Source organism: Micromonospora humida, from assembly GCF_016901255.1.
GTDB lineage: Bacteria > Actinomycetota > Actinomycetes > Mycobacteriales > Micromonosporaceae > Micromonospora > Micromonospora wenchangensis.
The window spans coordinates 1-57,671 of record NZ_JAFEUC010000019.1; the positions used below are offsets into that span (position 1 = coordinate 1).

Consider the following 57,671-nt stretch of genomic DNA (forward strand, 5'->3'; position numbering starts at 1 on the left):
ATTCGGCAACGTCGAAATATCATTACCCAACTGCGCCGTCTCCGAGGTGAACCTGTCCCCCGTCAACTGCATCCCGTCACCCGAGTCACCAGCAAACCGGATCACCACCCGGTCCAACTGACGCACCTCGGTCCTGCCGGGCGTCCCGCCGTCCGCCGCCGGCGCATCGTCGTACCGGGTGGTGGAGGTCATGGGCGATCACGTCCCTCTCTGCTGCGCGACCCGCACCACGACGGTGCGTTGCCGGCGAACGGCGGGCCGACACCCGGCCCCGGCGGTACCAGCGCAGCCATCGGCCGGCGCGGTACGGCGGCGCAGGTCCGTACCGCCGGGGTCGGCGACCCCGGCGTCAACCTGCGGGGTCGCCGACCGCATCAAGCGCCGGCGAGCGCGTGCGACCACACGCTAGGTTCCGGCCCCGGCCGTGCCAACCCTTAGCGATCCCCTACCCCCACCCGGCTGTGAGCGGCCCGGTGACGGGCTCTGCGGGGCGTCCACGGGGGACGGCGCAGGGGGCGCGTGCCTCGACCCGACATGGGACACTTGTCTACATGGGCGAGCTGACCAGCGGCGCAGTGGCCGAGCCGGGGTCACCGCTGCGGCCGGGCGATCCGGAGCACGTCGGGCCCTACCGGCTGCGTCGCCTGCTCGGCTCGGGCGGCATGGGGGTGGTCTTCCTGGCCGAGGCCCCGGGCGGGGGCCGGGTGGCGGTCAAGGTCGTCCACGACGAGCTGCGCTCCCGGCCGGAGTTCCGGCGACGGTTCGCCCGCGAGGTCGCCGCCGCCGGCCGGGTGGCCGACTTCTGCACCGCCCGGGTGCTCGACGCCGACCCGCAGGGGCCGGTCCCCTACCTCGTCACCGAGTACGTGACCGGCTCGTCCCTGCACGAGCACGTGACCCGGCACGGCTCGCTCTCCGGCCCGCAGGCCGAGGCGCTCGCCGTCGGCGTCGCCGCCGGGCTCACCGCGATCCACGCCGCCGGGCTGGCCCACGGCGACCTGACCCCCCGCAACGTCCTGCTGTCCCCGTTCGGCCCGAAGGTCATCGACTTCGGGTTGGCGAGCCTGATCGAGGCGCTCGACCCGACCACCGGCCCCTCGTACGGCACCCCGGGCTGGTTGGCCCCGGAACGTCTCGCCGGTTTCCCGCCGGCCCAGCCCGCCGACGTCTACGCCTGGGGCATCCTCGTCGGCTGGGCCGCCACCGGCCGCCTGCCGGTGGACCCCCGGGTGCACCCGGCCGGCCCGCCCGACCTGAGCGGGCTGCCCGCCGGCCTGGCGGCGGTGGTCGCGCGGGCGCTGCGCACCGAGCCCGGCCAGCGCCCCACCGCGCGGGAGGCGATGCTGATCCTGGTCGGCAGCGCCGACACGGCCAGCATCCGCTCGGCGGTGGAACCGGTGGCGGCCACCACCGAACAGCTCGACGGCACCCGGTGGTACCCGGCGGCCGGCCAGCCGGCCACCCTGGTCGCCCCGACACCACCGCCGCGTCGCCCGCCGCCGTCCTGGCCGGCGGTGCTGACCGGGGTGGTGGCGGTGGTGGCCCTCGTCGTGCTGGGCGTGGTCGCGCTGCGGCAGGCCGACCAGCGGGGCGCGCCGTCGGGCGGGGCGGGCCCGTCCGCGCCGCCCGGCGTCGTCACCCCGAGCCCCACCCCGAGCCCGTCACCCACCCCGAGCCCCACCCCCGCCACCGCGACCGGGCAGGACGGGTCGTTGGAGTTCACCGTGACGGGGGTGCACTGCGGGTCGCGCGAGATCGGGTTCTGGCCGTTGACCCAGAAGGCGGACGGCGTGTTCTGCATGGTCGACGTCGACGTGGTCAACAAGGGGTCCAAGGGCACCATCGTCTGGCCGCTGAGCCAACGGCTGGTCGACGCCGACGGGCGCGGGTACACCCCCGACACCCGTTCCCTGCTCTACTATCCGGACACGCAACGGTTGACGAAGAAGATCGAGCCCGGCGCGGCGGTCAGCGGATCACTGGTCTACGACACGCCGGTCGGCACCGAGCTGCGCCAACTGGTCGTCCACGACACGCCACTGAGTGCGGGCACCACCATCGATCTGCCGTGACCGGGGAGCCGGAGGACATGGACGTCGCCAACGCCGCGGAACTAACCGGGCGGGCCCTGTCGCGGGCGCTGTACGCCACCGGGCGCGGTGTGCTGCTCATCGCCAGCGCCGCCCTCAGCCTGGCCCTGCTCGTCGCCACCGTGCTCGCCACGGCGTTCATCTCGCTCGGCGTCGGGGTGCTGCTGCTGCCCCTGGTCACCCCACTGGTCCGCCGGGTCACCGGGCTGTGCCGGGACCTCGCCGGCCGCGCCGGCGTGCCGATCGCCACGCCCTACCTCCCGGCGCCGCCCACCGAGCGGGGCGTGGTCGGCTGGGTGCAACGCTGCCGGTCCATCCTCACCGACCCGGCGACCTGGCGGGACCTGCTGTTCCTCCTGCTCAACGTGCTGGTCGGCTTCGTGCTCGGCCTGCTGCCGGTCACCCTGCTGGTCTACTCGGTGGAGGGGCTGGTGCTCTCCGCCGGGTTCTGGATGCTGATGCGGGAGTCCGGGGTGGACTTCTGGTACGGCTTCACCCCGATGGACACCTGGCCGCACGCGGTGCTCGGCGCACTGGTCAGCCTGGTGGTGTTCGCGATCTGGGTGGCCGCCGCCCCCGGGCTGGTGGCCGGGCACGCCTACTTCGCCCGGACGCTGCTGGGCCCGAGCGAACGGGCGGAGATCGCCTCCCGGATGCGGCACCTCTCCGAGACCCGCTCGGACGTGATCAACATCCAGGCCACCGAGCTGCGCCGGATCGAACGGGACCTGCACGACGGCGCGCAGGCCCGGCTCGTCGCGATCGGCATGAAGCTCGGCGCGGCCACCCGCCAGCTACGCACCAATCCGGACGTCGCGGAGACCCTGCTGGTCGACGCCCGCAACGCGACCGCCAGCGCGCTGGAGGAGCTGCGCTGCCTGATCCGGGGCATCCATCCGCCGGTGCTGGCCGAGCGGGGGCTGGAGGACGCCATCCGGGCGATCGCGTTGGAGAGCCCGATCGAGGTCGACGTCACCGCCGACGTCCCCGGCCGGCTGGCCGCCCCGGCGGAGTCCGCCGTCTACTTCGCCCTGTCCGAACTGTTGAACAACGTGGTCAAGCACTCCAACGCCGACCGGGCCAGCATCGACCTGCGGCACGAGGACGGTTCACTGCGGGCCGTCGTGATCGACAACGGTCAGGGCGGGGCCGACGCCAGCCTCGGCACCGGACTCCGGGGCATCGAGCGGCGCTGTGCTACGTTCGACGGGACGCTCGACCTCAGCAGTCCCGAAGGTGGGCCGACCGTCGCGATCCTGGAGCTGCCGTGCGCGTTGTACTCGCCGAGGACCTCTTCCTTCTGAGGCAGGGAATGGTCCAGCTCCTCGAGTCCTACGACTTCGAGATCGTCGCGGCGGTCGACAACGGACCGGCTCTGCTCGACGCCCTGGTGACCCTCCGCCCGGAGGTCGCGGTGGTCGACGTGCGACTGCCGCCCACGTTCACCGACGAGGGCCTGCAGGCTGCCCTGGAGGCGCGTCGCCGCTGCCCCGGCCTGCCGATCCTGGTGCTCTCCCAGCACGTCGAGCAGCTGTACGCCAAGGAACTGCTCGCCGACGCCAGCGGGGGGATCGGCTACCTGTTGAAGGACCGGGTGCTCAACAGCGACCAGTTCGTCGACGCGATCCGCCGGGTCGCCGACGGGGGCACCGCGATGGACCCGCAGGTGATCTCCCAACTGCTGGCCGGCAGGTCCCGTCGGGAGCCGCTGTCGACCCTCACCCCCCGCGAGCGGGAGGTGCTGAAGCTGATGGCCGAGGGATGTTCAAATACGGCCATCGCCCAGCGCCTCATCGTCAGCCAGGGTGCCGTCGCCAAGTACACCACCAGCATCTTCACCAAGCTCGACCTCACCCCGGCGGACGACAGCAACCGGCGGGTGCTGGCCGTGCTGGCGTACCTCAACGGCACCCGGGCCGACGTCGGCTGACCCGGACGCCACACACGACGGTGCCCCCGGTCGGTCGACCGGGGGCACCGTCGTGTGTGCGGGTTGCCGTCACTCGACGGCGACGGCGGCCTCCGCCGGCCGGGAGAGCATCACCCGGCGGCCCGGCAGCACGGTGGCGGCGAAGGCGAGCACGGTCGCGCCCGCCACCACGGCCAGGTAGATCCAGATCGGTCCGGAGGGCACCGGTCGGCCCAGCACCACGATGCTGAACGGCATCAGCGTGGCGATGGAGGCGATGGTGCCGAGCACCACCCCGATGACCGCGACCATGCCCGCCTCCACGCTGAGCATCTGGAGGGCCTGCTTGCGGGTGGCGCCGATGAGCCGCTGCATGCCCAACTCCCGGCGTCGGCCGGCGGTCGCCACGATCAGGGTGTTCGCCACCGAGATCATCGTGTAGCCGGCGACCAGGGCGACGAGCAGGTAGTTGACCCAGGCCTGCGTCTTGGTCCGTTCGGCGAACGTGGTGATCGCGTCCCGTCCCTCGATCATGGTGCCCGGCTGGTTGGCGACCTTCTCCCGCAGGCTGGCCGTCAGCGCGTCCCGGCTGGTGCCGGGCTCGGCGGTGACCAGGATCTGCCGGGACAGGCCGGTCGTGCTGTGCGCGGCGAGCAGGTCGGCGGGGAGCAGGATCGTCTCGAACCCCTTCTTCGCCGGGTAGAGCGCCACCACCCGCAGGTCCACCGCCGAGCGGTCACCGAGCCGCAGGGTGATCTGGTCACCGACGCCGACGTTGAGGTTCTTGCCGGCCACCTCGGGCAGCGCCACCGTGTCGCCCCGCAGGTCCCCCAGGTTGCCGTCGCTGGTGCGCACCCCGGTGATGCCGGCGGCGCTGGCCCCGCTGACCCCCTGCAACGGCCAGGGCGACTCGACGTGCGACCCGTCGTACGGCTTGTTGATCCAGCCGGCGCTGGTCACGTACGCCGACGCCTCCTCGACGCCCGGCGCGGACCGGATCGCCTCCACCGTGTCGGCGGGGAAGCCGCCGGTGGTGGAGCTGAGCACCAGGTCGGCCCGGAGGTTGTCCGAGTAGTAGCGTTCGGCGGCCTCGTTCTGGGTGGTCTGGAGGTAGAAGTTGGCCACCGCCAGCGCCACGGCCAGCATGATCGGGGTGACCGCGGAGGCCACCCGGACGGCGCGGGTGCGGACGTTGACCGTGCCGAGGTAGCCGGCGAGGCCGAAGAACGCCCGCACCGGCAGGCTGAGCACACCGGCCAGCAGCCGGGTCAACCCCGGGCTGATCAACGCGATCGAGATCGCCCAGCACATCACCGCCGGCCCGGCGGTCGCGGACGCCACCGCACCCTGCATCACGATCGCCGTCACCAGGATCAGCGCGAACCCGGCGGCGAAGAACAGGATGGAGAACACCACCCGGGGCCAGCTCACCCACTTGCGCTGCAGAGCGGCCTCGGCGATGCCGGCGGTGGGCTTGGTCTTGGAGGGGCGACGACCGGCGACGTAGGCGGCCACCATGGCGGCGAAGATGCCGATCGCGGGCGCGGCCAGGTAGGGGATGAAACCCTGGTGGAACTGCACCACCGGCGAGATGACCCCGGCGTCGGAGACGATGTCGTAGAGCAGCGGCCCGAGGAACACCCCGGGCGCGCAGCCGAGGATCGCCGCACCGACCGCGACGACGAGCGCCTCACGGCGCACCATCGCACGGATCTGCCGGGGCGTCGCGCCGATCGAGCGCAGCAGCGCGATCTCCTTCTGCCGCTGCTGCACCGACAGGCCCAGCGTGCTGGCGACCACGAAGATCGCCACGAAGACCGTCATGCCGGCGAACACCCCGGAGAGCGGGATGAGCTGCGCCTGGCCGCCGACCGCCTCGGGGAACTCCGCCGCGCCCCGGTCGTCGCCGGTGAGCACGACGAGCTTGCGGTCGGCGAGGGTCCGCTCGATCCGGTCGCGCAGCGCGTCCAGATCGGTGCCGGGCTTGGCCAGCACACCGATCGCGTCCGCGGTGCCGGTGTGCGGGTTGAGCCGCCGCTCGTCGTCGTCGGAGAAGAACAGCGCCGACTGGCTCAGCTCACCGGGCGGCGCGGCGATGCCGGTCACCTGGAAGGACGACTGGACCCCGCTGACCACGACGTCGACCCGGTCGCCGACCTTGATCCGGGCCAGCTTGGCCACCGTCCGGTCCAGCACCACCTGGCCGGCCTGGGCCGGCGGCTGCCCGTCGAGCCGGTACGGCCCGAGCTGCGCCGACTCCCAGCGGTGGCCCAGCGACTGCGTCCCGACGATCACGGGTGCGCCGTTGCGGACGACGGTGGCGGCGAACGACGCCTCGGCGACCGCCCGTTCGACCCCGGGCACGCCCTGGATCTTGCCGACCAGCCCCGGGTCGATCCAGTACCGCTCGGCCAGCGGCACCGACTTGATGTTCTTGGTGTCCTGCGGGTCCTTCTTGGGCACACCGTAGGTCTGCTTGCCGCTCACCACCACGTCGGCCGCCGCCAGCCGCTGCGGCGGGACGGCCATCCGGATGCCGGTCTCCATCAGCCCGCCACAGGCGACGATCAGCGCCACGCCGAAGAAGACCGCGATGAACGTCGCGATGAAGGCGAGCTTGCGGTAGCGCAGGGTGCGCCACGCGAGGTACGTCATCAGAAGCCACCCCTGCCGGTGGCCTGCGGCGCGCGGTTCTGCTGCCATGCGGTCAGGTGGGTCATCCGCTCGGCCACCACGTCGGCGGTCGGCGCCTCCAGCTCACCGATGAACTGCCCGTCGGCGAGGAACAGCACCCGGTGCGCGGCGGCGGCGGCGACCGGGTCGTGGGTCACCATGATGATGGTCTGGCCACCGCTGGAGACCGTCTCGCGGAGCAGTTGCAGCACCTCGATGGTGGTCTGGGTGTCCAGCGCGCCGGTCGGCTCGTCGGCGAAGATGACCGCCGGTCGCATGATCAGCGCCCGCGCGATCGCGACCCGCTGCTGCTGACCGCCGGACAGCTCGCTCGGCAGGTGCTTGCGCCGCTCGGCCAGGCCCACCCGGCCCAGCACCTCCACCACGGAGTGCCGGTCGGGCCGGCGGCCGGACAGCCGGAACGGCAGGCCCACGTTCTGCTCGACGTTGAGCGCCGGCATCAGGTTGAACGCCTGGAAGATGAAGCCGACCCGCTCCCGGCGCAACCGGGTCAGCTGGTTCTCGTTCATGCCGCTGAGTTCCTTGCCGTCCAGCACCACCGAGCCGGACGAGGGCACGTCGAGCCCCGCCGCGCAGTGCAGGAAGGTGCTCTTGCCGGAGCCGGACGGCCCCATCACGGCAGTGAAGCTGCCCCGGGGGAAGCTCATTGTGACGCCCCGTAGCGCGTCGACGCGGTTGTCGCCGCGTCCGTACGTCTTGCGCACGTCGTCGAGCCGCACCGCGTCGGCGCCACTGGCCGGCGTCCGCCGGTCCTTGTTTCTGTCCACCTCAAGCTCCCCGCAAAAGAACGTCGCCGAACGGCGGTGGGTACATGTTTCACGGTATGGATCGGGCCGTTTGCGCTCAATGGAGCTAATGACCCGAAGGGGTGGGCCTAGGCCCACCCCGGAATCGCCACCTCTGACGAGCTCAGCTCGCCTGGACCGCCGACTCCCACTGCGGCCAGGAGCGCTCGGCGCCGCCCGGCGCCACGGCGAGCAGCCCGGCCCCGGCGGCGTCCATCGGCAGGCCCAGCGACAGCTCGGTACGCCGCCGGACGTTCAGTTTCCGGTAGACCCGGGTCAGGTGCTGCTCGACCGTGCTCACCGTGATGTAGAGCTTCTTGCCGATCTCCCGGTTGGTGTGGCCGAGCGCGGCGAGCGTCGCCACCCGCTGCTCGGCGTCACTGAGCCGGGACATCTCCTCGTGCTCCGGCGGGGTGTCCGGGTCGTCGGCACCGGCCGCGTCGCCCCCGGGCAGCAGCCGGCGGCACAGCGCCTGCGCCTGGATGTCCTTGGCGAGCTGCATCGCGCTGCGGGCCACCACCCGCGAGGTGTTGAACTCGCCCCGCCCGTAGTGCGCGCTGCTGAGCGCGGCCAGGGCCAGGAAGAGCTGGTAGCGGTCGCCGGACTCCTGGAGCAGGTTGGCCGCCTGCCGCAGGGTGTTGACCCGCTGCTTCACGTCCAGCGCGGAACCGAGCAGCCGCAGCGAGATGCCCCGGGTACGGGCGTTGTCGGCACCGGGCCGCGAGAGCTGCTCGGTCACCATGCCCCGGGCCCGGTCGGGCCGGCCGGAACGCAGGTAGACCTGGGCCAGGTCGCCGCGCCAGGGCAGCAGGGTCGGCAGGTCCATGCCCCACTGGGTGGCCAACTGCCCGCAGGTCTCGAAGTCGGCCAGTGCCGCGTGCACCCGCCCGCCGGCCAGGTGCAGGTGACCCCGGGCCCGCAGGTACATCGGCCAGAACCAGGTGTCGCGCATCGCGTCCGGGATGACGTGCTTGAGCTGCGCCTCGGCCTCGTCGAGCTTGTCCATGCCGATCTTGGCGAGCAGCATGTTGGACAGCGGTGAGCCGATCGCCACGCCCCAGTTGTGCGGGGACATCGCGTCCAGCGCCTCCCGGGCGAACCGCTCGCTGAGCGGCAGGTCGCCCTGGCGCAGCGCGATGTGCGAACGGACGTCGGACAGGATGGCGTGCCAGGTGGTGGCGCCCCGGGCGCCGGCCTCGGTGCCGAGCACGTCGCACCAGTGCACGGCGCGGTCCATCCGGTCGGCGTAGACCAGCGTCTGGAGGGCGCACAGCGCCGACTCCAGCCCGACGTCGACCAGCAGGTGGCTGCCGAGCACCTGCTCGGCGCGGGCGATCACCTCGTCGGTCACCCCGTCGGTGAGCACGGCGGTCAGCGACGGGGTGGCCGAGCCGAGGGAGCCGTCGGAGCGGACCGGGGCGCCGGCCGGCGCGGCCGTCGGGCCGACGTCGGTGCTGGCGTCCAGCTCGGCGAAGGCGACCGGGAAGTGCAGCCGTAGCCACTCCGCGCACCCCTCCAGCTCGGCGGCGGTGGTGGCGTCGAGCTGCTGCCGGGTGTCGCGCAGGTGCCGCAGGGTCTCCTGGGCGTCCGCCCGGTGGCCGTGCCAGAGTTGGTAGCGCAGCAGGGCGGCGGCGTGCCGTTCGGAGAGGTGACCGGCCCGCAGCGCCTCGCGCTGCGACTGGAGGTGCTGGCTCACCGCCGCCGGGTTGACCCGCCACTGGCAGGCGGCCAGCATCGCGGTCAGCGCCGCCCGGCGCGGCTCGTCGTCGCACATCTCGTGCGCCAGTTTGAGCGACTCCACCGCGTCGTCGACGCGGTCCTCGGCCAGCGCGTGGGTGGCCGAGTCCTGGAGCACCGTGATCGCCCACGGTTCGGCCAGGCCACCCGCGGCGAGCAGGTGCCCACCGATCGCCGGCGCCGGGGCGCCCTCGGCGTGCAGCAGTTCCGCCGCCCGGGCGTGCATGTCGGACAGCGCGTCCGGGGCCAGGTCGTGCAGGACGGCCGCCCGCGCCGCCGGGTGCCGGAACCGGCCGCCGTGCAGCAGACCGGACATGGTCAGCGCGTTGAGCACCCACTGGACCCGGGCCGGCTTGGTGTCCAGCAGCCGCGCCAGCAACGCCGGGGTGGCGAAGTCACCGAGCAGGGCCAACCCGTGGGCGGTCTCCAGGATGGTCGGGTCCCAGCGGCGCAGGCAGGACAGGACGGCCTGGCGGAACTGGTCGCCGACGGCCACCCCGGTGGGCTCCGTCGACCCGGCGACCCGCCGGTCCTGGCCGAGCGCGTGCAGCAGCAACGGGTTGCCGCCGCTGACCTCGTGGTACGCCGGAGCGAGCGCCGTGGCCGTCTCGTCGTCGGTCCAGCCGCGCAGCAGATCGGCGACCCCCGCCTCGGACAGCGGTGACAGCTGGATGTTGCAGAAGCTCGCCTGCCGGCTGATCTCGGCCCGGAACTCCGGGTGGAACGGCTGCGGTTGCGGCGACTCGGTGAGCACCACCAGGATCTGCGCGGCGGTGAGCCGGCGCTGGAGGTAGAGCAGGGTGTGCAGGGTCTGCTCGTCGGCGAACTCGACGTCGTCGACGAGCAGCACGAGCGGCCGGTTGCGGGCGATGTCGAGCAGTTCGACACACATCGCGTGCACGGCCCTGATGTCGGCGTCGCCCTCCGTGGCGACGCCCTCGATGTCGACGAACGCGCCGATGCGCCGCATCACCTCGGCCGGCAGCGTCACACTGTGGAACAGCTGCCCCATCACGGCCGCGGGCAGCAGGCGTTCGGCCCGGGAGCAGGCGGCGCGCAGCACCAGCCCGCCCGCCGCGCCGACGTGGTCGGCGAAGGCCCGCAACAGCTCGGTCTTGCCCGTGGCACCGGGGCCGCTGATCAGTGCGACCCGCCCCCTGCCCGTGGCACTGTCGGAGTAAAGGCCCCGCAAGATGTCAAGCTCGCGGCTTCTCTCCACAAAATCCACCCGTCTCCCCCCAGGTCAGCGATGAGGCATCGAACGGGCGCTGCCGACTCCGGGCCAGGCCCCCCGACGAAACCGTTCGGCTCGATGCCACGCGGCCACCGGGACCCACCCGGTCACCGGCCACGTCGGCCGGCAAACCGGGCCTTGCAATGATGACTGCCAATTGATTGATGACTTTCACCGCGTCCCGACGGCGAGCACAGCATACATAGACACCCGTACAAGAGGGTAGTGGGGTGGTGATACTTCGTCACCGATATTACGAGCAGGGATGGCGTTTTGTCGGTTTGTTGTCCCTGGTCGAGAAATTACCACTCGGTAGCAATTACATGATCGAAGAGTCATCGCGACCCCTCCCACCTGCAGGGATGGCCGCAGATTCACCCCTCGGCACAGGGCCCTGACCTGGGAAATGACTCCGACAGAGGTCTCCTACCGGAATTTTTCGGGCCAACTCCCCCGGCCCGCACGGTTACCCCCGACGTCGGCACACCACCACCCACCGGACGAGAGGCAGCGAATCGGGCAATCTACTCTTGAGCAAAAATTGAGTTTCGGGGAGAAGACGACCCTATTACAGAAGCAATTCATAAGCCACGGTCAATGCTGTCACCCATGCGACAAGCCGAGGGCCGCACAAATGCGACTCACCGGGCCACAAAGTAACCGCAGGTTGGCCGGCCGTTGAAATCCGGTCGCCGGCCGGGAGTTAGGGGTCGCTTCCGGGTATGCGCCGGCCGGCGCTGCCGCCACGCTGGAGGCATCCGAGGGCAGTGACGCGAAACACGGTTTCCCAGCGTCGCCGCCCCCAGCCGAGGAGGAAAGCGTGGACGATCTCACACGGGTGAGCAGCGCGCGGCGGTTCAGCGGCGTTCGCGGCGACGACCACTTCGACGTCGTGCTCGAGGGTGGCCCGGTCGGGCTGACCGCCATCGAGCGGGCCCACAGCGCGCCGGCCGGCACCGGCCGGATCAAGGTGCCCTACCTGGGCGGCTACGAGCACTTCGAGCGTTCCAGCGACCACGACGGCCTCAACGACGACGCCTCGCGGGTGGTGGTCTTCCACTGGACCATGCGGACGAAGATCGCCGAATGACGGATACGACGGGCGGGGCGCCGGTGATCGGCGCCCCGCCCGTCGTGGTGTCCGTACCCGGTACGACCGGCGACCCGCCCGACGCCTGCGGCGGCGTCGGACGGCTACCCACCGGTCCCCGTCAGAGGAGTGCCCCGTCCCGGGAGGGCCGACATCCCGGCCGGGGCACGGATCCGGTCAGGCCGCCGGGTCGCCGGGGACCGCGCGGCGCAGCTCCGCCCCGATCAGCTTGATCACGTCGGCGGCGTGGTCGTTGAGGTAGAAGTGTCCGCCCGGGTAGACCCGGACGTCACACTCCGCGGTGGTGTGCCGGGCCCAGTCGTGCGCCTCGTCCACCGTGGTCATCGGGTCCGCGTCCCCGGTCAGCACGGTGATCGGGGCGTCCAGACGCTGGTCCGGGTCGGTCCGGTAGGTCTCCACCGCCTTGTAGTCGCCGCGCACCGCGGGCAGGATCATCGGCAGCAGCTCCGGGTCACCCAGCACCCTCGGGTCCGAGCCGCTGAGCCGGGCCAACTCCCGCAGCACCCCGGCGTCGTCGCGGGTGTGCACGTAACGCTCGTCGCGGACCCTCGACGGCGCCCGGCGACCGGAGGCGAACAGGCGCACCGGCGGCTGACCCGTCCGCGTCTGCAACCGCAGCCCCACCTCGTAGGCGAGCACGGCACCCATGCTGTGCCCGAAGAGCGCCACCGGCCGGTCCAGCCACGGCCGCAGCGCCTCGAACACCCCGTCGGCCAGGTCGGCGACGGAATCCAACACCGGCTCGTGCCGGCGGTCCTGCCGACCCGGGTACTGGATCGCCAGCACCTCCACGGTGGGCGAGAGGGCCCGGGAGACCGGGAACAGGTAGCTGGCCGAGCCGCCGGCGTGTGGCAGCGCCACCAGCCGGATCACGCTGGTCGGCGACGGATGGAACCGCCGTACCCAGAGGTCGTTCTCGAGCGTTGCCGTCATCACTGGTCCCCTACCGGATCGGCGCTGCGGGTGCGCCCCACAGCAGGACGTTCTCCAGCGGGCCACCCCCGTGCCGACGCCCCGGTCGGCCCGCCGGATGCGGTGTCGCGCCGGTGCCCTCGGGTGGCTCCGGTGCCCGCAGTCGATGCGAGCGTAGGAACGCTCGAAACGCCGGAACAACCCCTAAGCAGCGCTCGTCCCCCCTAGGCCCGGCACCGCCACGGACGACGGTGGCGTCCCCGCCCACCGCGGGAACGCCACCGTCAGGACCGTACGGTCAGGCCACCGGATGTGCCGGCCTGGCCGGCGGGGTGGTCGACTCCGGCCCGATCCGGACCACCGGCGAACCGGTGTCGAGGTGTCCGCCCGACGCGGCCTGTGCCGCGTGGGTCGCCGGGTCGCCGCCCGTGCCCGCCCCGTCCGGGGCGGCGGCGTCCGGGTCGACCGGCGGGGTGTCGTCGGCACCGGCGGGGCCACCTGACGGATCCTGGCCGGGCACCGAGGCCCCGACGTTACGCAGCAGCACGGCGGCCAGGACCGCCGTCACCACCAGGATGCCGGCCGCGGCGAGCGCGGCGACCCGCAGCTCGTCGGCGAAGGCGGCCCGGGCCAGCGTGACCAGCGTGTCCGCTGCGGTGGCGGAGAGCGTACGGCTCTCCTCGACCGCGCCACCCAGGGTCTCCCGGGCGGTCGCCCACGAGTCGGCCGGGACGCCCTCGGGGGCCCCACCGGAGAGCTGCTGCCGGTAGACGTACGTGCCGATGCTGCCGAGGATCGCCACACCGAGCGCCGCGCCGAACTGACTGCCGGTCTCGGAGAGCCCGGCCGCCGCGCCGGCCCGCTCCGGCGGCGCGGTGGAGACGATCAGCTCGGCGCTGAGCGTCAGCACCATCGCGATGCCGCCCGTCATCAGCGCCTGGCCCACCACCACCATGGCCAGCCCCGAGTCGTCGCCGACCTGGGCGAGCACCAGGCAGCCGGCGGCACCCACCAGCAGGCCCCCGGCGGCGACGTAGGCCCGCCGGAAGCGCTGCGCCAGCATCGGCGCGAGCACCGCCGCGCCGATGCCCGCCGCGCCGGCGGCCGGCAGCGACCACAGGCCGGCGGTGAACGGCCGCAGCCCGAGCACCAACTGGAGGTACTGGCTGATGAAGAACATGAACCCGACCAGCGCGAAGTTGGCGAGCACGTTCATCACCACGGCCGCGCTGAACGCGGGGGCGCGGAACAGCCGGACGTCGATCACCGGATCGGCGAGCCGGCGCTGACGCAGGACGAACACGGTCAGGAAGAGCAACCCGGCGAGCACACCGGCCACCGGCGGCCAGGTCATGCCGTCCTCGGCGAACTGCTTGATGCCCCAGATCATCGGTAGCACGGCGACGAACGCCAGCACCGTGCTGAGCAGGTCGAGCCGGCCGGCGGCGGGGTTGCGGAACTCGGGCAGCAGCAACGGGGCCAGGATCAGCAGGAGCAGCATGATCGGCACGTTGATCTCGAAGACGGTGCCCCAGGAGAAGTACTGCAACAGCGCCCCGCCGGCCACCAGGCCGATGACGCCACCGGCGGAGAAGCCGGCCGCCCACATGCCGATCGCGGCCCGGCGTTCGTTCTCATCGTGGAACATGTTGCGGATCAACGACATGGTCGACGGCATGAGCGTCGCACCGGCGGCACCCATCACCGCCCGGGTCCCGATCAGCATGCCGGGACTGGTGGAGAGGGCCGTGGCCACGGATGCGGCACCGAACACCGCCGCGCCGATCATCAGCAGCCGGCGGCGCCCGATCCGGTCCCCCAGGGTCCCCATCGGAATCAGCAGGCCGGCCAGCACGAAGGCGTAGACGTCCGTGATCCAGAGGAGCTGACTGCTGGTCGGCTCAAGGTCCGCCGTGATGAACGGCAGAGCGTACGACAGCACGGTCATGTCCATGCTGATGATCAGTGTCACCATGACGAGTACCGCGAGGCCGATCCACTCGCGACGGCCGGCCTTTGCCTGCGCTGTAGCCATGGCCGAAAGCTACCACCGGATTTATACGCTCGTATACATCCGGTGGATGAATTAGGGGGTGGTTCCGAGTAGGGTGACGCCGTGGGTCATCGGGAACGCCTGCTGGCAGGGGCCAGGGTCTGCCTCTACGAGCGCGGCTACACACGCACCACCGCCCGTGACATCGTCGCCGCGTCGGACACGAATCTGGCGTCGATCGGGTACCACTTCGGCTCCAAGGAGGCGCTGCTGACCGCCGCCCTGGTGCAGGCGTTCGAGGAGTGGGGTGTCGAGATCGACCGGGTGCTGCGCGACGGCACCCAACCCGACCTGATGGACCGGCTGGAGACCATGTGGACCGGCCTGGTGGAGTCGTTCGGCACGCACCGGCCGCTCTGGGTCGCCGGGATCGAGGCGTTCGCGCTGGCCGAGCACCTGCCGGTGCTGCGGGAGCAGCTCGCCGAGACGTACACCCGGGCCCGCCCGGCGCTGGCCACCTTCGTGATCCGCAACGGTGGTGAGCACGTCCCCGAGGAGACCCGCAAGGCCGTCGGCTCGTTCCTGCTGGCGCTGATGACCGGCCTGACGGTGCAGCGGCTGCTCGACCCCGAGGCCGCCCCCTCCGGCAGGGACCTCGCCGAGGCGCTGCGGGTGATCGTCGGCGCGGTAAACGAATCCGGTGACCCCGGACGCCCGTCCACCGACGCCTGACCGCCGCCCGCCGGGCCGCGTCCCGGCCGACCCGACAGGGGTACGACCCGACGCGGCCCGCGTACAGGGGGTCGGGATAGGGGTCGGGGCGACACCGCCGCCGGCCGGACCCACCGGGCCGGTCACTCCACCCGGACCAGACCGGCACGGAGCATGTCCTCCAGCCAGACGTCGAAGTCGCGCCGGGTGACCGCCGGATCGGCCGACCACTGCCGGGCCAGCACACCGGCCGCCCGCTCCAACGAGCCGCCCTGCTGCTGCAACGCGATCCACATCGCGGCGGCGGTCGCCCCGAACCGGTATCGCAGCCCGCTCCGTTCGGAGATCAGCTCAAGCTGCCCGTTCCGGGTGACCTTGGCGACGATGCCCTGTTCGAGTCGCACCCGCATCCTCCCTGCCTCTCCCCGTGTCCACCCTGGTGGCACCCTGCGGCGAACCGTGACGTCCACCAGGCCCGGTCACTACCGTATGAGGTCGGACGGTGACACGGTACGGCCATGGACCCACGTCGAAGGTGGACAAAAGCCCACCCGTACGCGGGAGGAAGCCCGAGGTCCGCCGGTCACCCGTGAGGGTCGACGGACCTCGGGCCTCCTCGGAAGAGGGTCAGTCCGACGCCTCCAACTCGTCGTCGAGGATGTCGAACAACTCGTCCGCGGTGACCGACGTCAGGTCCCGGGCGTCGGACGTCACCTCGGCCGCCCCGTACGCCGCGTTCCACCGGGACATCAGCGCCTGGAGCCGGACGGTGATCCGACCCCGCTCCGCCTCGTCCGGCACGGTGCCGTCCAGCAGCGTCTCCCACCGGGCCAGCTCCGCCTCCAGCGACGGTGCGCCCGGCAGGTCACCGGCCAGCTCGGACCGGACGAACCGGGCCACCGCCGCCGGGCTGGGGTGGTCGTAGATGAGCGTCGCCGGCAACCGCAGCCCGGTCGCCGCACCGAGGCTGTTGCGGAACTCCACGGCCGCGAGGGAGTCGAAGCCCAACTCCAGGAAGCCCTTGTCCACGTCCAGCAGGTGCGGGCGGTCGTGCCCCAGCACCTCGGCCGCGCGGGCCCGGACCAGCTCGGTCACCGTCCGGTCGGCGTCGTCCGGCGACAGCCCCGCCAGCCGGTCGGCCAGCGGCTTCTCCCCCGCCACCGGGCCGGCTGCCCCGGCCGCCGCCCGCCGGGCCGGCGCCCGGACCAGGCCGCGCCACAGCGGCGGCACCCCGTCGGCCCGGGACCGGATCGCGGCCAGGTCCAGCCGGACCGGCAGGGCCACCGCCGGCACCGGCCCGAGGGTCGCGTCGAACAGCGCCAACGCGTCAGGCGTGGACAGCGCGCCCACCCCGGAACGGGCCATCCGGCGCAGGTCCGCCGCACCGAGGTGACCGGTCATCCCGCTGCCCGTCTCGGCCCACAGGCCCCACGCCAGCGCGGTGCCGGCGAGACCGTGCGCCCGCCGGTGCTGGGCGAGGGCGTCCAGGTAGGCGTTCGCCGCGGTGTAGCTGGCCTGGCCGGCACCACCCAGGGTGGCCGCCGCCGAGGAGAACAGCACGAACCAGCGCAGTGGCCGGTGCAGGGTGAGTTCGTGCAGGTGACGGGCGGCCTCCGCCTTGGGGCCGAGCACCGCCGCCGCCCGCTGCGAGGTCAACGTCGGCAGCAACCCGTCGTCGACCACCCCGGCCGCGTGGACCACCCCGGTCAGCGGGTGCTCGGCGGGCACCCCGTCGAGCAGGGCCGCCACCGCCGCCCGGTCGGCCAGGTCGCAGGAGGCCACCGTCACCTCCGCGCCGGCCGCCGTCAGGCGGGCGGTCAGCTCGTCCACCCCCGGGGCCGCCGGGCCGCGCCGGCTGGCCAGCAGCAGCCGCCGCACGCCGTGCCGGGTCACCAGGTGTTCGGCGAGCAGCCGGCCCAGGCCGCCGGTGCCGCCGGTGACCAGTACCGTGCCCGTCGGGTCGATGCCGGCGGGCAGCTCACCGTCGGGCACCGGCAGTGCCGCCAGCCGGGGCGCGAGCAGGCCACCGCGACGGACCGCCAGTTGCGGTTCGCCGTCGACGGCCAGCGCCGCCCGCACCCCCGCCGGGTCCGGCCCGTCGACGTCGATCAGGACCAGCCGGCCCGGGTTCTCCTCCTGCGCGGCCCGGACCAGCCCCCAGACGGTGGCGTCCACCGGCCGGGGCACGTCCTCGCCGTCGGCGGTGGCGACCGCCCGGGTCGTCACCAGCGCCAGCCGGGCACCGGCGAACCGGTCGTCGGCGAGCCACTCCTGCACCAGGGACAGCGCCCCGGTGGCCACCGCCGAGGGTGAATCCGACGGGGAACGCCAGGCCACCACGACGGTGTCCGGCGTGCCGTCCCGCGCCGCGAGCGCGGCCAGGCCGGCGTGCCGGGGCACCCCGAGGCCGAGGTCGTCGTCGCCGAGGACCACGGTCGTGCCGTCGCCGGTGCCCTGCGGCGTCTCCACCGTGGTCCAGGTGACCTGGTACAGCGACGAGCGGTGCCCGGCCCGCGCCCCGCCCAGCTGGTCGGCGGCGAGCGGTCGGACCACCAGCGAGGCCACCGAGGCGACCGGTGCGCCGGTGGTGTCGGCCAGGTCGAACGCCACCTCCTGCGGGCCGGTCGGGCGCAGCCGCACCCGCAGCGCCGTCGCGCCGGTGGCGTGCAGGGTGACCCCACGCCAGGCGAACGGCAGCCGGAGCTGGTCGTCGTCCGGCTCGTCCCCGGTCAGGTCGAGGGTGTGCAGCACCGCGTCGAACAGCGCCGGGTGCAGGCCGAACCGGCCGGCCGTGGACGTCGCCTCGTCGGGGAGCGCCACCTCGGCGTACACCTCGTCGCCGTTGCGCCAGGCGGCCCGCAGGCCCTGGAACAGCGGGCCGTAGTGGTAGCCGGCGTCGGCCAGCCGGTCGTAGCGGCCGGCCAGGTCGACCGGGGTGGACCCGGCGGGCGGCCAGGCGTCGCCGGCCGGACCGGCCGGCGCGGCCGACGCCGCCGGGGCCAGCACGCCGGTGGCGTGCCGGGTCCATCCGTCGACGCCGTCCTCCGGCCGGGAGTGCACGGTGACCGGGCAGCGTCCCGTCCCGTCGGACGCCCCCACCACCACCTGCAGGTCGACGCCGCCCCGGGGCGGGACGACCAGCGGGGCCTCCAGCGTCAACTCCTCCACCTGGGCGCAGCCGACCTGGTCACCGGCGCGGAAGGCCAGCTCGACGAAGGCCGTCCCGGGCAGCAGCACCGTGCCGGCGAGGTCGTGTTCGGCCAGCCACGGGTGGGTCCGCAGCGACAACCGGCCGGTCAGCACGGTGCCGTCGGCACCGGCCAGCCCGACGACCGCGCCGAGCAGCGGGTGGGCGGCCGGACGCTGACCCAGACCCGGCACGTCACCGCTGCCCGCCGGGGCGTCCAGCCAGAGCCGACGCCGCTGGAACGGGTACGTCGGCAGGTCGGTGACCCGGGCGCCGGTGGGCGCGAACCAGGCCCGCCAGTCGACCGGGACACCCCGGGTGTGCAGGGTGGCGAGGGCGGTCAGCAGGGTCGCCGCCTCGTCCCGGCCGCCGCGCAGCACCGGCACCAGGGTGACGCCCCCGGTGTCGGTGACGCACTCCCGGCCCATCGCGGTGAGCACCGCGTCCGGGCCGACCTCCAGGAACGTGGTGACGCCGGCCGCCTCCAGGGTGGCGATCCCGTCGTGGAACCGGACCGCCTCCCGGACGTGCCGCACCCAGTAGCCGGGGGTGGTGATCTCGTCGGGGTCGGCGAGTCGACCGGTCAGGTTGGACACCACCGGCACCCGTGGCGGCGCGAAGGTCAACCCGGCGGCGACCTGGTGGAACTCGGCCAGCATCGGCTCCATGTGCGGGGAGTGGAACGCGTGGCTGACCCGCAGCCGCTTGATCCGGCGTCCCCGGGCCCGCCAGTCGTCGGCGAGCGCGCCGACGGCGTCGTGGTCACCGGAGATCACCACCGCGCGCGGCCCGTTGACCGCCGCGATGCCCAGCTCGGTTTCCCGGCCGGCCAGTTCCCGGCGTACCTCCTCCTCGGACGCCTCGACGGCGACCATCGCGCCGTCCTCCCGCATCGCCTGCATCAGCCGGCCACGCGCGGTGACCAGGGTCGCGGCGTCGGGCAGCGACAGCACCCCGGCGACGTGCGCGGCGCTGATCTCGCCGATGGAGTGCCCGGCGACCAGGTCGGGCCGGACGCCCCACGATTCGAGCAGCCGGTACAGCGCCACCTCGATGGCGAACAGCGCGCTCTGGCTGTAGACCGTCTGGTCGAGCAGCGCGGCGTCGGCGACGTCGGGTTCGGTGTAGAGCACCTCCCGCAGCGGCCGGTCGAGCTGCGCGTCCAGGTGGGCGCACACCTCGGCGAACGCCGCCGCGAAGGCCGGGTACGCCGCGGCCAGCTCACGGCCCATGCCGAGGCGTTGCGCGCCCTGGCCGGTGAAGAGCATGGCGAGCTTGCCGGCCGACGGCGTCCCCTGCACCCACTCGGCGGGGTCGGTGCCCCCGGCGGCGGCGCGCAGGGCGCGGACCGCGTCGTCCCCGGCCGGGGCGACCACCACGGCCCGACGTTCCAGCACCGCCCGGGTGGTGGCCAGCGAGTACGCCACGTCCAGGGTGGCCCCGGTGTCGGCGACCAGCCCGGCCTGGGCGCGCAGCGCCTCCGCCGAGCGGGCGGAGAGCAGCCAGGGCAGCACCGGCGGGGTGGCCGGGGCGTCCCCGTCGGCCGGCGTCGCCTCGACCGCCGGCGCCTGCTCGATGATGACGTGCGCGTTGGTGCCGCTGATGCCGAACGAGGAGACACCGGCGCGGCGGGGCCGCTCCAGTGCCGGCCACTGCTGCGCCTCGGTGAGCAGCCGGACCGCCCCGGCCGACCAGTCCACCTGCGGCGACGGCTGGTCGGCGTGCAGGGTGCGGGGCAGCAGACCGTTGCGCATCGCCAGCACCATCTTGATCACGCCCGCGACGCCGGCCGCGCCCTGGGTGTGGCCGATGTTCGACTTGATCGAGCCGAGCCACAGCGGCCGGTCCTGCGGACGGTCCTGACCGTAGGTGGCGAGGACCGCCTGCGCCTCGATCGGGTCGCCGAGGGTGGTGCCGGTGCCGTGCGCCTCGACCAGGTCGACCTCGTCGGGGCGGACGTCGGCGGCGGCCAGCGCCTGCCGGATGACCCGCTGCTGAGCGGGGCCGTTGGGGGCGGTCAGGCCGTTGGAAGCGCCGTCCTGGTTGATCGCCGAACCGCGCACCACCGCCAGGACGTGGTGGCCGTGGCGCTCGGCGTCGGAGAGCCGCTCCAGCAGCAGCATGCCGGCGCCCTCGGACATGCCGGTGCCGTCGGCGTCGGCGGAGAAGGACTTGCACCGGCCGTCGGAGGCCAGCCCCCGCTGGAGGCTGAAGTCCAGGAAGGTGTCCGGCTTGGACATCACCGTGACCCCGCCGGCCAGCGCGAGGGAGCATTCGCCGGAGCGCAGCGCCTGCACGGCCAGGTGGATCGCCACCAGCGACGACGAGCACGCGGTGTCGATCGACACCGCCGGCCCCTCCAGGCCCAGGGTGTACGAGATCCGCCCGGACGCGACGCTCGCCATGCTGCCGTTGCCCAGGTAGCCCGCCAACTCCTCGGGCACCTCGGACAGCCGGCTGCCGTAGTCGTGGTACATCACGCCGGTGAACACCCCGGTCGGGCTGCCCTTGAGCGAGGTCGGGTCGATCCCGGCCCGCTCCAGCACCTCCCACGACGTCTCCAGCAGCAACCGCTGCTGCGGGTCCATCGCGACCGCCTCACGCGGGCCGATGCCGAAGAAGTCGGGGTCGAAGTCGGCCGCGTCGTAGAGGAAGCCACCCTCCAGCGAGGACGTCTTGCCGGGCTTGCCGGGCTCCGGGTCGTAGAGGTGGTCGAGGTCCCAGCCCCGGTCGGTGGGGAACGACGAGATGGCGTCCGCGCCGTCGACCAGGAGTTGCCACAGCTCCTCGGGGGTGCGGACCCCGCCGGGGAAGCGGCAGCTCATCGCCACGATGGCGACGGGTTCGTCGACCACCGGCCGGACCACCGTGGTCGGCTGCGCCGACGCCGGTCCGCCGAGGATCGTGCCGTGCAGGTACCCGGCCAGCGCGGTCGGGTTCGGGTAGTCGAAGACCAGGGTCGCCGGCAGCCGCAGCCCGGTGGCGGTGTTGAGCCGGTTGCGCAGCTCGACGGCGGCCAGCGAGTCGAAACCGAGTTCCTTGAACGCCCGGGACGGCTCGACGGCGGTGCCGCTGTCGTGGCCGAGGACGGCCGCGACGTTGGCCCGGACCAGGTCGAGCAGCACCCGGTGCTGCTCGTCCGTGTCGAGGGTGACGAGCTGCCGGTGCAGGCCGGAGCCGGTGACCGGGGTGGCCGGACCACCCGCCGCCCGCCGGGCCGGGAGCCGGACCAGGCCCCGGAACAGGGCCGGGAGCTGCTGGCCCTGCGCGCGCAGCGCGGCGGTGTCCAAGCGGACCGGCACCAGCAACGCCTCGTCGCCGGCGACCGCCGCGTCCAGCAGGGCCAGACCCCGCTCGGAGTCCAGCGGCAGGACGCCGGAGCGGGCCATCCGGGCCACGTCGGCCTCACCGAGGTGCGCGGTCATCCCGCTGCGCTGCTCCCAGAAACCCCAGGCCAGCGACGTCGCCGGCAGGCCGAGCGCCCGCCGGTGCGCGGCCAGGGCGTCGACGAAGACGTTCGCGGCGGCGTAGTTGGCCTGCCCCGCCCCGTCGAGGACCCCGGCGGCGGAGGAGAACAGCACAAACGCCGACAGGTCACGGTCGCGGGTCAGCTCGTGCAGGTGCCAGGCCGGGTCGGCCTTGGCCCGCCACACGGTGTCGAGCTGTTCCCGGGTCAGGGCGGTCAGCAGGCCGTCGTCGAGGACCCCGGTGGTGTGCACGACGGCGGTCAACGCCGGGATGCCGTCGAGCACCCCCGCGACGGAGTCCCGGTCGGCCAGGTCGGCCGCCACCACCTCGACGGTGGCCCCGAGGCCGGTCAGTTCGTCGCGCAGCTCCGCCGCGCCCGGCGCGGTCAGCCCGCGCCGCGAGGTCAGGACCAGGTCCCGCACCCCGTGCACCGTCACCAGGTGCCGGGCGACGAGCGCGCCCAGCACACCGGTGCCGCCGGTGACCAGGACGGTGCCGTCGGCCCGCCACGCTGCACCGGTGGTGGTCGCGCGGGCCAGGCGCGGCACCCGCACCTGACCGTCGCGCACCGACAACTCCGGCTCACCGGTGCCCACCGCCGCCAGGATCTCCTCCACCGGAGTCTCCGGATCGGCATCCACCAGCACGAACTGGCCGGGGTTCTCCGCCTGCGCGGCCCGGACCAGGCCCCAGATCGGGGCGTGGGCCAGGTCGGTGCCGCCGTCGACGGCACCGTTGGTGATCACGACCAGCCGGGCGGCGGCCTGGGTCGGGTCGGCCAGCCATGACTGGAGCAGGGCGAGGGTCTCCCTCACCGCCGTCCGGGCGGCGGTGGCCGGGGCGAGGTCGGCGGCGGGCGGGGTGAGCGGGGCGAGCACGACGTCGGGTACACCGAGGCCGAGACCCTCCAGGTAGCCCCACGACTCGGCCGCGGTGCCGGTGGGCACGGTCACCCAGTCGACGCGGTAGAGGTCCCCGTCGGTCGGGGCGGCGGCGGTGAGCTGGACCGGGCGGGACACCAGCGCGCCGACCACGGCGACCGGTTCGCCGTCCGGGTCGGCCAGGTGCAGGGTGGCGGACTCCGGCCCGCTGGCGGTGACCTTCACCCGCAGGGCGGTCGCGCCCGTCGCGTGCAGGGTCACATCCGTCCAGGCGAACGGCAGATACGGCGGACGACCCACCGGCACCGCCTCACCGATCCCCACCACCTGCAACGCCGCATCCAACAACGCCGGATGCACCCCGAACCGCGACGCCTCCCCATGCGCCTCCTCCGGAAGCGCAACCTCAGCAAACACCACCTCACCAACCCGCCAGGCAGCCTGCACCCCCTGGAACACCGGACCATACTCGTACCCCTGCACCACCAACTCGTCATACAACCCCGCCGTCGGCACCGGCACCGCACCCGACGGCGGCCAGACCCGCAGGTCGAAGCCGGGGTCGGTGACGTCGGCGGAGAGCACGCCGGTGGCGTGCCGGACCCAACTGCCGGTGTGTTCCGGCCGGGAGTGCACGGTGACCGTCCGGCGGCCGGTGTCGTCGGCGGCGGCGAGCAGCAACTGCACCTGTACGGCACCCTGCTCGGGCAGGATCAGCGGGGCGTGCAGGGTCAGCTCGTCGAGGTGACCGAGGCCGACGTCGTCCCCGGCGTGCAGGACGAGTTCGACGAAACCGGTGCCGGGCAGCAGGACGGTGCCGTTGACGGCGTGGTCGGCCAGCCACGGGTGGGTGTCCAGCGAGATCCGGCCGGTGAACAGCACCTCACCGGATTCGGCCATGGTGACGGCGGCCCCCCACAGCGGGTGCCCGGCGGAGCCGAGACCGGCGGAGGTGAGGTCGGCGCTGCCACCGGTGGCGTTCAGCCAGTAGCGGCGGCGCTGGAACGGGTACGTCGGCAGCGGCACCTCGCCCCGGGGCCGGGCCGGCAGCACCGGCGACCAGTCGACGGTGACGCCCCGGGCGAACGCCTCACCGAGCGAGGTGAGCCAACGACGCAGCCCGCCCTCGCCCCGGCGCAGCGACCCGACGGCGGCCACCTCGACCCCCGCGTCGGCGGCGGTCTCCTCGACACCCATGGTCAGCACCGGGTGCGCGCTGCACTCCAGGAACACCCGCATCCCGGCGTCGAGCAGGGCGCGGGTGGTCTCCTCGAAGCGGACGGTCTGCCGCAGGTTGGTGTACCAGTAGCCGGCGTCCAGGCCGGTGGTGTCGAGCACCCGGCCGGTGACGGTCGAGTAGAACGGGACGGTGGAGGCGCGCGGGCTGACCTCGGCGAGGTCGGCCCGCAGCCGCTGCTCGATCAGCTCCACCTGGGCCGAGTGCGACGCGTAGTCCACGTTCACCCGCTTGGCCCGCAGCCCCTCGGCGGTCAGCGTCGCGACCAGGTCGTCGACGGCGTCCGGGTCACCGGAGACGACGACGGAGGAGGTGCCGTTGACGGTGGCGATCGAGATGCGGTCGGCGTAGCCGGTCAGCCGTTCGGCCGCCGCCCGCTCGGGCAGGCCGATGGAGGCCATCGCGCCCCGACCCGCCAACACCTCCGCAATCGCCAAACTCCGCAACGCCACCACCAACGCCCCATCCCGCAACGACAAACCACCCGCCACCACCGCCGCCGCAATCTCACCCTGCGAATGCCCAATCACCGCATCCGGCACCACCCCGAACGACCGCCACAACCCCGCCAACGACACCATCACCGCCCACAACACCGGCTGCACCACATCAACCCGCTCCAACGACGGAGCACCCTCCACACCCCGCAAAACCTCAACCAACCGCCAATCCACAAACTCCGACAACGCCACGCCACACTCACCGACCCGCTCCGCAAACACCGGAGACGAATCCAACAACTCCACCGCCATCCCCACCCACTGCGAACCCTGCCCCGGGAACACGAAGACCGTGCCGCCCTGGAGCACACCGGGGGCGGTGCCGTTCCCGGCGAACGCCCGCGCCCCGGCGACGAAGTCGCTCCGGTCGCCGACGATCACCGTGCGCCGGTCGAGCAGCGCCCGACCGGTCGCCAGGGCGTACGCGAGGTCACCGGCCCTGACGGACCCGTCGCCCGCGACGTCGGCCACCCGGGCGGCCTGCTCCCGCAGGGCCTGGTCGGTGCGGGCCGACAGCACCCAGGGCAGCAGCTCCGGCTCGGGGACGTCGACCGGCGGTTCCTCGGCCGGGGGCGCCTGTTCGAGGATGACGTGCGCGTTGGTGCCGCTGATGCCGAACGAGGAGACACCGGCGCGGCGGGGCCGTTCCAGTGCCGGCCACGGCTGCGTCTCGGTGAGCAGCCGCACCGCCCCGGCCGACCAGTCCACCTGCGGGGTGGGTTCGTCCACGTGCAGGGTGCGGGGCAGCACCCCGTTGCGCATCGCCAGCACCATCTTGATCACACCCGCGACACCGGCCGCACCCTGGGTGTGCCCGATGTTCGACTTGATCGAGCCGAGCCAGAGCGGCCGGTCCCCGGGCCGTTCCTGCCCGTAGGTGGCCAGCAGTGCCTGCGCCTCGATCGGGTCGCCGAGGGTGGTGCCGGTGCCGTGCGCCTCGACGGCGTCCACCTCGGTGGCCGGGATGCCACCGGCCGCTGCCAGGGCCTGCCGGATCACCCGCTGCTGCGAGGGACCGTTCGGGGCGGTCAACCCGTTGGACGCGCCGTCCTGGTTGATCGCCGAACCCCGTACCACCGCCAGGACGTGGTGGCCGTGGCGTTCGGCGTCGGAGAGCCGCTCCAGCAGCAGCATGCCGACGCCCTCGGACATCGCCGTGCCGTCCGCGCCGGCCGCGAAGGACTTGCACCGGTGGTCGGCGGCCAGGCCCCGCTGGAGGCTGAACTCGATGAACGTGTCCGGGGTGGACATCACGGTGACGCCACCGGCCAGGGCGAGCGAGCACTCGCCGGAGCGCAGCGCCTGCACGGCCAGGTGGATCGCGACCAGCGACGACGAGCAGGCGGTGTCGATCGACACGGCCGGCCCCTCCAGGCCGAGGGTGTAGGCGATCCGCCCGGACGCGACGCTGGCCATGCTGCCGTTGCCCAGATAGCCCGCCAACTCCTCGGGCACCTCGGGCAGCCGGCTGGCGTAGTCGTGGTACATGACCCCGGCGAAGACACCGGTGAGGCTGCCGCGCAGCGAGTTCGGGTCGATGCCGGCCCGCTCCAGGGCCTCCCACGAGGTTTCCAGCAGCAGCCGCTGCTGCGGGTCCATCGCGACCGCCTCACGCGGGCTGATCCCGAAGAAGTCGGGGTCGAAGTCGGCCGCGTCGTAGAGGAAACCACCCTCCATGGCGTACGTCTTGCCGGTCCGGCCGGGCTCCGGGTCGTACATGCCGGCGAGGTCCCAGCCCCGGTCGGTGGGGAACGGGGTGATCGCGTCGGTGCCGTCGGCGAGCAGTCGCCACAGGTCCTCGGGGGTGCGGACCCCGCCGGGGAAGCGGCAGCTCATCGCTACGATGGCGACGGGTTCGTCGTCGGCGACGGGGGTGGCCACGGTCGGGGCCTGCGGGGCGGCCGCACCGAGGATCCTGGTGTGCAGGTAGTCGGCGAGCGCGGTCGGGTTGGGGTAGTCGAAGACCAGGGTCGCCGGCAGCCGCAGCCCGGTGGCGGTGTTGAGCTTGTTGCGCAGCTCGACGGCGGCCAGCGAGTCGAAGCCGAGTTCCCGGAACGCCCGGGACGGCTCGACGGTGGCCGGGCTCTCGTGGCCGAGCACCCCGGCGACGTTGCCCCGGACCAGGTCGAGCAGCAGTCGCCGCTGGTCGGCGTCGGCGAGGCCGAGCAGTTGCCGGTGCAGTGCCGACCCGCCGACCGGGGTCGCGGTCGCACCGGCGGCCCGCCGGGCCGGGAGCCGGACCAGGCCCCGGAACAGGGCCGGGAGTTGCTGGCCCTGGGCGCGCAGCGCGGCGGTGTCCAGCCGGACCGGGACCAGCAGCGGCTCGTCGGTGGCCACGGCCGCGTCGAGCAGGGCGAGGCCCTGGTCGGTCCCGATACCGAGCACGCCGGAGCGGGCCATCCGGGCCACGTCGGCCTCGCCGAGGTGCGCGGTCATCCCACTGCGCTGCTCCCAGAAACCCCACGCCAGCGACGTGGCCGGCAGGCCCAGGGCCCGCCGGTGCGCGGCCAGGGCGTCGACGAAGACGTTCGCGGCGGCGTAGTTGCCCTGCCCGGAGCCGTCGACCACGCCGGCGGCCGAGGAGAACAGCACGAACGCGGACAGCTCACGGTCGCGGGTGAGGTCGTGCAGGTGCCAGGCCGGGGTGGCCTTGGCCCGCCACACGGTGTCGAGCTGCGCGTCGGTGAACGCGGCGACGGTGCCGTCATCCAACGCGCCGGTGGTGTGCACGACGGCGGTCAACGCCGGGATGCCGTCGAGCACCCCGGCGACCGCGTCCCGGTCGGCCAGGTCGGCCGCCACCACCTCCACGGAGGCACCCAACGCCGTCAACTCGTCCCGCAACTCCACCGCACCCGGCGCAGTCAACCCGCGCCGCGAGGTCAGGACCAGATCCCGCACCCCGTGCACCTCCACCAGGTGCCGGGCCACCAACCCGCCCAGCACACCGGTGCCGCCGGTCACCAGCACCGCACCGTCGGCCCGCCACACCGGCTCCCCGGCGGCGGCGCGGGCCAGACGCGGCACCCGCACCTGACCGTCGCGCACCGACAACTCCGGCTCACCGGTGCCCACCGCCGCCAGGATCTCCTCCACCGGAGTCTCCGGATCGGCATCCACCAGCACGAACTGACCCGGGTTCTCGACCTGGGCGGCCCGGACCAGGCCCCACACCGGGGCGTGCACCAGGTCGGTCACCTGGTCGGCCGCGCCGCTGGTGAGCACCACCAGCCGGGACTCGGCCAACCGGGGGTCGGCCAGCCAGCGCTGGAGCAGCGCGAGCGCCGCACCCACCGCGGCCCGCGCGGCCACCTCGACGTCGGCGACCGGTTCGTCGCCCGTGAGACGGGCGAGGACCAGCTCCGGCACGTCGTCGGCGAGATCCGCCAGGTGGGCCCAGGAGGGCGTCGTCGGGGTGGCGGGCACCGCGACGGTGGTCCAGTCGACCCGGTAGAGGTTGCCCTCGGTGGTGGCGGTGGCGAGCTGCACCGGCCGGGACACCAGGGAACCGATCTCGGCGACCGGCGCACCGGTCGGGTCGGCCAGGTGCAGGGTGACAGCCTCCGGGCCGGTCGGGGTGACCTTCACCCGCAGGGCGGTCGCGCCCGTCGCGTGCAGGGTCACATCCGTCCACGCGAACGGCAGATACGGCGGACGACCCACCGGCACCGCCTCACCGATCCCCACCACCTGCAACGCCGCATCCAACAACGCCGGATGCACCCCGAACCGCGACGCCTCCCCATGCGCCTCCTCCGGAAGCGCAACCTCAGCAAACACCACCTCACCAACCCGCCAGGCAGCCTGCACCCCCTGGAACACCGGACCATACTCGTACCCCTGCACCACCAGGTCGTCATACAACCCCGCCGTCGCCACCGGCACCGCACCCGACGGCGGCCATGCCGACAGGTCGAAGCCGGCGGCGGCCGGGGTGTCGGTGAGCACGGCGGTGGCGTGCCGGGTCCACGGCTGTTCCGCCTCGGCGTGCTCGGCCCGGGAGTGGACGCTGACGGTCCGCCGGGTCGACTCGTCGGCGGCGGTCATCAGCAGCTGCACCTGCACGGCCGCGCGCTCGGCGAGCAGCAGCGGGGCGTGCAGGGTCAGCTCCTCCAGGTGGCCGAGGCCGACATGGTCACCGGCGTGCAGGACCATCTCGACGAAGGCCGCACCGGGCAGCAGGACGGTGCCGTTGACGGCGTGGTCGGCCAGCCACGGGTGGGTGTCCAGCGAGATCCGGGCGGTGAACAGCACCTCGCCCGACTCGGCCATCGCCACCGACGCCCCCCACAGTGGGTGGCCGGCCGCGCCGAGGCCCACCGACGCCACGTCGGTCGTGCCGCTGGTCGCGTCGATCCAGTAGCGGCGGCGCTGGAACGGGTACGTCGGCAGCGGCACCTCCCCGCGCGGACGCGCCGGCAACGCCGACGACCAGTCCACCGGCACCCCACGGACGAACGCCTCACCGAGCGAGGTGAGCCAACGACGCAGCCCGCCCTCGCCCCGGCGCAGCGACCCGACGGCGGCCACCTCGACGCCCGCGTCGGCGGCGGTCTCCTCGACACCCATGGTCAGCACCGGGTGCGCGCTGCACTCCAGGAACACCCGCATCCCCGCCCGGAGCAGCACCCGGGTGGTCTCCTCGAACCGGACGGTCTGCCGCAGGTTGGTGTACCAGTAGCCGGCGTCCAGGCCGGTGGTGTCCAGCACCCCGGCGGTCACCGTGGAGTAGAACGGCACGGTCGACGACCGGGGCGACACCTCGGCGAGGTCGTCGCGCAGCCGCTGCTCGATCAGTTCCACCTGGGCCGAGTGCGACGCGTAGTCCACGTTCACCCGCTTGGCCCGCACCTCCTCGGCGCTGAGGGCGGCGACGAGGTCGTCGACGGCGTCCGGGTCACCGGAGACCACCACCGACGACACCCCGTTGACCGTGGCGATGGACACCCGGCCGTCGTAGGCGTCGAGGCGCTCGCGGACCCGCTCGGCGGGCAGGCCGATGGAGGCCATCGCGCCCCGACCCGCCAACACCTCCGCAATCGCCAAACTCCGCAACGCCACCACCAACGCCCCATCCCGCAACGACAAACCACCCGCCACCACCGCCGCCGCAATCTCACCCTGCGAATGCCCAATCACCGCATCCGGCACCACCCCGAACGACCGCCACAACCCCGCCAACGACACCATCACCGCCCACAACACCGGCTGCACCACATCAACCCGCTCCAACGACGGAGCACCCTCCACACCCCGCAAAACCTCAACCAACCGCCAATCCACAAACTCCGACAACGCCACGCCACACTCACCGACCCGCTCCGCAAACACCGGAGACGAATCCAACAACTCCACCGCCATCCCCACCCACTGCGAACCCTGCCCCGGGAACACGAACACCACCCCGGAGCCGCCCTGCAACGGCGTCGGCACCGCGGCCCCGGCGACCAGGGCGTCCGCGCCGGTCAGGAAGTCGCTGACGTCGCCGACGACGACGGCCCGCCGGTCCAGCGCCGCCCGCCCCTTGGCCAGCGCGTACGCGAGGTCACCCGGGTCGGTGGTGGCGGCGGCGACGGCGGCCCGCAGCTGGGCGGCCTGGGCGCGCAGCGCCTCCTCGGTCTTGGCCGACAGCACCCACGGCAGCACGGCCGGCGGCGGGACGATCTCGCCCTCCAGCTCGACCGGCGGGGCCTCCTCGACGATGACGTGGGCGTTGGTGCCGCTGATGCCGAACGACGACACGCCCGCCCGGCGCGGCCGGTCCAGCGCCGGCCACGGCTGCGCCTCGGTGAGCAGCCGCACCTCGCCGGCCGACCAGTCGATCTGCGGGGACGGCTCGTCGGCGTGCAGGGTGCGGGGCAGCAGCCCGTTGCGCATCGCCAGCACCATCTTGATCACGCCCGCGACACCTGCCGCACCCTGGGTGTGCCCGATGTTCGACTTGATCGAGCCGAGCCACAGCGGACGCTCACCCGGCCGGCCCTGCCCGTACGTGGCCAGCAGCGCCTGCGCCTCGATCGGGTCGCCGAGGGCGGTGCCGGTGCCGTGCGCCTCCACCGCGTCCACCTCGGTCGCCGGGATGCCACCGGCCGAGGCCAGCGCCTGCCGGATCACCCGCTGCTGCGACGGGCCGTTCGGCGCGGTCAGGCCGTTGGACGCGCCATCCTGGTTGGTGGCCGAGCCCCGGATCACCGCGAGCACCTGGTGGCCGTTGGCCCGCGCGTCGGAGAGCCGCTCCAGCAGCAGCATGCCGGCGCCCTCACCCCAGCCGGTGCCGTCGGCCCCGGCGGCGAACGACTTGGACCGGCCGTCCTTGGCCAGGCCCCGCTGGCGGCTGAAGTCGATGAACGTGTCCGGGGTGGACATCACGGTGACACCACCGGCCAACGCGAGCGAGCACTCCCCGGCCCGCAGCGCCTGCACGGCCAGGTGGATCGCCACCAGCGACGACGAGCACGCGGTGTCGATCGACACGGCCGGCCCCTCCAGGCCGAGGGTGTAGGCGACCCGGCCGGAGACGATGCTGGCCAGGCTGCCGTTGCCCAGGTAGCCGGCCAGCTCGTCGGGCACCTGGTGCAGGCGCAGCGCGTAGTCGTGGTACATGACGCCGGCGAAGACACCGGTCGGGCTGCCCTTGAGCGAGGTCGGGTCGATCCCGGCCCGCTCCAGCACCTCCCACGACGTCTCCAGCAGCAACCGCTGCTGCGGGTCCATCGCGACCGCCTCACGCGGGCTGATCCCGAAGAAGTCCGCGTCGAAGTCGGCCGCGTCGTAGAGGAAACCACCCTCCATCGAGTACGTCTTGCCGGGCTTGCCGGGCTCCGGGTCGTACATGCCGACCAGGTCCCAGCCCCGGTCGGTGGGGAACGGGGAGACCGCGTCGACGCCACCCTCCAGCAGCTCCCACAGCTGCTCCGGGGTGGCCACCCCGCCGGGGAAGCGGCAGCTCATCGACACGATCGCGATCGGCTCCTGGGTGAACGAGGCCGGTGCCAGCTCCGGCACCACCGGGTCCACGTCGGTGCCGAGCACGGTGGAGACCACGAACTCGGCGAGCGCCACCGGCGTCGGGTAGTCGAAGACCAGGGTCGCCGGCAGCCGCAGCCCGGTGGCGGCGTTGAGCCGGTTACGCAGCTCCACTGCGGCCAGCGAGTCGAAACCCAGCTCGTTGAAGGCGCGGCGGGGCTCGATCGCCTCCGCGCCGTCGTGGCCGAGCACGGCGGCGACGTGCGCGCGGACCAGGTCGAGGGTGACCCGGTCCCGTTCGGCCGGGGTGAGGCCGGCGAACTGCCGGGCCAGCCCCTGCGCGGCGTCCGCCGGGCCGGCGGCCTGCGCGGCCCGCCGGGCCGGCAGCGGCACCAGGCCGCGCAGCAGCGCCGGCACCCCGTCGGGCCGGTTGCGCAGCGCGGTCAAGTCGACCCGGATCGGGGCGAGCACCGGCTCGTCGACGCCGAGCGCCGCGTCGAGCAGGGCCAGGTTCTCGGCCGGGCTGAGGCCGGGCATGCCGGAACGCTCGATGCGCTGCAACGCGGCGGCGTCCAACTGGCCGCCCATGCCACTGTCACCGGTCCACAGACCCCAGGTGAGGGCGACGGCGGGCCGGCCCTGCGCCCGGCGGGTGGTGGCCAGCGCGTTCAGGGTGGCGTTCGCGGCGGCGTAGTTGCCCTGCCCGGCGCAGTCGAGCAGGCTCGCCAGAGAGGAGAAGAGCACGAACGCGGTGAGGTCGGCGTCGCGGGTCAGCCGGTCGAGGTTGACCGCGCCGTCCAGCTTGGCCTGCAGCACCGTGTCGAGCCGCTGCGGGGTGAGCGAGCCGATCGTGCCGTCGTCGACGATGCCGGCGGCGTGCACCACCGCCCGCAACGGCCGGTCGGCCGGGACGGCGGCGAGCAGCGCGGCCAGGGCGTCGGCGTCGGCCGCGTCGCAGGCGGCCACCTCGACGCTCGCGCCCGCCGCTTCCAGTTCCGCGCGCAGTTCCGCCACACCGGCCGCCGCCGGGCCACGACGACTGGTCAACAGCAGGTGGCGTACGCCGTGCCGGCCGGCCAGGTGCCGGGCGACGTGCGCGCCGAGCCCACCGGTGCCGCCGGTGACCAGCACCGTGCCGTCGGTCGGCCAACCGGCGTCGGCGCTGCCGTCGGGGGTGGTGGCGACCCGGGCCAGCCGGGGCACACTGATCTCCCCGTCACGTACCCGCAGCTCCGGTTCGCCGGTGGCCAGGGCGGCGGCCAGCAGCGACGTGGGGGCGTCGGCGAGCCGGACGGTGACGAACCGGTCCGGGTTCTCCGTCTGCGCGGCGCGCAGCAGACCCCAGACCGCCTCGGTGGCGAGGTCGTCGACCCGGCTGACGAAGACCAGCCGGGTGCCGGCCAGCCGCGCGTCGACCAGCCACTGCTGCAGCAGCGTCAACGCGTCGGCGGTGGCGGCCCGGACGTCACCGGCGCCGACGCCGACGAACGCGAACTCGGGGGCGGTCGCGCCGGCGTCGATCGCGGCGCCCAGTGCGGCCGGGTCGGCGTGCCGGGTGGCGGTGCCGATCCGCTCGTCGCCGAGCACCACCCAGCGGGGGGTGCCCGCCGGGGCGGGCCGGTGGCCCAGCTTCGTCCACTCCAGCCGGAACAGCCGCTCGTGGTAGCCGCCCCGGGCGGCGGTGAGCTGGGCGGTGGACACCGGCCGGGAGACGAACGAGCGCACCGACGCCACCGGTGCGCCGGTGGCGTCGGCGAGGGTCACCGACACGCTGTCCCCGGCGGCCGGGGCGATCCGCACCCGCACCTCGGCCGCACCGGCGGCGTGCAGGGTGACGTCGTTCCAGGCGAACGGGATGCGCACCGCGTCGTCGGTGGGCTCGCCCCGGCGGGCCGCGTCGATGGCGTGCAGCGCGGCGTCCAGCACCGCCGGGTGCAGGCCGAAGCGGGCCGCCTCGGCCCGGCTGTCGGCGGGGAGCGCGACCTCGGCGTACACCTCCTGGCCGCGTCGCCAGACGGCCTTGAGGCCCTGGAAGACCGGGCCGTAGCCGTAGCCCTGGTCGGCCAGCTCGGCGTAGATGCCGGCCAGGTCGACCGGCCGGGCGTCGCGCGGCGGCCACTGGGTGAGCGGCTGACCGGCGTCGGCGGCCTCCGGGGTGAGGAAGCCGCTGACGTGCCGGGTCCAGAGCTGGTCGTCCGGGTCGGACCCGTCGGGCCGCGAGTAGACGGCCACCGGGCAGCGGCCGGCCGGGTCGGCGGCGCCGACGACCACCTGGAGGGCGACGCCGCGCTCGTCGAGCGCCAGCGGGGCCTCCAGCGTCAGCTCCTCGACGGTGGGGCAGCCGACCTGGTCGCCGGCCCGCACGGCCAGCTCGACGAAGGCGGTGCCGGGCAGCAGCGCCACCCCGGAGATGGTGTGGTCGGCCAGCCACGGGTGGCTGCGCAGCGACACCCGACCGGTGAGCACCACGCCATCGCCGCCGGCCAGGCCGACGACCGCACCGACCAGCGGGTGCCCGGCGGCGAGCTGGCCGAAGCCGGTCGCGTCGGCGCTGCCGCCGCCGGATTCCATCCAGAACCGGCGACGCTGGAACGGGTACGTGGGCAGCGCGATCCGGCGGGCCCCACGGGCGGCGAAGAACGCCGTCCAGTCCACCGGCACCCCCCGCACGTGGGCGCGGGCGACGGCGGCGACGACGTCGGACTCCTCGTCGTGGTCGGCGCGCAGCAGCGGGGCGAAGACCGCTTCGGCGTCGTCGTCGAGGCAGGCCGGACCCATCGCGGAGAGCACACCGGCCGGACCGAGTTCGAGGAAGGTGGTGACCCCCTCGTCGGCCATGGCCCGGACGGCGTCGGCGAACCGGACGCTGTCGCGCACGTGCCGCACCCAGTATTCGGGGTCGCACAGTTCACCGGAGAGCACCGGCCGGCCGGTGACCGTGGAGACGACCGGGATGGTCGGCGGGCGGTAGGTGAGCACGTGCGCCAGCCGGCCGAACTCGGCGAGCATCGGCGTCATCAGCGGCGAGTGGAAGGCGTGGCTGACCTTCAGCCGCTTCGTCTTGTGCCCGGCGGCGGCGAGGGCGGCGACCACCTCCAGCACGGCGTCCTCGTCGCCGGAGACCACCACCGAGGCGGGGCCGTTCACCGCGGCCAGGCCCACCTGCGCCTCGCGGCCGGCCAGCAGCGGACGGACCTGCTCCTCGGTGGCCTGCACCGAGATCATCGCGCCCTCGGCGGGAAGCTGCTGCATGAGCCGGCCCCGGGCGGCGACCAGCAGGGCGGCGTCCTCCAGGGAGAGCACCCCGGCGACGTGGGCGGCGGCCAGCTCACCGATCGAGTGCCCGGCGAGCAGGTCCGGCCGGATCCCCCACGACTCCAGCAGCCGGAACTGGGCGACCTCCACCGCGAACAGCGCGCACTGGGTGTAGGCGGTCTGGTCGAGCAGGGCCGCCTCGGCGGTGCCGGGCCCGGCGAACAGCACGTCGGCCAGCGGCACGTCCAGTTGCAGGTCGAGCCAGCCGCAGGCGTCGTCGAACGCGGCGGCGTAGACCGGGTAGCTGCGGTGCAGCTGCCGGCCGGCGTCCAGCCGTTGGCTGCCCTGCCCGGTGAACAGGAAACCGAGCCCACCACCGGTGGCCTGGCCCAGGTGCACGCCGGGCACGTCCCCACCGGCGGCGAGGGCGGCCAGGTCCTGGACCGTCGCGGCCCGGTCCCGGGCCACCAGCACCGCCCGGTGCTCCAGCGCGGTCCGGGTGGTGGCCAGCGAGTACGCGACGTCGAGCAGTTCCGGGGCGTCCCCGTCGGTGTCCACGACGGCGAGCAACGCGGCGGCCTGGTCGCGCAGCGCCGCCTCGCTACGGGCGGAGAGCACCACCGGCAGCACCTCGCTGGGCAGCTGCGGCACGGCGGGCACGGCCTCGTCGTCGACGGCCGGCGGCTCCTCGACGATGACGTGCGCGTTGGTGCCGCTGACCCCGAACGAGGAGACCCCGGCCCGGCGCGGCCGGCCCTCAGCGTCCCACTCGCGGGCCTCGGTGAGCAGCGCGACGGTGCCGGCGGACCAGTCCACGTTGGGGGTGGGCGCGTCGACGTGCAGGGTCTGCGGCAGCACCCGGTGCCGCATCGCCATCAACACCTTGATCACACCGGCGACGCCGGCGGCGGCCTGCGAGTGACCGATGTTGGACTTGAGCGAACCGAGCCACAACGGCCGGTCGGCGGGGCGTTCCCGGCCGTAGGTGGCGATGATCGCCTGCGCCTCGATGGGGTCGCCGAGGCGGGTGCCGGTGCCGTGCGCCTCGACCAGGTCGACGTCGGCGGGGGCCAGGCCGGCCGAGGCCAGCGCGGACATGATCACCCGCTGCTGGGACGGCCCGTTCGGGGCGGTCAACCCGTTGGACGCGCCGTCCTGGTTGATCGCCGAGCCCCGGATCACCCCGAGCACCCGGTGGCCGTTGCGGCGGGCGTCGGAGAGCCGCTCCAGCACCAGGATGCCGACCCCCTCGGCCCAGCCGGTGCCGTCGGCCGCCGCCGCGAACGGCTTGCACAGCCCGTCCGGGGCGAGGCCGCGCTGCCGGCTGAACGCGGTGAACGCGCCCGGGTGCACCATCACCGCGACGCCACCGGCCAACGCGGTGGTGCACTCGCCACGCTGCACCGCCTGGCAGGCCAGGTGCAGGGCGACCAGCGAACCCGAGCAGGCGGTGTCCACGGTCAGCGTCGGGCCCTCGAAGCCGAAGGTGTAGGCGAGCCGGCCGGACACCACGCTCGGCGCGTTGCCGGTGAGCAGGTAGCCGTCCAGGCCCTCCGGGGCCTCGTGCAGGCGGGGGCCGTACTCCTGCGGTTCGGCGCCGATGAAGACACCGGTCTGGCTGCCGCGCAGCGACGCCGAGTCGATGCCGGCGTCCTCCAGCGCCTCCCAGGCGGTCTCCAGCACCAGCCGCTGCTGCGGGTCCATCGTCATCGCCTCGCGCGGGCTGATGCCGAAGAAGTCCGCGTCGAACTCGGCCGCGCCCTCCAGGAAACCGCCCTGGCGCACGTAGGTCTTGCCCGGCTTGCCCGGGTCGGGGTCGTAGAGCCCGTCGGTGTCCCAGCCCCGGTCGGTCGGGAAGTCGCTGATCACGTGCCGGCCCTCGAAGACCAGCCGCCACAGGTCGTCGGCGGAGGTGCTGTGCCCCGGGTAGCGGCAGCCGATGCCGACCACGGCGATCGGCTCGTCGTCGGCGGCGGGCCGGCGCAGCGGCGCGGCGACCGGCGCGGGTGCGGCGTCCCCACCGAGCAGGGTCCGCAGCAGCCGCCCGACCGCCTGCGGCGTCGGGTGGTCGAAGACCAGGGTGACCGGCAGGTCCAGGCCGGTCACGGCGGTGAGCCGGCGGTGCAGCTCGACCGCGGCGAGCGAGTCGAAGCCCAGGTCGCGGAAGGGCCGGCCGGGCTCGACGGCGTCCGGGCCGTCCGGCAGTACGGTCCGCAGCACGTCGCGGGCCTGCTCCCGGACCAGCGCGGTGAGCGCCCGGTCCTGCTCGTCGGCCGTGCGGCCCTCCAGCCGCCGCCGCAGTGCCGACAGGGCGTCGGGCTCGGCACCGGTGGGGTTCACGGACTCGCTCATGGCACGCTCCACTAGGTCTCCGGGTTCGACGCCCGGCTCGGTGTGTCGGCTTTCGGCGCCCGATCACGGCAAGGCCGCCGCGACCGGTAGGGGGGACCGGTCGCGGCGGCCTCGCGGCGACCGGTGGGTTCACCGGTCGGGGCGGTGTTACTCCTCGGGCGCGAGCAGCGCGCCGGAGGCGGCGTCGCGGACCGTGATCGCGGACATCGGGCACATGTCGGCGGCGTCGATGACCGCCTCGTCGGGTGCGGTCTCCGGGGCCAGGGCGGACGCCTTGCCGGCCCGGATCTCGATCTGGCGGGGGGCTGCGCCGGCACAGACCCCGGTACCGATGCAGGCGTCCCGGTCGACGGTGACCGTCCACCGGGTGTCCACAGCGGTCACCAGGCCACCAGCAGCTTGTTCGGGCCCCGGACCAGCAGGCCGGACTTCCACGACACGCCCGCGTCGCCGTCGGCCAGGCTCAGCTCGGGGAACCGGTCCAGGATGGTGTGCAGGGCCACCTGCAACTCCATCCGGGCGAGCTGCGCGCCGAGGCAGTGGTGCGGGCCGTGGCCGAACGCGACGTGCGGGTTCTGCTCGCGGGTGAAGTCGAAGGTCTCCGGGTTGTCGAAGATCTCCGGGTCCCGGTTGGCCCCGGGCAGCGAGACCAGCACCGGCTCGCCGGCGCGCACGGTGATGCCGCTCAGCTCCACGTCCTCCACCGCGTACCGGGGGAACATGGCGGCCGGGTTCAGCGGGATCATCCGCAGCAGTTCCTCCACGGCCGCCGGCACCAGGCTCCGGTCGGCGCGCAGCTGCGCCATCAGCTCCGGGTGGGTGAGCAGCGCGTAGACGAAGTTGGGGATGTGCGTGGAGACCGTCTCGACGCCGGTGAGCAGCAGCCCGACCCCGGCGATGGAGAGCAGCTCCTGCTCGGTCAGCCGGTCGCCCTCGTCGCGGGCCTTGACCAGCGCGCCGAGCAGGTCGTCGGTGGGCTGCTCGCGGCGCTGGGCGACCAGCTTGCCCATGTAGCCGAAGAGCTGCTCGGCGTAGACCATCAGCTGCTCGCTGGTGCTGGTCAGCCCCTCGGTCCAGATCCGGAACTGGGCCCGGTCCTCGAACGGCACCCCGAGCAGCTCGCAGATGACGGTGATCGGGTACGGCAGGGCGAACAGCTCGACCAGGTCACCCGGGGAGCCCTTGGCGATCATCTCGTCGACGTACTCGTTGGCGATGCGCTGGGCGCCCTCGCGCATCTCGTTGACCCGGCGGGCGGTCAGCGCCTTGCCGGCGAGCTTGCGCAGCCGGGTGTGGTCCGGCGGGTCGAGGCCGATGATGCCCTCGTAGGTCATCTCCTCGCGGGTGCGGGGCTGGTCCTTGCCCTGCGCCGCGGCCCGGCTGAACCGCGGGTCGGTCAGCACGGTCTTGACGTCCTCGTACCGGGTGGCGAGCCAGGACACCTCGCCGTACGGCAGTTGCACCCGGGCCAGCGGCTCGGTGCTGCGCAGCAGCCCGTAGACGGGGTCGATGTCGATCCCGGGCGCCTCGCTGAACGGATATTTACGGATCTCCTGATCGATCGTCACGGAGCACTCCCTCGGGTCGCACCGGGCGCACGTGATCCGGCGCTGGCATCGGTGTCTGCACGGCCGCTCGGTGCGGTACGGCGTATCCGGGCGACACGCCGGGCGCCGGCCGGACCAGGCGAGGGATACGTAATCAGGAAAGGAAATCCACCTACACCCCCGCGACGCCCCTAGCCTCCCCCTACCGGCTGCGCTAAGGGGCGGCTCTGGGGTTCCGCTAGGGGTCCGGGCGGACGGGCCGCCACTAGCGTGTGGGCGAGGCAACGCGCTGTTGACCGTCGAGCGATTCTCGCGGGCGCGCACCGGTGATTGAGTCACGCCACGTCGGTGGGCGCAACCCCCCATGGAGGATGGTTGATGTCCCTGCTCGTTTCCACGACCGCCGATCCGGGGCGGTTCCACTCCTTCGGGCCGCACCACATCGAAGAGCTGGGCGGCCGGTACGGATTGTCGGCCGACAATCTGCACGCGATCCGCACCATTTCCCAGGTGCTGCCCTTCCGGGTCAACGAGTACGTCCTGTCGCACCTGATCGACTGGGACCGCATCCCGGACGACCCGATCTTCCGGCTGGTGTTCCCGCAGCGCGGCATGCTCGCCGCCGACGACGAGCGGATCGTCGGCGACCTGCTGCGCGCCGGTGACCGTAAGGGGCTGCGCGGGGAGGTGGCCCGGATCAGGGCGGGGCTCAACCCGCACCCGTCCGGGCAGCAGCAGCACAACGTGCCCAGCCTGGACGGTCAGGAACTGCCGGGGATGCAGCACAAGTACCGGGAGACGGTGCTGTACTTCCCGCAGCAGGGGCAGACCTGCCACGCGTACTGCACCTACTGCTTCCGGTGGGCACAGTTCGTCGGGGACGCCGACCTGCGGTTCGCCGCGCCCGGCCCGGAGCAGTTGGTGAACTACCTGCACCGGCACCCGGCGGTGACCGACGTGCTGGTCACCGGCGGCGACCCGATGATCATGTCGACGGAGCGGCTGCGCAGCCACGTGGAGCCGCTGCTGACGGTGGACACGGTGCGCACCATCCGGTTCGGCACCAAGGCGGTCGCCTACTGGCCGTACCGGTTCGTCTCCGACAGCGACGCCGACGACCTGCTGCGGCTGTTCGAGCAGGTGGTCGCGTCGGGGCGCAGTGTCGCGGTGATGGCGCACTTCAGCCACCCCCGGGAGCTGGCCACCGAGGTCGCCACCCGGGCCATCGCCCGGATCAGGTCGACCGGGGCGGTGGTCTACTGCCAGGCCCCGCTGATCCGCTACGTCAACGACGACGCCCGCGCCTGGAGCGAGATGTGGCGGGCGGAGCTGGCCGTCGGCGCGGTGCCCTACTACATGTTCGTCGAGCGGGACACCGGTCCCCGGGACTACTTCCAGGTGCCGCTGACCCGGGCCGCCGACATCTTCCGTACCGCGTACCAGGATCTGCCCGGGCTGGCCCGGACGGTGCGCGGACCGGTCATGTCGGCCACCCCCGGCAAGGTCCTCGTCGACGGCGTCGAGCGGACCCCGGACGGCGACTTCTTCCAGCTCCGGCTGATCCAGGCCCGCGACCGGCGGCTGGTCGGCCGGCCGTTCCGGGCCCGCTGGTCGGCCGACGCGGCCTGGCTGAGCGACCTGGAACTGGACCCGACGGCCCCGGCGGACATCCTCGCCGCGGTCAGCCCCAGCGCGGCCCGCCCCGGCGCGGCCGTCACCGCCTGAACCACCCACCGACCCGAAGGGAGCTGGCGATGGCCGGCCGGAAGATTTCGCCCAACCTCGCGCTCGACCAGCTGGTCGCGCAGCGCATCGCCGCGGGCGAGTCCATCGTGCACCTGGGCTTCGGCGAGTCCCGCCTGCCGGTGTTCCCGCCGCTGCTGCGGGCGCTGACCGAGGGCGGCGACCGTAACGCCTACGGGCCGGTGGTCGGCGACCCCGCCACCCTGGACTCGGTGGCCGGGTACTTCTCCCGTCGCCGGCTGCCCACCGAGGCCGACCAGGTGATCGTCGCGCCGGGCAGCAAGCCGCTGCTGATGGCCCTGCAACTGGTCGTCGGCGGGGACACCCTGCTCGCCGCGCCGAGCTGGGTCACCTACGCCCCGCAGGCCCGGCTCGCCGGCCGGACGGCGCTGGGCGTGCCGGTCCCTGAGTCGTGCGGCGGGGTGCCCGACCCGGCGGCGCTGCGGGAGACGGTCCGCGCCGCCCGGGTGCTCGGTCACGACCCGCGCATCCTGGTGCTCACCTCGCCGGACAACCCGACCGGCACGCACGCCCCGGACGACCTGGTCCGTGAGCTGTGCGCGATCGCCGAGGAGGAGGACCTGCTGATCGTCTCGGACGAGATCTACCGGGACATCCTGCACACCCCGGGCACGGACCTGCTGTCCCCCGCCGAGGTCGCACCCCGGCGGACCGTGGTGCTCACCGGGCTCAGCAAGAACCTGGCGCTCGGCGGCTGGCGGATCGGCGCGGCCCGGTTCCCGGCCGGCGGGTGGGGCGAGCGCCTCCGCGCCGACGTCGCATCGGTGGCCAGCGAGATCTGGTCCACCCTGGCCGGGCCGATGCAGTCGGTCGCCCGGTACGCCTTCGCGGAGCCGCCGGAGATCCGTGAGCGGCTCACCGAGGACGCCGCGCTGCACGGCGCGGTGGCCGGCGCGGTGCACCGGATCATGGTGGAGGCGGGTGCCACCTGCCGGCCGCCGACCGGCGCGTTCTACGTCTACCCGGACTTCGCGCCGCTGCGCGAGCCGCTGGCCGAGCAGGGCATCACCGACGGGGCCACCCTGCAGCACTACCTGCTGGAGGAGCTGGGCGTGGCGGTGCTGTCCGGCCACCACTTCGGCGACCGGCCGGAGGCGCTGCGGTTCCGGGCCGCCACCAGCATGCTCTACGGCGACACCCCGGAGCAGCAGCGGCAGACCCAGACCGCCGCCGACCCGCTGACGGTGCCGCACGTCGCCGACGCGTTGGTCCGCATCGAGCAGGCCCTGGCCAAGCTCCCCCGGTGACCCGCCCCGACTCCCCCGCCGACCGCGCCGGTGCCGGTCTGCCCCGACGACAAGGACGCCCCAGATGACCAGCGCGATCGTCTTTCCCGGGATGGGTCCGTGCGACTTCGCCGACGTCGCGAAGTTCATGCTCATCGACCGGGACGCCCGCGAGCTGCTCGCCACCGCCAGCGAGGCCCTCGACTACGACCTGTTCGCCCGCTACCGCGACAGCGACAGCGACTATTCCGAGTACGCCCAGGTGGCCTTCCTGGTCAACTGCGTGGCGTTGGCCCGGTGGGCGGAACGGACCATGGACCTGCGGCCGGACCTGATCGCCGGACCCAGCTTCGGTGGCAAGGCCGCCGCCGTGTTCAGCGGTGCGCTGGACTTCGCCGAGGCGGTCCGGATGACGGCGCGGCTGTCCCGGATCGAGACGGAGTACTTCACCGCCGAGCAGCGGGGCGTGGTGACGATGTCGTTCGTCCGGACCCCGGCCGAGCGGCTGCGGGAGATCCTGGCCGAGCTGGACGAGGCAGGCGAGTGGTACGAGATCTCCTGCTACGTGGACACCGACTTCTGGATGGTGACCCTGCACGAGGGGCGCACCGACTGGTTGGCGCAGCGGCTGCGGGCCGGCGGCGGGCTGCCGCTGTACGTGATGGATCCGCCGCTGCACGCCGCCGCGTTCGGGCCGCTGCGCGACCGGGTGGAGGCGGAGCTGTTCGGGTCGCTGCGCTTCACCGATCCGCAGATCCCGGTCGTCGCCGACCAGGACGGCACGGTACGCACCACCGCCGACGGTGTCCGGACGATGCTGCTCGACGGGATCGTCACCCCGGTGCGCTGGCCGGAGGTGGTCGCCACGTTCCAGCGGTCCGGGGTGCAGACGGTGCACGTCTGCGGGCCGGACCGGTTGTGGGGCCGGGTCGGCGCCACCGTCCGCAACTTCCGGACCACCATCGTGGACCCGCGACGGGCGATGCGGCCGATCCGTCGCGCCGTGGCCGCCTGAGCGCCGGTAGAGCACGGAGGACGAGATGACCCAGCACACCGACTACGCCCTGCACGGCCGGTTCCTCCAGGGGCTGGCCGCGGCACCCCGGGCCACCGCCCTGCACCTGCCGTCCGGGCCGGTCAGCTACGAGGAGCTGCACGCCACCGCGCTGCGCTGGGCGGGGGCGCTGGCCGCCGGGCCGGACGGTCCGCCCCGGGTGGTCGGCATCCTTGCCGGCAAGACCCTGGAGTCGTACGCGGGGCTGCTGGCCACCCTGTACGTCGGCGCGACCGCCGTACCGCTGCACCCGGAGTTCCCGGCTACCCGGACGGCGGGGATGCTCACCGCGTGCGGGGTCTCCACCCTGCTGCTCGACGAGGCCGGGTTGGCGGTCCGGGCGGAGATGGGCGACGCGGTCGCCGGGGTGCCGGTGTTCGCGCCGGTGGTGGACCCGCGCGGCAGCGGCACCGGCCCACGGCTGCCGGTGGTCGGGGCGACGCCGCTGGCCGCACCCCGCCCCGCCGGCCCGGACGACGTGGCCTACGTGTTGTTCACCTCCGGGTCGACGGGGCGGCCCAAGGGGGTGCCGATCACCCACGGGAACCTGCGGCACTACTTCTCGGTGCTGGACGACCGGTACGACTTCGGCCCGGACGACCGGTTCTCCCAGTCGTTCGACCTGAACTTCGACTGCGCGATGTTCGACCTGTTCTGCGCCTGGGGTGCCGGGGCGAGCGTGCACCCGGTGCCGCCGGCGGCGTACCGGGACGTGCCGGCGTTCGTGGCCGAGCGGGGCCTGACCGTGTGGTTCTCCACCCCGAGCGCGATCACCCTGGTCCGGCGGACCGGCCGGCTGGCTGCGGCGGCGATGCCGTCGCTGCGGTGGAGCTTCTTCGCCGGGGAGGCGCTGCACGCGGCCGACGCGGTGGACTGGCAGGCTTCGGCCCCCGCATCGACGCTGGAGAACATCTACGGCCCGACCGAGCTGACCGTGACCATCACCGGGCACCGCTGGTCGCCGCAGACCTCGCCGGGGTTGTGCGTCAACGGGCTGGTCCCGATCGGGACGCTGCACGACGGGCACGACGGGGTGCTGCTCGACGCCGACGGCGCGGCCAGCGAGGTGGAGGGGGAACTCTGCATCACCGGCCCGCAGCTCACCCCCGGCTACCTCGACCCGGCCGACGACGAGGGCCGGTTCCTGCTGCGTGACGGCCGGCGCTGGTACCGCACCGGGGACCGGGTCCGGCGGTTGGACAACAAGGAACTGATCTACCTGGGCCGGCTCGACTCGCAGGTGCAGGTGCACGGCTGGCGGGTGGAGCTGGCCGAGATCGAGCACGCCCTGCGGGGCTGCCCCGGTATCGAGGACGCGGTGACCGTGGCCCGCTCCGGGGCCGGCGGCACCGAACTGGTGGTCTTCTACACGGGTGCGCCGACGGCCCCGGCGGAACTGTCCCGGCAGTTGCGGCAGATCCTGCCCAAGGGGATGCTGCCGCGCTCGTACCGGCACGTGCCGGAGTTCCCGTTGAACTCCAACCGCAAGGTGGACCGGGCCCGGTTGGCCCGCGAGGCCGCCGAGGGCTGACCCGGACGATCGACGCTGTCACGCCGACATGGCGGCATCCGAGGACTCGGATGCCGCCATCTCGCTGTGCTGGCGGTGACGCAGAGAAAAACCCCTGGCCGGTCCCCCTCCTGAAGGGACCGGCCAGGGGCCGTCAGGGTGCGGGGCAGCGCTGCGCGGGCTGTCCGGCGCGCTCGGCGAGGGCCCGCCTGTCGATCTTGCCGTTGGCGTTGACCGGCAGCTCGTCGATCACCCGGACCTGCTGCGGCACCATGTAGTCGGGCAGCGCCTCCAGGCAGAACGCGCCCAGCTCCATCTCCTCGACGCCGGTGACGCCCTCGTCGAGCACCACGAACGCGGCCAGCACCGGGTCCCTGCCCTCCTGGGGCAGCATCAGCGCGGCGGCCCCGGCGATGCCCGGGAACTCCCGGACCCGGCGCTCCACCTCGCCCAGCTCGACCCGGTTGCCGCGCACCTTGACCAGGGAGTCGGCCCGGCCGGTGAAGTACAGCTCCCCACCCTCGCCCCGGTAGGCCAGGTCGCCGGTGCGGAACACGACCTGCCCGGTGGCCGGGTTGAGCGGGTCGGGAACCAGCGCGGCGGCGGTGGCCTCCGGGTCGTTCCAGTAGCCGTGGAACAGGGCGGCGCTGCGCAGGTGGATCTGCCCGACGACACCCGGGGAGTCGACCGGCCGGCCGTCCTCGTCGATCAGCAGCATCTCCGCGCCCGGGTGGGCGTGGCCGATGGAGATCCGGTCGACGTCGTCGGGCAGCGGGTTGGGCACGTCGGTGAAGGACGCGGCGATGGACTCGCTGCTGCCGAAGCAGTTGACCACCCGGGCGTGCGGCAGGGCGCGTTGCAGCTCGCGCATCTCGGGCAGGGGGAAGTTCTCGCCGGAGTAGAGCACCCCGCGGATCTGCTCGCCGAGCGCGGCCAGCCCGGCGAACTCGTGCCGCAGCACCCCCCGCCAGATCGACGGCACGCCGTTGACCTGGGTGGCGCCGCTGTCGGCGAGGAACTGCACGAAGCGGCGCGGCCAGCGCAGCAGCGACCGGGGCACCGGCACCACCGCCGCGCCGCTGCCCAGCGCCAGGCCGATGTCGAGCAGCGAGAAGTCGAACTGCAACGGCGAGGTGGTGGCGACCCGGTCCTCGGCGGAGACGATGCCGTGCCGCAGCATCCCCCGGAAGAAGGCGAGCACGCCCCGGTGGCTCATCACCACGCCCTTGGGTCGTCCGGTGGTGCCCGACGTGAAGATCATGTAGGCCGGGTCGGTGGGTACCAGTTCCCGGCGGTGCCGGGTGCGCGGCGCGGGCGCCCGCTCGACCTGGATGCCGTCCGGGCCGAACCGGGCGGTGCCCAGCGGCGCGGGCACGCCCTCGCGGCGGCCGTCGACGGGTTGCAGGTGCAGCGCGGCGGCGGTGCTCTCGGCGATCAGCGCGAGCCGCTGGGCCGGGGTCTCCGGGCTGACCGGGATGAAGGTCAGGCCCAGCGACGAGCAGGCCAGGAAGACCGCGATGGCGGTCGGGGAGGTGTCCGACTCCAGGATCACCCGGTCGCCGATGTCGAGGCCGAGTTCGTCGAGGGCGGCGGCGTAGCCGTCGACCCGCTGGGCGAGCTGACGGTACGAGATGGAGCCGACCTCGCCGCCGACGGCCTGGATGACGGCCGGCTTGTCGGGCGTCAGCCGGGCGCCCGCCAACAGGAACTCGTGCAGCGTCTCCACGGAGGCGTGCGTGCGCGCGAAGTTCTCTCGACTCATGGCCGGAGCGTATCGGCGGCCCCGCCGGCCCCCACCCGCATCGACCCCCCTAACGACCCCTTACCCGGGCGGGCCGGCGGCCGGGAGATTGTCGGGTCGTCAGCCCCCGTGGGGCGTTGTTAGCGTCTTCTCACCCTGCACCGGAAGGAATCGCGGACATGTGGGATCAACGGTTCGAGGCCATCCTGCGCCAGCACCTGCCCTTCCTCGACCCCGAGGAGACGCTGCTGGCCGGCACCAGCCTGCGCGACTCCGGCCTGGACTCCCTCGCCATGGTCGAACTGCTGGCCACCCTGGAGAGCGAGTACGACGTGCGCTTCGTCGACGAGGCGATGTCGATGGAGACGTTCGCCACCCCGCAGACGTTGTGGAGCGTGCTGACCGACATGCGTGGCGTGCCCGCTCCCGTGTGAGCGGCACCCGTTCCGAAAAGTGCCCGTGACCGCATCTGGTCACGGGCACTTTTCGCGGTCCTGCCCTCAGCGTCCGATCGCGTCCAGCGCGGCGAGGTCGTCGGCGGTGAGCGTCAGCCCCGCCCCGGCGACGTTCTCCCGCAGGTGCGCCACCGACGAGGTGCCGGGGATGAGCAGGATGTTGGGTGAGCGCCGCAGCAGCCAGGCCAGGGCGACGGCCATCGGCGTCGCGTCCCGGCGGGCGGCCACGGCCGACAGCGCCGCGGACTGCAGCGGGCTGAACCCGCCCAGCGGGAAGTACGGCACGTAGGCCACCCCCTGCCCGGCGAGCCTGTCGATCAGCGCGTCGTCCTGCCGGTACGCCAGGTTGTAGAGGTTCTGCACGCACACGACCGGGGCGATCGACTGCGCCTCGGTGACCTGCTCGGGCGTCACGTTGCTCAACCCGAGGTGCCGGATCAGGCCCTTGCGCTGGAGTGCGACGAGCGCCTCGAACGGCTCGGCGAGGGAGCCGGCCCGGGGCCCCGTGGCGTCACCGAGCCGGAGGTTGACCAGGTCCAGGGCCTCGACGCCGAGGTTCTCCAGGTTCTCCTCGACGGCCCGGCGCAGTTGATCCGGCTCCCGCGCGGTGGGCCAGCCGCCCTGCGCGTCCCGGGTGGCACCGACCTTGGTCACCAGGTGCAGCCCCTCGGGGTACGGGTGCAGGGCCTGACGGATCAGCCGGTTGGTCACGTGCGGCCCGTAGGCGTCACTGGTGTCGATGTGTGTGATGCCGAGGGCGACGACCTCCCGCAGGACGGCCAGCGCCGCGTCCGGGTCGGCGGGCGGTCCCATCACCCCGGGGCCGGCGAGTTGCATGGCACCGTAGCCGAACCGGGTGACGGTCAGGTCGCCCAGCGTCCAGGTGCCGCCGGGCAGAGAGCGGGTGAGCATGTGGTTACCTCGGCCTTTCGTGGTGGACGGAGTGGTACCCGACCACTATCGGTGCGGTAGCTTTCTGCCGGGAAGTAGGCACCTGGAAGTGCGTAGCGCACCGATTGCGGGAGGAACGGCGATGACCACGAGGACGGCGGCCGAGCGCCGGGCGGAGGCGGCGGTGGCGTACGACGCGTTCGTGGCGCAGTGTCCCAGTCGCGAACTGCTCGCCCGGATCTCCGACAAGTGGGTCGCGCTGGTGCTGGCCGCGCTGCGCACCGACGGCTCGCACCGGTTCGGCGCGGACTGCGCCGGCACCCCCCGGCCGATGCGCTACTCGGAGCTGTCCCGCCTGCTCGCCGGGGTCAGCCAGAAGATGCTCACCCAGACGCTGCGCACCCTGGAACGCGACGGCCTGGTCAGCCGGACCGCGACGGCGACCGTGCCGGTCACCGTCACCTACGAGCTGACCGACCTCGGCTTCTCCCTGCACGAGACGATGCGTGCCCTCAAGACCTGGGCCGAAACGCACCTGGACGACGTGCACGCCCACCGGGCGGCCTACGACGCCCGCCACCCCGCCCCGGCGGCCCGCCCCGCCTGAGCGGGCCAGCCGGACGGTCGGGGTTCAGAGCTTGTCGAGGAACTGGGTGAGGATCTCGGTGAACCGCTCCGGGGTCTCCAGGTGGGGCAGGTGGCTGGCCCCCTCGATGATCTCCCAGCGGGCACCGGGGACGAGATCGTGGAAGGGGCGCACGGCGGCGGGGGTGACCTCGTCGTACTCGCCGCTGATCACCAGGGTCGGCGTGTCGATCTGCGGCAGCCGGTCGAGCAGCGAGTAGTCGCGCAGCGTACCGGTGATGTGGAACTCGCTCGGCCCGTTCATCGCGTGGTAGACGGTCGGGTCGCCGTTGATCTCCATGAAGGTGGCCATCAGCTCCGGCGGCAACGGCTTACGCCGGCACACGTGCCGCTGGTAGAAGACCATCATCGCGGCCGTGTACGCCGGGCTGCCGGTGGTGCCGGCGGCCTCGTGCCGGCGCAGCGTCGCATCCACGCCGGGCGGCAGCGCGGCCCGCAGCACGTCCAGCTCCGGCAGCCACAGCGGGTACGACGCGGGCGCGTTGGCGATCACCAGGCCGCGCAGCCCGGCCGGCCGGTCGGCCGCGTGGGCCGCCGCCAGCACCCCGCCCCAGGACTGCCCGAACAGCACGTACTCCTCGGCGATGCCGAGGCGGCGCAGCAGGTTGTCGAGTTCGGCGAGGAACAGCTCGACGGTCCAGAAGTCGGCGCCCCGGCCCCGCAGGTGGGTGGAGCCGCCGTTGCCGAGCTGGTCGTAGTGCACCACCGGCCAGCCGGACCGGCTCAACCCGGCCATGTTGAGCAGGTAGTCGTGGGTGCTGCCGGGCCCGCCGTGCAGCACCACCAGCGGGGGCTTGCCGTCGTGCAGCTCGCCCGTCACCCGGTACCAGGTCCGGTGGTCACCGAACTCGACGGTGCCCTTCGCGGTCGGTGCCAGTGTCATGTCGTCCACTCCCGGTGTCGTCACTGCGCGATCCAGTCCCGTACCACCCCGGCGGTCGTGGCGACCTGGCCCTCCATCATGGTGAAGTGGTCGCCGGGCACCTCCCGGAGCGTGTGCGGGGTCTCCCAGGTGGCCCGCCACCCGTCGTCGTCCCCGCCGGCCACGATGGACTCCTGCGGCCGGACGAAGAGCACCGGCGTGTCGATCTCCTCCACCGGGCAGCTCTGCAACAGCCGGACGTAGCGGCCCATCGCCGACAGCCGGGCGCTGCTGAACTCGCCGAAGGTGGCCTCCCGGTCCAGCAGCGAGTCGAGCATGTGGGTGAAGAACGTCGCCGTGGTGCTGCCGGTGGTGAGGTAGGTGTCCAGCAGCACGACCCCGGCCGGGCCGTGCCCCTGCCGCTCCAGCTCACCGGCGGTGGCGTGGGCGAACAGCCCGCCGGAGGAGTAGCCGACGATGACGTACGGCCCCTGCTCGGCGATCGGGCGGACCATCTCGGCGAAGACCCGTACCGCCGCGTCGGCGGAGGCGGGCAGGCTCTCGTCCCGGCCGAAACCGGGCACCGGCAGGGTCCACACGTCCCGGGTGCCCCCGAACTCGGCGGTGAACCGGGCGTACTGCTGGTCGCCGCCGAGTGCCATCGGCGACGGGAAGCAGATGATCGCCGGCCCCTGGTCGCCCCGGGCGAGCCGGCGCGGGGCGGGGACCTGCGGCAGGTCGGCGGGCCCGTCGAAGGTGGGCCGGATGTCGGCCACCGCGTACAGCAGGGACAGGCCCTGCTGCACCCGGCCGCTCTTGACGGCGGTGCGGAACAGCGCGCTCATCGTGTCGGCGGCGGCGTCGGGCGTGCCGGCCCGCTCCTCGGCCGGTGGCGCGGCCAGCTCGGTGCGCAGCAGCGCGGCGAGTTCGTCGACGCTGCCGTGGTCGAAGACCACCCCGGTGGCCAGTCGCAGCCCGGTCGCCTCGTTGAGCGCGGTGCGCAGCTCCATCGCGGTGAGCGAGTCGAAGCCCAGCTCGACGAAGCGCAGCGCCGGGTCGAGGTCGTCGGCGCCGCCGTGGCCGAGCACGGCCGCGGCGCGCGAGCGGACCAGGTCGGCCAGCAGCGCCTGCTGGCCGTCGGCGTCGAGCCCGCCGAGGGTACGCCGCAGCGCCGCCGGGTCGGGCCGGTTCGTTGCCGACGCGGCCCGCCGGGTCGGGGTGACCAGGGCCCGCAGGATCGCCGGCACCTCGCCGCCCGCCGGGGTGCCCAGGTCGGCCTTGACCGGGACGAGCACCGCCTCGGTACGGGCCAGCGCCGCGTCCAGCAGGGCCAGCCCCTCCGCGGTGGACATCGGCAGCACACCGCCCCGCGACATCCGGGCCCGGTCGGTGCCGCCGAGGTCGTCGGCCATCCCGCCGCCGGCCCACGGCCCCCAGGCCAGGGACTGGGCGGGCAGCCCGGCGGCCTGCCGCGCGCCCGCCAGCGCGTCGAGGAAGGCGTTCGCCGCCGCGTAGTTGCCCTGCCCCGGGCCACCGAGCACGCCGGCCGCCGAGGAGAACAGCACGAACGCGGTGAGGTTCGCGTCGCGGGTCAACTCGTGCAGGTGGGTGGCGGCGTCGACCTTGGGGCGCAGGACCGCGTCGAGGCGGTCCCGGGTCAGCGACGGGATGATCCCGTCGTCGAGCACCCCGGCGGCGTGCACCACCCCGGTCAGCGGGTGCCCGGCGGGCACCCCGGCGAGCAGCGCGGCGACCGCCTCCCGGTCGGCCAGGTCGCAGGCGGCTACGGTGACCTCCGCTCCCCGGGCGGTGAGGTCGTCGCGCAGCGCGGCCATTCCGTGGGCGTCCGGCCCGCGCCGGCTGGCCAGCAGCAGGTGCCGCACCCCGTACGTGTCGACCAGGTGCCGGGCGACGAGCCCGCCGAGGGTGCCGGCGGCCCCGGTGAGCAGGACGGTCCCACCCTCGGTGAAGGCGCTGCCGGGGGTACCGTCGGGCGCGGTGGCGGGCACCAGCCGGGCGGCGTGGGCGACGCCCTCGCGGACGACGAGCTGCGGTTCGCCGCCGGCCAGCACCGCCGGGAGCGCCTGGGCCGACCCGTCGTGGTCGTCGAGGTCGACCAGGACGATCCGGCCCGGGTTCTCCGACTGGGCGGACCGGACCAGACCCCAGACCGCCGCGGCGGCCGGTTCGGTGACCCGGGTGCCCTGCGCACCGTGGGTGAGCACCAGCAGCCGGGACGACGCCAGCCGCTCGTCGGCGAGCCAGCCCTGCAGCAGGGTGAGCAGCTGACCGGTGGTGTGCCGGGCACCGGCGGCGAGGTCCCGGGAGTCGGGTTGCACGCTGGCGACCAGCACCACGTCCGGTGCGACCCCGCCCGCGTCCAGGGCGGCGGTGAGGGCGGTCAGGTCGGGGTGGGTCTCGGCGAGCAGGCCGACGGTGTCGAGCGCGGCGGCCACCTTGAACTCGTCGACGCCGACCAGTGCCCACCGGCCGGTGGCCGGGGTGGCGGGCAGCGGCACCGGGGTCCAGTCGACCCGGTAGAGGTGGTCCTGCCGGCTGGCGCGGGCGGCGGTGAGCTGGCCCGTGTCGATCTCCCGCAGCACCAGCGAGTCGACCCGGGCGACGGGTGCGCCGCTGCGGTCGGTGAGGGTAAGGGCGACCTCGTCGGGGCCGGCGGGGGTGACGGTGACCCGCAGCGCGTCCGCCCCGGTGGCGTGGACGGTGACCCCGGTCCAGGAGAACGGGACGCCGGGCCGGCCCTCGCCCCGGCTCAGCCCGACGGCGTGCAGGGCAGCGTCGAACAGGGCCGGGTGCAGGTGGAACCGGTCGGCGTCGAGCACGTCGGCGGGGAGCGCCACCTCGGCGTACACCTCGTCGCCGTGCCGCCAGGCGGTCCGCAGGCCCTGGAAGACCGGGCCGTAGACCAGTCCGGCGTCGGCCATCCGCTCGTAGATCCCGTCGACGTCGACGGGGGTGGCGGCGGCCGGCGGCCAGGCGGTCGCCGGGTCGGCCGGTGGAGCGGTCGGGGGCGGGGTGAGCAGGCCGGTCGCGTGCCGGGTCCACGGCGCGTCCCGGTGCCGGGAGTAGACGGTGACCGGCCGGCCGCCGTCCTCGCCGGGTGCGCCGACGGCCACCTGCACCTGGACGCCGTCGTCGTCGGGGACGACCAGTGGCGCCTGGAGGGTGAGTTCGGCCAGCCGGCCGCAGCCGACCTGGTCCCCGGCCCGGACGGCGAGTTCGACGAGTCCGGTGCCGGGCAGCACGATCGTGTCGCCCAGCGTGTGCTCGGCCAGCCACGGGTGGGTACGCCGGGACAGCAGGCCGGTGGCGATCAGCCCGTCGGTGTCGGGCAGGGTGGTGACGGCCGACAGCAGCGGGTGCCCGGCGTCGAGCAGGCCGGCGGCGGTGACGTCCCGGTCCGCGCCGGTGTCCTGCATCCAGTAGTGCTGGTGCTGGAAGGCGTAGGTGGGCAGGTCGACGGTCCGGCCACCAGGGTTGACGGCCGTCCAGTCGAGGTCGACACCGCTGATCCACGCCTGCGCCATCCCGGTGGCGTACGCGGCAACCTGCTCCCGGTCACGACGCTGCACCGCGATCGCCACCGCGTCGTCGACGCAGTCGGCGACCATCGCGGTGAGCACACTGTCCGGCCCGATCTCGACGAACCGGGTCACCCCCCGGGCGGCGAGAGCGGCCACCGCGTCGGCGAACCGCACGGTCCCCCGCACCTGACCCTGCCAGTATTCGACCGAACCGAGTTCGTCGTCGCCGGCCAGGTCACCGGTCGCGGTCGACACCAGCGGGATACCCGCCGGGCTGGCGGTGACGCCGTCGAGGACCAGCCCGTAGCCGGCCAGCATCGGGTCCATCAGGTGCGAGTGGAACGCGTGCGACACCCGCAGGCGACGCGTCTTCACCTCCAGGGACGCTTCCAGGGCGGCGATCTGCTCCTCGGTGCCGGACACCACCACCGCGCGGGGGCCGTTCACCGCCGCCACGTCGATGTCACCGAGGTCCAGCTCGGCAAGCGGCGCGGCGATGGCCAGCATCGCCCCACCCTCCGGGAGGGCCTGCATCAGACCACCCCGGGCCGCGACGACCCGGCAGGCGTCCTCCAGGGACCACACACCCGCGACGTGTGCGGCGGCCAGCTCACCGATCGAGTGACCGGCGACGAAATCGGGCTTGAGGCCCCAGGACTCGGCGAGACGGAACAGGGCCACCTCGACCGCGAACAGGGCCGGCTGCGTCCACCCCGTCTGGTCCAGGACACCGTCCGGGTCGGTGAACATCACCTCCCGAAGGTCACCGTCGAGCAACGGCCCGAACGCCGCACACACCTCGTCCAATGCCTGCGCGAACACCGGGAACGCTTCCGCCAGCTCACGACCCATCCCGACCCGCTGCGCGCCCTGACCGGTGAACAACACCGCCGTACGGCCCGTGGTGATCCGGCCCGACAGGCCACCACTCGAGGTCAGGGCCTCCAGGGAAGCGGCCAGGTCGGCGGCCGTACCACCGACGGCGACCGCCCGGTGGTCCAGGGCCGCCCGACCGACAGCCAACGAGTGCCCGACGTCGACCGGCCGTTCGTCGGTCAGGAAGTCACGCAGGCGGCCGGCCTGGGCGGTGAGGCCGGTGGTGGAGCGGCTGGCGAGCGGCCAGAGCACCACGGCCGGTGCCGGCGTCGGTTCGGGTGCCGCGACGGGCTGCGGGTACTCCTCGACGATGACGTGGGCGTTGGTGCCGCTGATGCCGAACGACGACACCGCCGCCCGACGGGGGTGGCCGTTGGCGGGCCAGTCGACGGCCTCGGTGGCGAGCCGTACGTCGCCGGAAGACCAGTCCACGTGCGGGCTCGGCGCGTCCACGTGCAACGTACGCGGCACCACCCCGTGCCGCATCGCCAACACCATCTTCATCACACCCGCCACACCGGCCGCCGCCTGCGTGTGACCCAGGTTCGACTTCACCGAACCCAACCAGAGCGGCTGCTCCCGATCCCGACCGTACGTCGCCAGAATCGCCTGCGCCTCGATCGGATCACCCAACGTCGTGCCCGTGCCGTGCGCCTCCACCACGTCCACCTCGGCCGCCGACACCCGGGCGTTGGCGAGGGCCTGCCGGATCACCCGCTGCTGCGCCGGCCCGTTGGGGGCGGTGAGGCCGTTCGACGCGCCGTCCTGGTTGACCGCCGAGCCCCGGACGAGACCGAGGATCGTGTGTCCGTGCCGACGGGCGTCGGAGAGGCGTTCGAGCACCAGCACGCCGACGCCCTCGGACCAACCCGTCCCGTCGGCCGCCGCCGCGAACGGCTTGCACCGACCATCAGGCGCCAACCCCCGCTGCCGCGAGAACTCCACGAACGTCTCCGGCGTCGCCATCACCGTCACCCCACCGGCCAACGCCAGATCACACTCACCCGACCGCAACGCCTGACCCGCCAGATGCATCGCCACCAACGACGACGAACACGCCGTGTCCACGGTGACGGCGGGGCCTTCGAGGCCGAGGGTGTAGGCGATCCGTCCGGAGACGACGCTGCCGGCGCTGTGCCCGGTCACGTAGTCGTGGTACATGAGGCCGGCGAAGACGCCGGTGGCGGAGCCGCGTACCGAGGAGGGGTCGATACCGGCCCGCTCGAACGCCTCCCAGGAGACCTCCAGCAGTTGCCGCTGCTGCGGGTCCATCAGCACGGCCTCGCGGGGCGAGATGCCGAAGAAGGCCGGGTCGAAGCCGGCCGCGCCGGGCAGGAAGCCGCCCTGGTCGGCGTAGCTGGTGTCGGGGCGGGTGCCGGTCGGGTCGTACAGCCGAGCCAGGTCCCAGCCCCGGTCGGTGGGGAAACCGTCGATGGCATCGACGCCGTCGGCGACGAGCCGCCACAGGTCCTCCGGGGAGGACACCCCGCCGGGGTAGCGGCAGGCCATCCCGACGATCGCCACCGGCTCGTCGCCGAACACCGTGGTGGCGCTCTGTCGCTCCTGCGGCACGTCGAGCGCGCCGCTCAGCTCGCCGTACAGGAACCCGGCGAGGGCCACCGGCGTCGGGTAGTCGAAGATCAGGGTGGCCGGGAGCCGCAGGCCGGCCGCCGTGGAGAGCGCGTTGCGCAGCTCGACGGCGGTGAGCGAGTCGAAGCCGAGGCTCTGGAAGGTGCGGTCCGCCTCGACCGCGTCCGGGCCGGCGAGGCCGAGCACGGCGGCGACGTGGGTGTGCACCAGGTGCCGGACGGCACCGGCCCGCTCCTGCTCCGGCAGGCCGGCCAGCCAGTCGCTGCCCGCCCGGTCGACGGCGCTGGCGGCGGTGGCCGTGCGCCGGGTCGGCCCGGTCAGGGCCCGGAACACCGGGGGCAGCCGGTCGCCGAGCGTACGCAGCGTCGGCACGTCGAGCCGGGCCGGGACGAGGGTGGCCGGTCCACCGGCGACGGCGGTGTCGAGCAGCGCCAGCCCGTCGGCGGTGGTCAGCGGCAGCACCCCGCCCCGGGACATCCGCTCCCGGTCGGCATCGGCGAGCCGGTCGGTCATCGCCGAGCCCCCGCCCCACAGGCCCCACGCCAACGACACCGCCGGCAACCCGGCGGCCCGACGGGTGGCGGCGAGCGCGTCGAGGAACGCGTTCGCCGCCGCGTAGTTGCCCTGCCCCGGCGCACCCAGCACCCCGGACAGCGACGAGAACAGCACGAACGCCGACAGCTCCCGGTCCCGGGTCAGCTCGTCGAGCAGCCACGCCGCGTCCACCTTGGGCCGCAGCACCGCCGAGACCCGCTCCGGGGTCAGCGACGACACCACGCCGTCGTCGAGCACGCCTGCGGTGTGCACCACGGCCGACAGGTCCGGCACGCCGGCCAGGACGGCGGTCAGCTGGTCCCGGTCGGCCACGTCGCAGGCGACCAGGTCGACCCGCGCGCCGGCGGCGCTCAGCTCGGCGACGAGGTCGTCGGCACCGGCGGCGGCCGTGCCGCTGCGCGACAGGAGCAGCAGCCTCGGCACGGCGTGCGCCGTCACCAGGTGCCGGGCCACGGCCGCGCCGAGGGCACCGGTCGCGCCGGTGACCAGCACCGTGCCGCTGCCGTAGAGCGGGGCGTCCGACGGGGTGGCCGGGAGGGTCCGGCGGACGATCCGGGGCACCCGGACGACGCCGTCGCGGATCGACACCTGCGGGTCGCCGGCGGCCAGGGCCGCCGGCAGGACGTCGTCGGGCCGGTCGGTGTCGGCGTCGACGAGCAGGATGCGGTCGGGGTTCTCCGCCTGGGCGGAGCGCAGCAGCCCCCAGACCGCCGCGCCGGCCAGGTCGGTCACGTCGTCGCCGACGGCGTGGCGGGTGAGGACGACAAGCGGCGCGGGGTCGTCCCCGGCCAGCCAGCGCTGGGTGACAGCGAGCACCCGGTGCACCTCGGCGTGCACGTCGGCGGTGCCGCCGGCCCGCAGCACCACCGCGTCGGCGGAGCCGCCGTCGGTCAGGCCAGTCGGGGTGGCACCGACGGTGTCGGGGTGCCAGGTCCAGGTGGTGGCGGTCGGGGTGACGGTGACCGGTTGCCAGTCCAGGCCGAAGAGCGCGTCGGCGACGCCGGCGCCGGCGGTGACCTGCACCGGGCGGAGCACCAGCGACCGTACGGTGGCCACGGGCGCGCCGACCGCGTCGGCGACGGCGATCCGGACCCCGCTGCCGGCCGGGGTGAGCCGGACCCGCAGGCTGGTCGCGCCGGTGGCGTGCAGCGTCACCCCCGACCAGGCGAACGGCAGGCCCCGGGGGGTGTCACCGTCGGCGCGGGTGAGGACGTGCAGGCCGGCGTCGAACAGGGCCGGGTGCAGGCCGTAGCCGTCGCTCTCCGTACCGTCGGGGAGGTCGACCTCGGCGAAGAGTTCGTCACCGGCCCGCCAGGCACGGCGTAGGCCCTGGAAGACGGGGCCGTAGTCGAGGCCGCCGGTGGCGAGGTCGTCGTAGAGACCGGCCAACGGCAGCGGCTCGGCGTCGGCGGGGGGCCACGCGGTGAGCGCGACGCCGGGGGTGTCCCCGGCGGTGAGGACGCCGGTGGCGTGCCGGGTCCACGGGACGTCGTCGCGTTCCCGGGAGTGCACCAGGACGGCCCGGCGGCCGGTCGGGTCGGGCGTCTCCACGGCGACCTGCACCTCGACGCTGCCGGCGGCGGGGACGACGAGCGGCGCGTGCAGGGTCAACTCGTCGAGCAGGCCCACGCCGACCTGGTCACCGGCGTGGATGGCGAGTTCGACCAGGCCGGTGCCGGGGAACACGACGGTTCCGCCGACGGCGTGGTCGGCGAGCCACGGGTGGGTGTGCAGCGACCACCGGCCGGTGAAGACGACGCCGTCGGTGTTGGCCAGCGGCACGGTGGCGTCGAGCAGCGGGTGGGTGGCGGCGAGCAGGCCGGCGCCGACGAGGGCCGGGTCGTACAGCCAGTAGTGCTGGCGTTGGAAGGCGTAGGTGGGCAGGTCGACCTGCCGGGCGGCGGGGTGGATGGCCGTCCAGTCGAGGTCGACGCCGGTGGTCCACGCCTGCGCCATCCCGGTGGCGTACGCGGCCACCTGCTCCCGGTCGCGACGCTGCAACGCAATCGCCACCGCGTCCTGCACGCAGTCGGCGACCATCGCGGTGAGCACACTGTCCGGCCCGATCTCCACGAACCGGGTCACACCCCGGGCCGCCAGAGCGGCCACCGCGTCAGCGAACCGCACCGTGCCCCGCACCTGACCCTGCCAGTACCCGACGCTACCCAACTCGGCATCGCTGGCCAGGTCACCGGTCGCGGTCGACACCAGAGGGATGCCCGCCGGGTTCGCGGTCACGCCGCCGACGACCTGCCCGTACTCGGCCAGCATCGGGTCCATCAGGTGCGAGTGGAAGGCATGCGACACCCGCAACCGACGCGTCTTCACCTCCAAGGAGGCTTCCAGGGCGGCGATCTGCTCCTCCGTGCCGGACACCACCACCGCACGGGG

General features: G+C 73.8%; 25 protein-coding genes (1 of these 25 running past the window's edge). 11 read left to right on the forward strand and 14 right to left on the reverse strand.

What is annotated here, in order from left to right; all coding sequences use genetic code 11:
* Positions 1-192, reverse strand: a 192-nt coding sequence (locus JQX11_RS29225; protein WP_204928217.1) for a hypothetical protein, incomplete at its 3' end; no start/stop codon positions are given.
* A 359-nt stretch (positions 193-551) separates the two neighbouring features.
* Here JQX11_RS29225 and JQX11_RS29230 point away from each other — a divergent pair.
* The 3 genes from JQX11_RS29230 to JQX11_RS29240 are packed head-to-tail and all read left to right on the forward strand — an operon-like array spanning position 552 to position 4,020.
* Positions 552-2,072: a serine/threonine-protein kinase gene (locus JQX11_RS29230; RefSeq protein WP_204928152.1), complete on the forward strand. Its 1,521-nt coding sequence runs from the start codon at positions 552-554 to the stop codon at positions 2,070-2,072.
* 17 nt (positions 2,073-2,089) lie between these two features.
* Positions 2,090-3,394: a sensor histidine kinase gene (locus JQX11_RS29235; protein WP_204928209.1), complete on the forward strand. Its 1,305-nt coding sequence runs from the start codon at positions 2,090-2,092 to the stop codon at positions 3,392-3,394.
* Positions 3,358-4,020 carry a response regulator gene (locus JQX11_RS29240; RefSeq protein WP_204928153.1) on the forward strand — a complete coding sequence of 221 codons (663 nt, stop codon included), beginning with the start codon at positions 3,358-3,360 and terminating at the stop codon, positions 4,018-4,020. Before JQX11_RS29235 ends, JQX11_RS29240 begins: the two co-directional genes overlap by 37 nt.
* Before the next feature lie 69 nt (positions 4,021-4,089).
* Here the strand turns inward: JQX11_RS29240 and JQX11_RS29245 are convergent, their stop codons facing one another.
* The 3 genes from JQX11_RS29245 to JQX11_RS33520 form a co-directional block, all read right to left on the reverse strand.
* Entirely contained in the window at positions 4,090-6,654 is a 2,565-nt protein-coding gene (locus JQX11_RS29245) for an FtsX-like permease family protein (RefSeq protein ID WP_204928154.1), read from the reverse strand.
* Positions 6,654-7,460, reverse strand: coding sequence for an ABC transporter ATP-binding protein (locus JQX11_RS29250; RefSeq protein ID WP_204928155.1), 807 nt, complete (start codon positions 7,458-7,460; stop codon positions 6,654-6,656). The genes JQX11_RS29245 and JQX11_RS29250 overlap by 1 nt, the downstream gene beginning before the upstream one ends.
* A gap of 142 nt (positions 7,461-7,602) precedes the next feature.
* On the reverse strand, positions 7,603-10,443 hold the full coding sequence (locus JQX11_RS33520; RefSeq protein ID WP_204928156.1) for a helix-turn-helix transcriptional regulator: 2,841 nt from the start codon (positions 10,441-10,443) through the stop codon (positions 7,603-7,605).
* Between the two features lie 826 nt (positions 10,444-11,269).
* Between JQX11_RS33520 and JQX11_RS33220 the strand changes: the two genes are divergently transcribed.
* Positions 11,270-11,539 (forward strand): DUF5988 family protein, encoded by a 270-nt coding sequence (locus tag JQX11_RS33220; protein WP_204928157.1) that lies wholly within the window; start codon positions 11,270-11,272, stop codon positions 11,537-11,539.
* 177 nt (positions 11,540-11,716) lie between these two features.
* Here JQX11_RS33220 and JQX11_RS29265 read toward each other — a convergent pair whose 3' ends face one another.
* Positions 11,717-12,493: a thioesterase II family protein gene (locus JQX11_RS29265; RefSeq protein WP_204928158.1), complete on the reverse strand. Its 777-nt coding sequence runs from the start codon at positions 12,491-12,493 to the stop codon at positions 11,717-11,719.
* A 277-nt stretch (positions 12,494-12,770) separates the two neighbouring features.
* Positions 12,771-14,507, reverse strand: a complete 1,737-nt coding sequence (locus JQX11_RS29270; protein WP_204928159.1) for an MFS transporter — start codon at positions 14,505-14,507, stop codon at positions 12,771-12,773.
* Positions 14,508-14,588: 81 nt separating this feature from the next.
* On the opposite strand from JQX11_RS29270, the gene JQX11_RS29275 reads away from it, so the two are divergent.
* Positions 14,589-15,197: a TetR/AcrR family transcriptional regulator gene (locus JQX11_RS29275; RefSeq protein WP_204928160.1), complete on the forward strand. Its 609-nt coding sequence runs from the start codon at positions 14,589-14,591 to the stop codon at positions 15,195-15,197.
* A 122-nt stretch (positions 15,198-15,319) separates the two neighbouring features.
* Here JQX11_RS29275 and JQX11_RS29280 read toward each other — a convergent pair whose 3' ends face one another.
* The 4 genes from JQX11_RS29280 to JQX11_RS29295 all read right to left on the reverse strand — a co-directional run bounded on the left by JQX11_RS29280 (position 15,320) and on the right by JQX11_RS29295 (position 38,590).
* The gene (locus tag JQX11_RS29280; protein WP_204928161.1) at positions 15,320-15,586 is read right to left on the reverse strand and encodes a PqqD family protein; all 267 of its coding nucleotides are present in this window, start codon (positions 15,584-15,586) and stop codon (positions 15,320-15,322) included.
* 217 nt (positions 15,587-15,803) lie between these two features.
* On the reverse strand, positions 15,804-37,034 hold the full coding sequence (locus JQX11_RS29285; protein ID WP_443673950.1) for an SDR family NAD(P)-dependent oxidoreductase: 21,231 nt from the start codon (positions 37,032-37,034) through the stop codon (positions 15,804-15,806).
* Between the two features lie 135 nt (positions 37,035-37,169).
* The gene (locus JQX11_RS29290) at positions 37,170-37,406 is read right to left on the reverse strand and encodes a ferredoxin (protein WP_088642118.1); all 237 of its coding nucleotides are present in this window, start codon (positions 37,404-37,406) and stop codon (positions 37,170-37,172) included.
* Positions 37,403-38,590 (reverse strand): cytochrome P450, encoded by a 1,188-nt coding sequence (locus tag JQX11_RS29295; RefSeq protein ID WP_204928163.1) that lies wholly within the window; start codon positions 38,588-38,590, stop codon positions 37,403-37,405. The genes JQX11_RS29290 and JQX11_RS29295 overlap by 4 nt, the downstream gene beginning before the upstream one ends.
* A gap of 357 nt (positions 38,591-38,947) precedes the next feature.
* On the opposite strand from JQX11_RS29295, the gene JQX11_RS29300 reads away from it, so the two are divergent.
* From JQX11_RS29300 to JQX11_RS29315, 4 genes are all read left to right on the forward strand, one after another.
* Positions 38,948-40,294 carry a KamA family radical SAM protein gene (locus JQX11_RS29300; RefSeq protein ID WP_204928164.1) on the forward strand — a complete coding sequence of 449 codons (1,347 nt, stop codon included), beginning with the start codon at positions 38,948-38,950 and terminating at the stop codon, positions 40,292-40,294.
* Positions 40,295-40,323: 29 nt separating this feature from the next.
* Entirely contained in the window at positions 40,324-41,580 is a 1,257-nt protein-coding gene (locus JQX11_RS29305; protein WP_204928165.1) for a pyridoxal phosphate-dependent aminotransferase, read from the forward strand.
* Positions 41,581-41,644: 64 nt separating this feature from the next.
* Positions 41,645-42,574, forward strand: coding sequence for an ACP S-malonyltransferase (locus JQX11_RS29310; RefSeq protein ID WP_204928166.1), 930 nt, complete (start codon positions 41,645-41,647; stop codon positions 42,572-42,574).
* Positions 42,575-42,599: 25 nt separating this feature from the next.
* Positions 42,600-44,144 (forward strand): AMP-binding protein, encoded by a 1,545-nt coding sequence (locus tag JQX11_RS29315; RefSeq protein ID WP_204928167.1) that lies wholly within the window; start codon positions 42,600-42,602, stop codon positions 44,142-44,144.
* Positions 44,145-44,277: 133 nt separating this feature from the next.
* Here the strand turns inward: JQX11_RS29315 and JQX11_RS29320 are convergent, their stop codons facing one another.
* Complete coding sequence (locus JQX11_RS29320; RefSeq protein ID WP_204928168.1) at positions 44,278-45,885, reverse strand: AMP-binding protein; 1,608 nt, start codon at positions 45,883-45,885, stop codon at positions 44,278-44,280.
* Positions 45,886-46,043: 158 nt separating this feature from the next.
* Between JQX11_RS29320 and JQX11_RS29325 the strand changes: the two genes are divergently transcribed.
* A complete protein-coding gene (locus JQX11_RS29325) occupies positions 46,044-46,298 on the forward strand; it encodes a phosphopantetheine-binding protein (protein ID WP_088642125.1) in 255 nt (84 codons plus the stop codon).
* A 66-nt stretch (positions 46,299-46,364) separates the two neighbouring features.
* On the opposite strand, the gene JQX11_RS29330 is transcribed toward JQX11_RS29325, so the two are convergent.
* A complete protein-coding gene (locus JQX11_RS29330) occupies positions 46,365-47,231 on the reverse strand; it encodes an aldo/keto reductase family oxidoreductase (RefSeq protein WP_269756989.1) in 867 nt (288 codons plus the stop codon).
* A 121-nt stretch (positions 47,232-47,352) separates the two neighbouring features.
* Between JQX11_RS29330 and JQX11_RS29335 the strand changes: the two genes are divergently transcribed.
* Positions 47,353-47,817 carry a winged helix-turn-helix transcriptional regulator gene (locus JQX11_RS29335; RefSeq protein WP_204928169.1) on the forward strand — a complete coding sequence of 155 codons (465 nt, stop codon included), beginning with the start codon at positions 47,353-47,355 and terminating at the stop codon, positions 47,815-47,817.
* 24 nt (positions 47,818-47,841) lie between these two features.
* Here the strand turns inward: JQX11_RS29335 and JQX11_RS29340 are convergent, their stop codons facing one another.
* Together JQX11_RS29340 and JQX11_RS29345 are read right to left on the reverse strand one after the other, a co-directional pair.
* Complete coding sequence (locus JQX11_RS29340) at positions 47,842-48,747, reverse strand: proline iminopeptidase-family hydrolase (protein ID WP_204928211.1); 906 nt, start codon at positions 48,745-48,747, stop codon at positions 47,842-47,844.
* Positions 48,748-48,758: 11 nt separating this feature from the next.
* Positions 48,759-57,671: the 3' portion of a type I polyketide synthase gene (locus JQX11_RS29345; protein WP_204928170.1), read on the reverse strand. Its footprint extends 7,104 nt past the window's final position; only the last 8,913 of its 16,017 coding nucleotides appear in the window; its start codon lies off the right edge, out of view; its stop codon occupies positions 48,759-48,761.

Coding starts and splice junctions, on each gene's coding strand:
- JQX11_RS29265 (WP_204928158.1), bottom strand. CDS start 12,493: ATGACGGCAACGCTCGAGAACGACCTCTGGGTACGGCGGTTCCATCCG.
- JQX11_RS29305 (WP_204928165.1), top strand. CDS start 40,324: ATGGCCGGCCGGAAGATTTCGCCCAACCTCGCGCTCGACCAGCTGGTC.
- JQX11_RS29230 (WP_204928152.1), top strand. CDS start 552: ATGGGCGAGCTGACCAGCGGCGCAGTGGCCGAGCCGGGGTCACCGCTG.
- JQX11_RS29270 (WP_204928159.1), bottom strand. CDS start 14,507: ATGGCTACAGCGCAGGCAAAGGCCGGCCGTCGCGAGTGGATCGGCCTC.
- JQX11_RS29235 (WP_204928209.1), top strand. CDS start 2,090: ATGGACGTCGCCAACGCCGCGGAACTAACCGGGCGGGCCCTGTCGCGG.
- JQX11_RS29335 (WP_204928169.1), top strand. CDS start 47,353: ATGACCACGAGGACGGCGGCCGAGCGCCGGGCGGAGGCGGCGGTGGCG.
- JQX11_RS29245 (WP_204928154.1), bottom strand. CDS start 6,654: ATGACGTACCTCGCGTGGCGCACCCTGCGCTACCGCAAGCTCGCCTTC.
- JQX11_RS29330 (WP_269756989.1), bottom strand. CDS start 47,231: ATGCTCACCCGCTCTCTGCCCGGCGGCACCTGGACGCTGGGCGACCTG.
- JQX11_RS29325 (WP_088642125.1), top strand. CDS start 46,044: ATGTGGGATCAACGGTTCGAGGCCATCCTGCGCCAGCACCTGCCCTTC.
- JQX11_RS29320 (WP_204928168.1), bottom strand. CDS start 45,885: ATGAGTCGAGAGAACTTCGCGCGCACGCACGCCTCCGTGGAGACGCTG.
- JQX11_RS29310 (WP_204928166.1), top strand. CDS start 41,645: ATGACCAGCGCGATCGTCTTTCCCGGGATGGGTCCGTGCGACTTCGCC.
- JQX11_RS29300 (WP_204928164.1), top strand. CDS start 38,948: ATGTCCCTGCTCGTTTCCACGACCGCCGATCCGGGGCGGTTCCACTCC.
- JQX11_RS29280 (WP_204928161.1), bottom strand. CDS start 15,586: ATGCGGGTGCGACTCGAACAGGGCATCGTCGCCAAGGTCACCCGGAAC.
- JQX11_RS29315 (WP_204928167.1), top strand. CDS start 42,600: ATGACCCAGCACACCGACTACGCCCTGCACGGCCGGTTCCTCCAGGGG.